The organism is Streptomyces sp. NPDC091280, from assembly GCF_044768565.1.
Lineage (GTDB): Bacteria > Actinomycetota > Actinomycetes > Streptomycetales > Streptomycetaceae > Streptomyces.
This window is the reverse complement of the sequence record NZ_JBIVUZ010000003.1, coordinates 1-57,179: the sequence shown is the minus strand read 5'-3', so window position 1 is coordinate 57,179 and position 57,179 is coordinate 1. Positions and strand designations below refer to the sequence as shown.

Annotated in this window: 45 protein-coding genes, 1 tRNA gene and 2 pseudogenes (1 of these 48 running past the window's edge); 27 read left to right on the top strand and 21 right to left on the bottom strand. The window is 70.3% G+C overall.

The window, feature by feature from the left end:
* Window positions 1-243: the 5' portion of an NAD-binding protein gene (locus ACIQPR_RS10315; RefSeq protein ID WP_403646430.1), read on the bottom strand. The gene continues 1,647 nt to the left of window position 1, outside the view; the window shows 243 of its 1,890 coding nt (coding positions 1-243); its start codon is at window positions 241-243; its stop codon lies beyond the left edge, outside the window.
* A 180-nt stretch (window positions 244-423) separates the two neighbouring features.
* Here ACIQPR_RS10315 and ACIQPR_RS10310 point away from each other — a divergent pair, with 180 nt between their 5' ends.
* The 6 genes from ACIQPR_RS10310 (at window position 424) to ACIQPR_RS10285 (ending at window position 4,908) form a co-directional block, all read left to right on the top strand.
* Window positions 424-1,524 carry a permease gene (locus ACIQPR_RS10310; RefSeq protein ID WP_403644917.1) on the top strand — a complete coding sequence of 367 codons (1,101 nt, stop codon included), beginning with the start codon at window positions 424-426 and terminating at the stop codon, window positions 1,522-1,524.
* Complete coding sequence (locus ACIQPR_RS10305; protein WP_403644914.1) at window positions 1,521-2,378, top strand: TIGR03943 family putative permease subunit; 858 nt, start codon at window positions 1,521-1,523, stop codon at window positions 2,376-2,378. Before ACIQPR_RS10310 ends, ACIQPR_RS10305 begins: the two co-directional genes overlap by 4 nt.
* A gap of 206 nt (window positions 2,379-2,584) precedes the next feature.
* Complete coding sequence (locus tag ACIQPR_RS10300) at window positions 2,585-3,400, top strand: hypothetical protein (RefSeq protein ID WP_403644911.1); 816 nt, start codon at window positions 2,585-2,587, stop codon at window positions 3,398-3,400.
* Window positions 3,401-3,545: 145 nt separating this feature from the next.
* Window positions 3,546-3,872 (top strand): MerR family transcriptional regulator, encoded by a 327-nt coding sequence (locus ACIQPR_RS10295; RefSeq protein ID WP_403644908.1) that lies wholly within the window; start codon window positions 3,546-3,548, stop codon window positions 3,870-3,872.
* A gap of 211 nt (window positions 3,873-4,083) precedes the next feature.
* Window positions 4,084-4,287, top strand: coding sequence for a cold-shock protein (locus ACIQPR_RS10290; protein WP_019063123.1), 204 nt, complete (start codon window positions 4,084-4,086; stop codon window positions 4,285-4,287).
* Window positions 4,288-4,566: 279 nt separating this feature from the next.
* Entirely contained in the window at window positions 4,567-4,908 is a 342-nt protein-coding gene (locus tag ACIQPR_RS10285; RefSeq protein ID WP_403644905.1) for an SCO5918 family protein, read from the top strand.
* 42 nt (window positions 4,909-4,950) lie between these two features.
* Here the strand turns inward: ACIQPR_RS10285 and ACIQPR_RS10280 are convergent, their stop codons facing one another.
* Complete coding sequence (locus tag ACIQPR_RS10280; protein ID WP_403644903.1) at window positions 4,951-6,009, bottom strand: PucR family transcriptional regulator; 1,059 nt, start codon at window positions 6,007-6,009, stop codon at window positions 4,951-4,953.
* A gap of 241 nt (window positions 6,010-6,250) precedes the next feature.
* On the opposite strand from ACIQPR_RS10280, the gene ACIQPR_RS10275 reads away from it, so the two are divergent.
* The 3 genes from ACIQPR_RS10275 to ACIQPR_RS10265 all read left to right on the top strand — a co-directional run bounded on the left by ACIQPR_RS10275 (window position 6,251) and on the right by ACIQPR_RS10265 (window position 14,880).
* A complete protein-coding gene (locus tag ACIQPR_RS10275; protein ID WP_403644900.1) occupies window positions 6,251-6,955 on the top strand; it encodes a hypothetical protein in 705 nt (234 codons plus the stop codon).
* Window positions 6,956-7,762: 807 nt separating this feature from the next.
* On the top strand, window positions 7,763-9,910 hold the full coding sequence (locus tag ACIQPR_RS10270) for a flotillin family protein (RefSeq protein WP_403644898.1): 2,148 nt from the start codon (window positions 7,763-7,765) through the stop codon (window positions 9,908-9,910).
* A 128-nt stretch (window positions 9,911-10,038) separates the two neighbouring features.
* Window positions 10,039-14,880, top strand: coding sequence for a DNA repair ATPase (locus tag ACIQPR_RS10265; RefSeq protein WP_403644895.1), 4,842 nt, complete (start codon window positions 10,039-10,041; stop codon window positions 14,878-14,880).
* On the opposite strand, the gene ACIQPR_RS10260 is transcribed toward ACIQPR_RS10265, so the two are convergent.
* Window positions 14,835-16,202 carry a helix-turn-helix domain-containing protein gene (locus ACIQPR_RS10260; protein ID WP_403644893.1) on the bottom strand — a complete coding sequence of 456 codons (1,368 nt, stop codon included), beginning with the start codon at window positions 16,200-16,202 and terminating at the stop codon, window positions 14,835-14,837. The genes ACIQPR_RS10265 and ACIQPR_RS10260 overlap by 46 nt on opposite strands.
* A gap of 139 nt (window positions 16,203-16,341) precedes the next feature.
* Window positions 16,342-16,803: a hypothetical protein gene (locus tag ACIQPR_RS10255; RefSeq protein WP_403644890.1), complete on the bottom strand. Its 462-nt coding sequence runs from the start codon at window positions 16,801-16,803 to the stop codon at window positions 16,342-16,344.
* Window positions 16,804-16,807: 4 nt separating this feature from the next.
* On the opposite strand from ACIQPR_RS10255, the gene ACIQPR_RS10250 reads away from it, so the two are divergent.
* Window positions 16,808-17,203 carry a DUF4232 domain-containing protein gene (locus ACIQPR_RS10250; RefSeq protein ID WP_403644887.1) on the top strand — a complete coding sequence of 132 codons (396 nt, stop codon included), beginning with the start codon at window positions 16,808-16,810 and terminating at the stop codon, window positions 17,201-17,203.
* Window positions 17,204-17,431: 228 nt separating this feature from the next.
* Here the strand turns inward: ACIQPR_RS10250 and ACIQPR_RS10245 are convergent, their stop codons facing one another.
* Entirely contained in the window at window positions 17,432-17,761 is a 330-nt protein-coding gene (locus ACIQPR_RS10245; RefSeq protein ID WP_403644885.1) for a helix-turn-helix domain-containing protein, read from the bottom strand.
* Here ACIQPR_RS10245 and ACIQPR_RS10240 point away from each other — a divergent pair.
* The 4 genes and pseudogenes from ACIQPR_RS10240 to ACIQPR_RS10225 form a co-directional block, all read left to right on the top strand.
* Window positions 17,757-17,987, top strand: a pseudogene (locus tag ACIQPR_RS10240) (LacI family transcriptional regulator); the annotation flags it as partial. The gene ACIQPR_RS10245 and the pseudogene ACIQPR_RS10240 overlap by 5 nt on opposite strands.
* A gap of 491 nt (window positions 17,988-18,478) precedes the next feature.
* Complete coding sequence (locus ACIQPR_RS10235) at window positions 18,479-18,841, top strand: hypothetical protein (RefSeq protein WP_403644882.1); 363 nt, start codon at window positions 18,479-18,481, stop codon at window positions 18,839-18,841.
* A complete protein-coding gene (locus ACIQPR_RS10230; RefSeq protein ID WP_403644879.1) occupies window positions 18,825-23,135 on the top strand; it encodes a DUF6531 domain-containing protein in 4,311 nt (1,436 codons plus the stop codon). Before ACIQPR_RS10235 ends, ACIQPR_RS10230 begins: the two co-directional genes overlap by 17 nt.
* Window positions 23,132-23,590, top strand: coding sequence for a hypothetical protein (locus ACIQPR_RS10225; RefSeq protein ID WP_403644876.1), 459 nt, complete (start codon window positions 23,132-23,134; stop codon window positions 23,588-23,590). Before ACIQPR_RS10230 ends, ACIQPR_RS10225 begins: the two co-directional genes overlap by 4 nt.
* A 1,387-nt stretch (window positions 23,591-24,977) precedes the next feature.
* Here the strand turns inward: ACIQPR_RS10225 and ACIQPR_RS10220 are convergent.
* The 3 genes from ACIQPR_RS10220 to ACIQPR_RS10210 form a co-directional block, all read right to left on the bottom strand.
* Window positions 24,978-25,051, bottom strand: a tRNA-Pro gene (locus tag ACIQPR_RS10220).
* Between the two features lie 54 nt (window positions 25,052-25,105).
* Window positions 25,106-25,891 (bottom strand): Pr6Pr family membrane protein, encoded by a 786-nt coding sequence (locus ACIQPR_RS10215; protein ID WP_403644873.1) that lies wholly within the window; start codon window positions 25,889-25,891, stop codon window positions 25,106-25,108.
* Between the two features lie 328 nt (window positions 25,892-26,219).
* Window positions 26,220-27,146, bottom strand: coding sequence for a metallophosphoesterase (locus ACIQPR_RS10210; RefSeq protein ID WP_403644870.1), 927 nt, complete (start codon window positions 27,144-27,146; stop codon window positions 26,220-26,222).
* Between the two features lie 115 nt (window positions 27,147-27,261).
* Here ACIQPR_RS10210 and ACIQPR_RS10205 point away from each other — a divergent pair, with 115 nt between their 5' ends.
* The gene (locus ACIQPR_RS10205; RefSeq protein WP_403644867.1) at window positions 27,262-27,729 is read left to right on the top strand and encodes a GatB/YqeY domain-containing protein; all 468 of its coding nucleotides are present in this window, start codon (window positions 27,262-27,264) and stop codon (window positions 27,727-27,729) included.
* A gap of 151 nt (window positions 27,730-27,880) precedes the next feature.
* On the opposite strand, the gene ACIQPR_RS10200 is transcribed toward ACIQPR_RS10205, so the two are convergent.
* A complete protein-coding gene (locus ACIQPR_RS10200) occupies window positions 27,881-30,145 on the bottom strand; it encodes a transglycosylase domain-containing protein (protein WP_403644865.1) in 2,265 nt (754 codons plus the stop codon).
* A 584-nt stretch (window positions 30,146-30,729) separates the two neighbouring features.
* Here ACIQPR_RS10200 and wblA point away from each other — a divergent pair.
* Entirely contained in the window at window positions 30,730-31,068 is a 339-nt protein-coding gene (gene wblA, locus ACIQPR_RS10195; protein ID WP_019063745.1) for a transcriptional regulator WblA, read from the top strand.
* Window positions 31,069-31,196: 128 nt separating this feature from the next.
* Here wblA and ACIQPR_RS10190 read toward each other — a convergent pair whose 3' ends face one another.
* Entirely contained in the window at window positions 31,197-32,570 is a 1,374-nt protein-coding gene (locus ACIQPR_RS10190) for an ArsA family ATPase (RefSeq protein ID WP_403644862.1), read from the bottom strand.
* A complete protein-coding gene (locus ACIQPR_RS10185) occupies window positions 32,567-33,544 on the bottom strand; it encodes an ArsA family ATPase (protein WP_403644860.1) in 978 nt (325 codons plus the stop codon). The genes ACIQPR_RS10190 and ACIQPR_RS10185 overlap by 4 nt, the downstream gene beginning before the upstream one ends.
* A gap of 95 nt (window positions 33,545-33,639) precedes the next feature.
* Here ACIQPR_RS10185 and ACIQPR_RS10180 point away from each other — a divergent pair, with 95 nt between their 5' ends.
* The 4 genes from ACIQPR_RS10180 to ACIQPR_RS10165 all read left to right on the top strand — a co-directional run bounded on the left by ACIQPR_RS10180 (window position 33,640) and on the right by ACIQPR_RS10165 (window position 36,112).
* Entirely contained in the window at window positions 33,640-33,795 is a 156-nt protein-coding gene (locus tag ACIQPR_RS10180) for a DUF4177 domain-containing protein (protein ID WP_345038500.1), read from the top strand.
* Window positions 33,792-34,262 (top strand): RidA family protein, encoded by a 471-nt coding sequence (locus tag ACIQPR_RS10175; RefSeq protein ID WP_403644856.1) that lies wholly within the window; start codon window positions 33,792-33,794, stop codon window positions 34,260-34,262. The genes ACIQPR_RS10180 and ACIQPR_RS10175 overlap by 4 nt, the downstream gene beginning before the upstream one ends.
* A gap of 105 nt (window positions 34,263-34,367) precedes the next feature.
* On the top strand, window positions 34,368-35,285 hold the full coding sequence (locus tag ACIQPR_RS10170; RefSeq protein WP_403644853.1) for an NUDIX hydrolase: 918 nt from the start codon (window positions 34,368-34,370) through the stop codon (window positions 35,283-35,285).
* A complete protein-coding gene (locus ACIQPR_RS10165) occupies window positions 35,282-36,112 on the top strand; it encodes an MBL fold metallo-hydrolase (protein ID WP_403644850.1) in 831 nt (276 codons plus the stop codon). Before ACIQPR_RS10170 ends, ACIQPR_RS10165 begins: the two co-directional genes overlap by 4 nt.
* Before the next feature lie 74 nt (window positions 36,113-36,186).
* Here ACIQPR_RS10165 and ACIQPR_RS10160 read toward each other — a convergent pair whose 3' ends face one another.
* The gene (locus ACIQPR_RS10160; RefSeq protein ID WP_403644847.1) at window positions 36,187-37,017 is read right to left on the bottom strand and encodes a nucleotidyltransferase domain-containing protein; all 831 of its coding nucleotides are present in this window, start codon (window positions 37,015-37,017) and stop codon (window positions 36,187-36,189) included.
* A gap of 280 nt (window positions 37,018-37,297) precedes the next feature.
* Complete coding sequence (locus tag ACIQPR_RS10155) at window positions 37,298-37,972, bottom strand: Crp/Fnr family transcriptional regulator (RefSeq protein WP_019063754.1); 675 nt, start codon at window positions 37,970-37,972, stop codon at window positions 37,298-37,300.
* Between the two features lie 252 nt (window positions 37,973-38,224).
* Here ACIQPR_RS10155 and nth point away from each other — a divergent pair, with 252 nt between their 5' ends.
* The 3 genes from nth to ACIQPR_RS10140 all read left to right on the top strand — a co-directional run bounded on the left by nth (window position 38,225) and on the right by ACIQPR_RS10140 (window position 41,141).
* On the top strand, window positions 38,225-39,145 hold the full coding sequence (gene nth / locus ACIQPR_RS10150; RefSeq protein WP_403644844.1) for an endonuclease III: 921 nt from the start codon (window positions 38,225-38,227) through the stop codon (window positions 39,143-39,145).
* A gap of 93 nt (window positions 39,146-39,238) precedes the next feature.
* Window positions 39,239-39,928 (top strand): NUDIX hydrolase, encoded by a 690-nt coding sequence (locus ACIQPR_RS10145; RefSeq protein WP_403644841.1) that lies wholly within the window; start codon window positions 39,239-39,241, stop codon window positions 39,926-39,928.
* Window positions 39,929-39,941: 13 nt separating this feature from the next.
* On the top strand, window positions 39,942-41,141 hold the full coding sequence (locus ACIQPR_RS10140) for a MarP family serine protease (protein ID WP_403644837.1): 1,200 nt from the start codon (window positions 39,942-39,944) through the stop codon (window positions 41,139-41,141).
* Between the two features lie 15 nt (window positions 41,142-41,156).
* On the opposite strand, the gene ACIQPR_RS10135 is transcribed toward ACIQPR_RS10140, so the two are convergent.
* The 6 genes from ACIQPR_RS10135 to ACIQPR_RS10110 form a co-directional block, all read right to left on the bottom strand.
* On the bottom strand, window positions 41,157-41,336 hold the full coding sequence (locus tag ACIQPR_RS10135) for a hypothetical protein (RefSeq protein WP_403644834.1): 180 nt from the start codon (window positions 41,334-41,336) through the stop codon (window positions 41,157-41,159).
* A gap of 127 nt (window positions 41,337-41,463) precedes the next feature.
* Window positions 41,464-42,414, bottom strand: coding sequence for an alpha/beta fold hydrolase (locus ACIQPR_RS10130; protein ID WP_403644831.1), 951 nt, complete (start codon window positions 42,412-42,414; stop codon window positions 41,464-41,466).
* On the bottom strand, window positions 42,411-42,896 hold the full coding sequence (locus ACIQPR_RS10125) for a phage holin family protein (protein WP_403644828.1): 486 nt from the start codon (window positions 42,894-42,896) through the stop codon (window positions 42,411-42,413). The genes ACIQPR_RS10130 and ACIQPR_RS10125 overlap by 4 nt, the downstream gene beginning before the upstream one ends.
* A gap of 43 nt (window positions 42,897-42,939) precedes the next feature.
* A complete protein-coding gene (nhaA, locus tag ACIQPR_RS10120) occupies window positions 42,940-44,379 on the bottom strand; it encodes a Na+/H+ antiporter NhaA (RefSeq protein WP_403644825.1) in 1,440 nt (479 codons plus the stop codon).
* A 169-nt stretch (window positions 44,380-44,548) separates the two neighbouring features.
* Window positions 44,549-46,507 carry an acetate--CoA ligase gene (gene acs / locus ACIQPR_RS10115; protein ID WP_403644822.1) on the bottom strand — a complete coding sequence of 653 codons (1,959 nt, stop codon included), beginning with the start codon at window positions 46,505-46,507 and terminating at the stop codon, window positions 44,549-44,551.
* Between the two features lie 167 nt (window positions 46,508-46,674).
* Entirely contained in the window at window positions 46,675-48,987 is a 2,313-nt protein-coding gene (locus ACIQPR_RS10110) for a SulP family inorganic anion transporter (RefSeq protein WP_403644819.1), read from the bottom strand.
* Window positions 48,988-49,322: 335 nt separating this feature from the next.
* On the opposite strand from ACIQPR_RS10110, the gene ACIQPR_RS10105 reads away from it, so the two are divergent.
* A complete protein-coding gene (locus ACIQPR_RS10105; protein WP_403644817.1) occupies window positions 49,323-50,594 on the top strand; it encodes a hypothetical protein in 1,272 nt (423 codons plus the stop codon).
* A gap of 21 nt (window positions 50,595-50,615) precedes the next feature.
* Here ACIQPR_RS10105 and ACIQPR_RS10100 read toward each other — a convergent pair whose 3' ends face one another.
* Entirely contained in the window at window positions 50,616-51,596 is a 981-nt protein-coding gene (locus ACIQPR_RS10100; RefSeq protein WP_403644816.1) for an ATP-binding protein, read from the bottom strand.
* A gap of 101 nt (window positions 51,597-51,697) precedes the next feature.
* Between ACIQPR_RS10100 and ACIQPR_RS10095 the strand changes: the two genes are divergently transcribed.
* Window positions 51,698-52,522, top strand: a complete 825-nt coding sequence (locus ACIQPR_RS10095) for an oxidoreductase (protein ID WP_403644813.1) — start codon at window positions 51,698-51,700, stop codon at window positions 52,520-52,522.
* Between the two features lie 340 nt (window positions 52,523-52,862).
* Here ACIQPR_RS10095 and ACIQPR_RS10090 read toward each other — a convergent pair whose 3' ends face one another.
* Entirely contained in the window at window positions 52,863-53,705 is an 843-nt protein-coding gene (locus ACIQPR_RS10090) for an HAD family hydrolase (protein ID WP_403644810.1), read from the bottom strand.
* A gap of 582 nt (window positions 53,706-54,287) precedes the next feature.
* On the opposite strand from ACIQPR_RS10090, the gene ssd reads away from it, so the two are divergent.
* Both ssd and ACIQPR_RS10080 read left to right on the top strand, forming a co-directional pair.
* Window positions 54,288-55,391: a septum site-determining protein Ssd gene (ssd, locus tag ACIQPR_RS10085; protein WP_403644807.1), complete on the top strand. Its 1,104-nt coding sequence runs from the start codon at window positions 54,288-54,290 to the stop codon at window positions 55,389-55,391.
* Window positions 55,388-56,284: pseudogene (locus tag ACIQPR_RS10080) on the top strand (TadA family conjugal transfer-associated ATPase); the annotation flags it as partial. The gene ssd and the pseudogene ACIQPR_RS10080, both read left to right, overlap by 4 nt.
* Between the last annotated feature and the right edge of the window lie 895 nt (window positions 56,285-57,179).

Below are 57,179 nucleotides of genomic sequence, written 5' to 3'. Positions count from 1 at the left end.
CTCCAGCACCCGTTCCCCGCGCGGGGTTTCGGGGGTGTGCGGGACACCGTTGCCGTTCGCCCTGGCCACCGCCGCGTTGACCCGGTCGCGCAGCGCCACCGAGGCCGCCCGCGCCCGGCCCACGACCGGCGGCCGGGCGGAGGCGTCGGTGAGCGGCACGACGAGGGTGACCTGTTCGCCGTAGACGGAACGCAGTTCGGCCGCGAGCCGGTGCGCGAGCCCGTCGTCGCCGCACACCACCATGTGCGCCCGGGGGGTGCCCGGCGGGGTCTGATGAGGAACGCTGCTCGCCACGAGGGGAAAGACTGCCCCAAGGAGGCGGGCGGTTCCAGTATTCCGCTGAACACCCGTGCCCCTACTGCCGTATGCAGAACGAGGGAGCAAAACTCGCGAAACCCCGCACCCGCCGGAGGTAGTACACCCGTGGCCATCACCACCGAACCAGCCGCGCCGACCACGGAGACTCCGCCGACCCCGGAAACACCACCGCGACCGCAGGCGGCGGCCGACGAGCCGCAGGCGCCCAAGGAGCCGCAGACGGCGGCCGACGGGACGCGGGCGGCGGCCAAGGACGGCTGGCAGCTCAACTCGCCGCTCGTGCTGACCATGGTGCTGCTCCTGGTGGTGCTCGCGCAGGGGCCGATCCGTACGGCCCTGTCCGCGCCCGTGATGCAGAGCTGGATGACGGTGTTCGTGGCCGTCGTCGTACAGGCGCTGCCCTTCCTGGTGCTGGGCGTGCTGCTGTCGGCGGCCATCGCGGTGTTCGTGCCGGCCACCTGGTTCACCCGCGCGCTGCCGGACAATCCCGTCCTCGCCGTACCGGTGGCCGGGATGGCGGGCGCGATCCTGCCGGGCTGCGAGTGCGCGTCCGTACCGGTGGCCGGGGCGCTGGTGCGCCGGGGCGTCACCCCGGCGGCGGCCATCGCGTTCCTGCTCTCCGCCCCGGCGATCAACCCGATCGTGCTGACGGCGACGGCGGTGGCGTTCCCGCGCAACCCGGAGATGGTCCTCGCCCGGTTCGCGGGCAGCCTGCTGGTGGCCTGCGTGATGGGCTGGCTGTGGACGCGGATGGGCCGCACCGACTGGCTGAAGCTGCCCGCCCACGAGCCGCACGCGGGGGAGACCAAGGGGGCCGCGTTCTGGGGCTCGGTGCGGCACGACGTGATGCAGGCGGGCGGGTTCCTGGTGCTCGGCGCGATGTCCGCCGCGACACTCAAGGCGGTGGCACCCGCGAGCTGGCTGCGGACGGCGGCCGACAACCCGGTGGTGGCGATCCTCGCGCTCTCGATACTGGCCGTCCTGCTGTCGATCTGCTCGGAGGCGGACGCGTTCGTGGCCGCCTCGCTGACCCAGTTCTCGCTCACGGCGAAACTCGCGTTCCTGGTGGTGGGCCCGATGATCGACCTCAAACTGTTCGCCATGCAGGCGGGCACGTTCGGACGCGGCTTCGCGCTGCGCTTCGCGCCCGCCACGTTCGTCCTCGCCATCGCGGGCGCGGTCGTCACCTCGGCGGTGCTCCTGTGAGCCGGCAGGCACAGGCGGCGGTCCTGTTCCTGATCGGCACGGCCCTGCTGCACGCCGGCTTCACCAACCTCTACCTGCGGTACGTCAAGGCCGGCCTCCAACCGCTGCTGCTGCTCTCCGGCGGCGTACTCATCCTGGCGGCACTGGCGACGGCCTGGTACGAGTGGCGCCGGGCACGGGCGGAGAAGGCGCAGGCGGAGAAGGCACTGGCAGTGGTGGTCGCGGGGACGGGGACGGATTCCGCCCACGCGGAAACGGGGACGGAGGCGGCCCACGCGGAGGCGGACGGCGAGGAGCACGGCGAGCCCGCCGGTCACGGTGGTCACGGTGGTCACGCGCACGTGCACCGCGAACCCCGCATCTCCTGGCTCCTGTTGCTCCCCCTCTTCGCCCTGATCCTGGTCGCCCCGCCCGCCCTCGGCTCGTACAGCGCGGTCCGCACGGGCACGGCCATCCAGCAGCCCTACGGCCTCGCCAAGCTCCCCGCGAGCAACCCGCTGACCATCGGCCTGGTGGACTACGCGACCCGCGCGGTCTACGACCACGGGCACTCCCTCGGCGACCGTCAGCTCAAGGTCACCGGCTTCGTGGCCCTCGACAAGTCCGGCGCCCCCTACCTCGTCCGCATGGCCCTCAACTGCTGTGCCGCCGACGCCCAGCCGGTGAAGATCGCGCTGACCGGCAAGATCCCGCCGGTCCTCCAGCCCGACACCTGGCTGCTGGTCACCGGGACCTACTCCGCCAAGCAGACCAAGGACCCCGTCAACAACCGTCCCATCCCCTACCTCCAGGTCACCGAGGCCAAGCCGGTCCCGACACCGAAGGACCCGTACGACGAGAGCTGGAACCAGTGACGCCGTAGGGCGGGGCCGGCGGACCGTCGTAGAACCGCCGGGCCCTGGCCCCGGGCCTCGGACCCCTGGCCCCGGCCGGGCCACAGCTCGCGGGCGTACCGTGAAGAGACCGGGGATTTCTCGCGCGCCGGATCGCGCCGGTGCCGTCCTCGGCGAAGGACGACGCCGGGCGCGGACGTGTCCGCACCCGGGGCAGGGCTCGCCCCATGACCGTGAATGTGCCCGGTCGGCCGACGACCGAGGACCTCGTCAGGCACGGCGGTACGGACCCGTACGGCGACGCGGAGGCGTACGCGGACGGCAGTGCGGTGGCGGACGCACGCGGCAGTGCGGAGCCGTACACGCATGGCAGTGCGGAGCCGTACGCGCGCGGTGGTGCGGACGCGCAGGGTGGCGCCGGCACGGGCCCGGGGGAGAAGCCGCGGTCGTCGCCGGGCCGGGAGCGCGGCCCGTCCCCTCGACAGGGTGACCGGCTGCGCCCACTCAGCCGACGTCAGATCGAGGACCGGTTCGAGGACCTGGGCGATCTGTACGAGGCGACCCTCGGGGCCGGTGGCGACCGTACCGGCAACCGCTCCCGCGCCGCCTTCCTGCGCCGACTCGCGGGCGAGGTCCGGCGGCCCGGTTTCACCCTGCTGATCGCCGAGAACACCACCCTGACGGCCTGCGCCTACGGCTTCCCGGTGCGCGGCGCCGATCCGTGGTGGCAGGGGTGCGACACCCGGCTGCCCCGGACCGTGCGCGGGCTCGCGGTCAGCGGCGGGCTCTTCGCGGTCTCCGGGATCGTCGTCCCGCCCCGGGTGCGCACCCACTACCAGGACCGGGAGTGGAACCTCGCCCGGCGCCTGCAACGCAGGCTCCTCGACGACCACGCGCCCGCCCTCGGCGTCACCCTGGTGCCCGCCGCCGACACCGAGACGCTGACCGTGTACCGGGCCTGGGGCTGGCGGGACGTGGTGGCTCAGGCGCGTGATCCGCGGCCGTCGGCCGGGGCCTGCCAGGTCCTGCTGCTGGGCCGCTGAGCGCGTCAACCGCCGTCCACGGCCGTCAGGACATCTGTGCTCGCCGCGACAGGGATTCCCCGGGTGCGACTAGAGTTCCTGTAAGGGGAAACACGCTCCCTCGCGGCGGGCCGTCCCTCTCCGGCGGCCCGCAGGAAAGGTGTACATGCCCGCAGAAAGCCAGCAGCCCGCGGCCGACCGGCTCGACGACGACGACTACCCTGCCTACACCATGGGCCGGGCCGCCGAGCTGATCGCCTCCACCCCCGGTTTCCTCCGGTCACTGGGTGAGGCCGGGCTGATCACGCCGACGCGGTCGGACGGCGGTCACCGCCGCTACTCGCGCCATCAGCTCCGTACGGCCTCGCGCGCCCGCGAGCTGGTCGACCAGGGGACGCCCATCGAGGCCGCCTGCCGCATCATCAGCCTGGAGGACCGGCTGGACGAGGCGCTGCGTGTCAACGAGGAGCTGCGCCGGTCGCCCCACCGCTAGAAAATCTGATGCGCCCGAAACAGAAATTCACTGTTTCGGGCAGCGCTTTTCTCCCGCAATTCCGCCGTCGCGAAAATGGGTTCCGTGCTAGGCTGCCGTCAGTTGCAGTTGTGGTTGCCAATTTTGAACCGGTTCTCCGGGCAGGTGATCATCACGGCGATGGAGGAGATTCGTAAAGTGCGTATCTCCAGCACTGCCTAGGAGTTAAGACATGGCCACCGGTACCGTGAAGTGGTTCAACGCGGAAAAGGGCTTCGGCTTCATCGAGCAGGACGGCGGCGGCGCCGACGTCTTCGCCCACTACTCGAACATCGCCACCCAGGGCTTCCGTGAGCTGCAGGAAGGTCAGAAGGTGACCTTCGACATCACGCAGGGCCAGAAGGGCCCGCAGGCGGAGAACATCGTTCCCGCCTAAGCACGCGAGACTGCGAAACAGGGGCCCGCACCTTGGGTGCGGGCCCCTTTTCGTATCTGCTCATTTACCCGCCGTTCCAGTCCCTGTTCCAGGCCCAGTTCCAGTCCAGGCCCAGTTCCGGCCGCTGTTCCGCTCGCCGTTCTTCGGTCACCCGCTGTACTTCGGTCACCCGCTGTTCTTCGACCGTTCTCCGGCTTCCCGAACGTTCTCCGGCTTCCCGATTTTCCCCGAGGAGAAATCCTCCCCTCTCCTCCCGCTCGAACCCCTTGGTGAGGCACCATGCGCTGCGTGATCGCCCGTTACCCCTTCGATCTGACGAAGAGCGAAGTGGAGCAGATGCTCAAGGGCGTCCGCCCGGAGCAGCCCGTCAGCGGCCCCTGCGCCGTCATCAGCCGCAAGCTGTACCCGGTCAAGCAGGTCGGCGAGGTGATCACCAAGCAGGACCGCCGTGACTTCACCGCCTCCGAGGTCACCCGGGCCCTGACCCGCCTCGGCTTCACCTGCCACGAGACCCCGCCGGCACCGACCCCGGCCGCCCCCGAACCCGGTACCTCCGCCGCGGCCCCCACCGCGGACTCCGGCCCCGAACCGACGTCGTACATCGACACTCCCCTGGGCTGACGCCTCCGCGCGCTCCCCGCCCCTCCCGGGGCACACTCCGCGTCACAGCTCCTTGTCCGGCCAGTCCAGCAGACGGGCGCCGATCACCGCCGTCTGCAACATGTAACGCTGGCCGGGATCCGCCGGATCGGCGCCGGTCAGCTGGTGGATGCGTTCGAGGCGGTACGTCAGTGCCCGCACGCTCAGCGAGAGGCGCCGGGCGGCCTCCGCGGCCACGCAACCGCAGTCGAAGTACGTCGAGAGCGTGTCCAGCAGCGGTCGCGGGCCGCCGCGCGCCTTGGTGAGCGGGCCCAGCGCGTCGAGGACCAGATCGGCCATCGCCTGCCGGTCCCGGGTGAGCACCGGGTAGACCAGCAGGTCGGCGGCGCGCAGCAGCGGGCCCTCCAGGGCGAGCCGCTCGGCCAGTTCGAGGGTGTTCAGAGCCTCCTCGTACGACTGCACGATCCCGCCCGCGCCCGGCTGCGGTCGGCCGATCGCCACCCGGGAGCCCACCGCCGCCGCGTACGACTGCTTGGCGAAGTGGGTGAGGATGTCGTCCTGGTCGCCGGGCGCGACACACAGCATGCGGCCCGCCTTCGTGGTGAGCAGGATGTTGCGGTCACCGAAACGGCTGATCATCGCGCGCTCCACCTGACGCGGCACCGGCGCGCTCTCGTCGTAGGCGGTGGGCCCCTGCACGACGGCGACCGCGTGCGAGTGGGACAGGCGCAGACCGAAACGCTCGGAACGTTCGGCGATCCGGCCCAGATCACTGCGGCCGTAGAGCAGATCGTCGATGAACTCCCGCCGCGCCGCCTCCTCCTGGCGTACGGCGAGCCGCTGGGCCCGCTCGTAGCCCTCGGTGAAGGCGTCAACCACCTGCTGGACAGCGGCAAGTGTGCAGTCGGCGGCGCCTGGGGTCTCCGGCCAGGCGGTGCGGGTGGCGGCGAGATGGGCGTTGACCAGGGCGCGCAGTCCGTGTCCGGCCTCGGCCGCGAGCTCGCCCAGGGTGCGACGGGCCTCCAACTCGGCCCGGTTCAGGCGCCGTCCGGTGGCGGCCACCTCCGCCAGGAGTTGCGCGTACCCCGCCAGATACTGCTCAGGTATTCCGCCCTCCGGCAACGCCGCCCCCTGTTTTCTTGACGCCCTGGTGACGCTTTCTTAGCGCGCCACCGGCATCAAGACCCTAATGGACACTGCCGGGTTCCGGCAATGCGCGGGCGCGCACCCCGCGTGCACCATGGCGCCAGGGGAGCACCACGGATGGTTCCGGTGCCGGACACCGGCAGGTGTCCCGCACCGGGACCGTGATCCGCGCATCCCCTCGACATTCGGGCGAGTAAGAGAACGGGGGGCCGGGATCATGGGGGCGTTCATCGCTGCCGCGACCGGTTTTCCCACCGTCGTCTTCACCGCGGCGCTCGTCGTGGTCGTCCTCTACTGGCTGCTGGTCGCCCTCGGCGCGGCCGACGCACACGGCCACGCGCATGCCCATGCGCACGTCCACATCCACGTCCGTGGGCACGGGCACGCCAACGGGCGTGGGCAGGCCAACGGCCGTGGGCAGGTCAACGGCCGTGGGCCCGCAGGGAGTCAGTGGCTCGGCGGGGTCCCGGTGACCCTCGCCTTCTCGCTGTTCGTCGCGGTCGGCTGGCTCATCAGCTTCTGCGCGAACGCGCTGTTCGTACCCTCGGGCCCGGCCGGCCTCCTGGTCGGAGCGATCGTACTGATCGCCACGGCCTACGCCTCCTGGTCGGCGACCAAACTCCTCGTACGACCACTGCACCCGCTGTTCCCCGACGAACAGGGGCCGTCCCGGCTGGACTTCGTCGGGCTGACCTGCACCATCCGCACCGGGCGGGTGGACGCGGGGTTCGGCCAGGCCGAGGTCAGGGCCGCGGACGGCTCCGCCGCGACGGTCCAGGTCCGCCAGACGGGCAACGACGCCCTCGCCAGCGGCAGCACCGGACTCCTCTACGCCTACGACGAACCCGGCGAGTTCTTCTGGGTCGCGCCCTACGACAGCGCGCTGGACCCGAGGACCGGACCTGGGGGCAATCCGGGGTAGACCGCCGACGCGTGGGTGGCCTACGGGTGTTGGCCTACGGATGTTGGTCTGCGCGTGGTGGCTTACGGGTGTTGGTCTGTGGCTGTTGGTCTACGGGTGTTGGCCTACGGGCGGTGGCCTGCGTGTGGGGGTCCACGGGTGTGGGCCTACGGGCGATGGCCTGCGTGAGTTGGCCAACTGGGGTTGGCCTGCGGGTTGTTGCCTACGGTCGGTTGCCTACGGGTGTTGGCGGGTGGGCGGTGGGCGGTGGTCGCGTGCCGGGCGCTGGGGTTCGTGGCCGGGGCTGGTGGTCGCTCGCCGCGTTGGGACGGGTCGGGTCGCCGAGGCTCGGTGGTCGCTCGCCGCGCCTGGTGGTCAACACCTGGTGGCCAACGATCGGTGGCCAACGATCGGTGGCCTACGGCGGTTGGCTCGCGCGGGTTGGCCTACGGCGGTTGGCCCACGCGAGTTGGCCCACGGGTGTTGGACCACGGCCATTGGCTCGCGACCGACGCGATCGGTGGCCCGCGCCCGCCGGAGCCGCGAGTCAACGCCTGTTGGTCAACGCTCGTAGGTCAAGGCCTCCCGCCAGCCGGCGCCCCGCCAGCCAACGCCCCGCGGACCAGGGCCCTCCAGCGCAACGCCCCGACAGGCAACCCCCGTCCAGTCAACGCCCGTTGGCCCACGCTCGTAGACCCACACCAGTTGACCCACACCGACCGACAGACGCCCGCCTTCAGACACCCGCCCCGCCCTCGGACACCCGCCCCGCCCTCAAACGCCCGCCCATACCCACCCCAACTCACCCCTACCTAGAGGACCCATGTCATGAACGCCATCACCGTGGGCATCGGTGTGTTCGTCGCCGTTGTCCTGCTCATCGCGCTCGCGCTGCTTCTGCTGGTCGGGCGGTTGTTCCGGAAGGTGGAGCAGGGGCGGGCGCTGATCGTCTCCAAGACGAAGAAGGTGGACGTCACCTTCACCGGCGCGGTCGTCCTGCCGGTGCTGCACAAGGCCGAGTTCATGGACATCTCGGTGAAGACCATCGAGATCCGCCGCACCGGGCGCGAGGGCCTGATCTGCCAGGACAACATCCGCGCCGACATCCACATCAGCTTCTTCGTGCGGGTCAACAAGACCGTCGAGGACGTCATCAAGGTCGCGCAGGCCATCGGTACCCAGACCGCGAGCGACCCGGTGGCGATCCAGGACTTCTTCGCCGCGAAGTTCTCCGAGGCGCTCAAGACCGTAGGGAAACAGCTCGACTTCGTCGATCTCTACACCAAGCGCGAGGAGTTCCGGGACCGGATCATCCAGGTCATCGGCACCGACCTCAACGGCTACCACCTCGACGACGCGGCCATCGACTTCCTCGAACAGACTCCGATGACCCAACTGGACAGCCAGAACATCCTGGACGCGCAGGGCATCCGCAAGATCACCGAGCTGACGACGATCGAGCACGTCCGCACCAACGAGTTCCAGCGCGCCGAGCAGAAGGAGATCACCCGGCAGAACGTCGACGCCCGGGAAACCATCCTGGAGTTGGAGCGCCGGCAGGCCGAGGCGGAGATCAAGCAGCGTCGTGAGGTGGAGGTGCTGCGGGCACGCGAGGAGGCCGCCACCGCGAAGGTGCAGGAGGAGGAACGGCTCGGCGCGCAGGCCGCGTTCCTGCGCACCGAGGAGCAACTCGGCGTCCAGCGCGAGAACCAGGCCCGTGAGATCGCCGTCGCGCAGAAGAACCGCGAGCGGGTCATCGCCGTGGAGAACGAGCGCATCGAGAAGGACCGGCTGCTCGAAGTCATCGCCCGCGAAAGGGAGACGAGCCTGTCCGGGATCGCCCGCGACAAGGAGATCGAGGTCGAGCGACGCGAGGTCGCGGACGTGGTCCGGGAACGGATCGCCGTGGACCGTACGGTCGCCGAGCAGGAGGAGGCCATCAAGAAGCTGCGGATGGTCGAGGAGGCGGAGCGTACCCGGCAGGCGGTGATCATCGCCGCGGAGGCCGAGGCGCAGGAGAAACTGGTCAAGGACATCAAGGCGGCCGAGGCCGCGGAGGCCGCCGCCAGGCACCGCGCCGGGGAGCAACTCACCCTCGCCGACGCCCGGTTGAAGTCCGCCGACCTCGACGCCCGCGCCAAGCTCCGGCTCGCCGAGGGCCTCCAGGCGGAGGCCGCCGCGGCCGGACTCGCCGAGGTGCAGGTCCGCGACAAGGAGGCCGAGGTCACCGTGAAGGCGGGCCGCGCCGAGGCCGAGGCCACGGGGGCGCGGCTGCGCGCGGAGGCGGAAGGCACCGAGGCCCGGCTGCGCGCGGAGGCCGAGGGCACCCGGGCCAAGGCGCTCGCGGAGGCCGAGGGCACGCAGGCGAAGGTGCTCGCGCAGGCCGAAGGCGTACGGGCGAACGCGCTCGCGGAAGCCACCGGTATCGGTGAGAAGTTGAAGGCCGAGGCGGAGGGGCTCACCGAGAAGGCCGCCGCGATGGCCGCCCTCGACGACGCCTCGCGCGGCCACGAGGAGTACCGGCTGCGGCTCCAGGCCGAGAAGGAGATCCGGCTCGCGGGTCTCGACGCGCAACGGCAGGTCGCCGAGGCGCAGGCCACGGTCCTCGCGACCGGTCTGGAGCACGCCGACATCGACATCGTCGGCGGTGACACGGTCTTCCTGGACCGGCTGATGTCGTCGATCTCGCTGGGCCGCAGCGTCGACGGTTTCGTCCAGAACTCCCAGACGGCGCAGGCGTTGGCGCGCCCGTGGCTGGACGGCACGTCGAACATCGCCGACGACCTAGGGCGGGTGCTCGGCTCGGTCTCCACCGCCGACGTCCAGAACCTCACGGTGTCCGCCCTGTTGATGAAGCTGATGCGCACGGACACGGCGAACGCCGGTCAGCTACGACAACTACTGGACAGAGCTGGCGAATTGGGCCTCGCGGACACTCCGCTGAGCGCGCTCAACGGCCACCCGGCGAAGGCCTGACACCTCCCCCGGCCGAGGCCCGGCCCCCACAGACGGTCCGGAACTGCCGCACAGGGGACGGCAGTTCCGGACCCACCACTCCTGACCGACCACTCCTGATCCCCACCCCGAGATCCTGAGAGGGACCCATGACCACCGGCCTGGACACCGGCACCTACGAGGTCCTGCGCGACCGCCTCGCCGCACAGGCCGCCGAACTCGCCCGCCGGGCCGAGGCGCTCAACTCCCGCCGCATCGAGGAGTTCGGCTCGACCCGGCTGGACCTCACCGGTACCGGCCGCCTGACCACCGAGCACCCGGCGACGCCGAGGGACGTGGTCGCCGTGGGGGACGCGCTCCTCTTCGGCTACCAGACGTCCCCCGGTGTCACGCGGGAGACGGCGGTGGCCGATGTCCTCGGCCTGTACGACGGGCGGGAGTTGCGCGGGCTGCCCGAGGACGCCGTGCCCGGACTGCTCGACGACCCCGAGTTCGTGCGGGAGTTCACCGCCCTGCACCGCTACTACCGTCAGGCGCGACTCCTCCGACTCCGGCGCGTCGAGGGCAAGTTGCTGGCCGTCTTCCGCACCGGAGAGAAGACCGACGACATCCGGGTACTCCGCTGGGCGCTCACGGACGACGGCCGGGCGGCGACCTTCCTGGACGCGCACGGCGAACGCGACCACGTCTTCCCGCCACCGTACGACTTCGACTGGACGGGGACGGGACGCGAGGACCTCGTCGCCGGACGGCATCCGCATGTGCGGATCCAGGACGGGCTCTACGTCGACACGCTGGGCGGCACTCTCACCGTGAAGGTGGAGGACAACACCGAGACGGGCGAGGGGATTTACGCCGAACCGGTCGACGAGCCGTTGCAGTCGCCCGCCGACGCGGAGATCTCGTACGCGCGGGTGGGCGCGCTGGTGCTGCTGCGGGTGCGGCCCTACAAGGAGGACGCCCACCGTCACCTGGTCTTCAACACGCTGACCAAGGGGGTCGTACGGCTCGACGGGATCGGGCTGTCGTGCCAACGGCTGCCGGAGGAACAGGGGATCGTGTTCCCGGGTGGGTACTGCCTGGCCACGGGGGAGTGCAAGACCTTCGAAACGGCCACCGACGGGCTGGAGTTGGAGCGGATCGTCCGCTCGCCCAACGGGGAGGACGTGCTGTTCGGCTACTGGGCGAGGGTGTCGGGGCGGAGCCTGCTGCTGCCGTACAACATGATTCGCAAAGAGGTCGCGGCGCCGTTGCCCGGGCGGGGGTGGGCGCTCTTCGAGGACGGCATGCTGGTGGTGCTGGGGGAGGGGGAAGCGGCTCGGGTCCACCCGGTGCGTCTGTGGCGTACCCCGTTCGTCTCCGACACCTGTGCCGCCGCCGCTCAACTGACCGGCTCAGGGCCGTTGTTCCGGGTCGGGAACGCCGATCTCGTGCGCGGGATCTCCGACTGCTTGTCGGTGACGGGCGCGGTCGTGGGCATGGAGCCGGCGGCGGAGGTGTACGAGGCGCTGGTCGCCGCGTGTGTCCGGGCGGCCGACACGCATCACTGGCTGGCGGATGCCGAACTCGGTGATCTGCGGGGGCCGTTGGAGGAGGTGCGGGACACGGCGGAGCAGGTCCTGACCGAGTTCGAGACGGTCCGGACGCTGACCGCGCGGGCCGCCGACGCCCTCACCGACGCGACGGACCGCCTCACCTCTCTCGTACGGCGGCTGCGGGGCGAGGCGCCCCGGGACGCGGCGGGGTGGGTCGGCGGGCTCACCGAACTCCGGCGAGCACAGGGGCACTTGCTGACGCTGAAGGAGATGCGGTACGCGGACACCGCGCGGATCGAGCAGGCGGCGGCCGAAGTCGAGGCGGATCTAGGGGCGTTCGGGCAGCGGGCGGTGGCGTTCCTGGCCCGCGAGGACGCGTTCGCCGGGCACCACGAGCTGATCGAAAGCCTCGTCGCGGAGTCCGGGGCGCTGGCCAAGGCCGCCGAGGCGGCCCCGGTCGCGGCCCGGCTGGACGAACTGACCGCGGGGCTGCGGACGGTGACCGAGGTGGTCGCCGGACTCGACATCCGCGAAGCCACGGTCCATATCGGCGACGCCACGGTCCACATCGGTGACACCACGGTCCGTACGTCGATCCTGGAACGGGTCGCCGAGGTGCTGGGCGGCGTCAACCGCGCCCGCGCCATTCTGGACGCCCGCCGCGCCGAACTCCGGGACCGGGAGGGCCGGGCGGAGTTCGCGGCCGAGTTTGCGCTGCTCGCCCAGTCGGTCACCGGGGCGCTCGCGGACGCGGCGACCCCGGAGGCCTGTGACACCCAACTCGCCCTGTTGCTGGTGCGGTTGGAGAACCTGGAAGCCCGCTTCGCGGACTTCGACGACTTCCTCGCCGAACTGACCGGCAAGCGCGTCGAGATCCACGAGACCCTCTCCGCCCGCAAGCAGACCCTGGTCGACCAACGGGCCCGCAAGGCAGAGCAGTTGTCGCGCTCCGCGGCCCAGGTGCTGGAGACCGTGGGACGGCGGGCGGGCGCGCTCGCCGACGCCGACGCGGTGAACACGTACTTCGCCTCCGACCTGATGGTGACGAGGATCCGCCGCACCGCGGACCAACTCCGCGAACTCGGCGAGGGCACCAGGGCGCAGGAGTTGACGGGCCGGCTCACCGCCGCCCACGCGGAGGCGGTCCGCGCGCTGCGCGACCGCGCCGACCTCTTCGCGGACGGCGGCCGGACGCTCCGCCTGGGCCGCCACCGCTTCGCCGTGCACACCGAGCCTCTCGACCTCACCCTGGTCCCCTCCGGCGAGGGCCTGGCCTTCGCTCTCACCGGCACGGACTACCGATCACCGGTCAGGGACCCGGAGTTCGCGGCCACCCGCCCGTACTGGGATCGCCCGCTGCCCTCCGAGTCGCCGTCGGTCTACCGCGCCGAACACCTCGCCGCCCGCCTCCTCGACGAACACGGCGCACCGGCCCTCGCCCAGGAGGCCGACCTCGGCGCCCTGGTCCGCCGGGCCGCGCAGGAGTCGTACGACGAAGGCTACGAACGCGGGGTGCACGACCACGACGCGACCGCGATCCTCGCGGCGCTGCTCCGCCGGTACGAGGACGCGGGCCTGCTGCGTCACCAACCGGCGGCCCGGGCAGGCGCGTTGCTCTTCTGGACGCACCGCACGAACCCTCGGGCGCGCGAGAAGTGGACCCGGCGCGCGAGATCCCTGGCCCGCGCCCGCGACCTGTTCGGACCCACCCCCGCCGACGCCGAACTCCGCGCGGAACTTGCGGCGGAAACGGGATCGGGCGGCGAGGCCGCCGCGGCCTACCTCCTGGACGAACTCACCAGCGCCCCCGAGGGCTTCGTGATCAGCACGGGCGCCCGTGCGCTGCTCGACAAGTTCCGCAGGGCGGTGGGCAGTTCGGCCTACGACGACGACCTGACCGCCCTCGCCGACGACCTGCCCGCCCGGCACCAACTGGTGGAGGCCTGGCTGACGGCGTACACGACGGCGTCCGGGACGCGGGTCGACCCGGGGGACCTGGCGGAGGCGGTGGCGGCCGAACTCTGCCCCGGCACACCGCGTTACGAGTCGGACGCACAGCTGGCCGAGACGGTCGGCGGACTGCTCGGCAGTCATCCCCGCCTGGTGGGCGGGGAGTTGCGTTTCAGACTCGACGAACTCCTCTGCCGCACAAGGGAGTTCCGCGCGCGGGACGTTCCCGGGCACCGCGCGTACCAGCGTCGCCGTACCGCCCTGGTCGCGGCGGAGCGCGCCCGGCTGCGGCTCGACGAGTACCGTCCGCGCGTCCTGTCGTCCTTCGTCCGGGGCCGGCTCGTCGACGAGGTCTACCTCCCGCTGATCGGCGACAACCTCGCCCGGCAACTCGGCACGGCGGGCGAGCCGGCCGGAGCCGTCGGCACCGGCGGACTGCTGCTGCTCATCTCCCCACCGGGCTACGGCAAGACGACCCTCATGGAGTACGTCGCCGACCGGCTCGGACTGGTCCTGGTCAAGGTCAGCGGCCCCGCCCTCGGACACGGGGTCACCTCCCTCGACCCGGCCGAGGCGCCGAACGCGACCGCCCGACAGGAGGTGGAGAAGGTCGACTTCGCGCTCGCGGCGGGCAACAACGTGCTCCTCCACCTGGACGACATCCAGCACACATCACCCGAACTCCTCCAGAAATTCATCACGTTGTGCGACGCGACCCGGCGGATGGAGGGCGTGTGGGAGGGCGCGCCGCACACCTACGACCTGCGGGGCAAGCGGTTCGCCGTCTGTATGACCGGCAACCCGTACACCGAGTCGGGCAGCCGGTTCCGCATCCCCGACATGCTCGCCAACCGTGCCGACGTCTGGAACCTGGGCGACGTACTGACCGGCAAGGAGGCGCTGTTCGCCCTGAGTTTCATCGAGAACGCGCTGACCTCCAATCCGGTCCTGGCCCCGCTCGCCGGCCGCGACCGCGACGACCTGGACCTGCTGATCCGGCTGGCCCGCGACGACACGACGGCCCGCGCCGACCGTCTCTCCTACGCCTGCGACCCCACCGAACTGGCCCGTACCGTCGCCGTGTTGCGGCAGCTGCTCGCCGCTCGGGACACCGTCCTCGCGGTCAACACCGCGTACATGGCGTCCGCGGCGACCACGGAAGAGGCCCGCACCGAACCGCCGTTCCGGCTCCAGGGGTCGTACCGCAGCATGAACCGGATCGCCCGGCGCATCGAGCCGGTGATGAACTCTCGTGAGTTGTCGGCGGTGTTGGACGACCACTACAGCGCCGAGGCACAGACTTTGGGCGCGGAGGCGGAGGCGAACCTGCTGAAGCTGGCGGAGCTGCGGGGCACGCTGACTGTCGAACAGGCGGCGCGGTGGGGTGAGTTGAAGGCGGGGTATCGGCGGGGGCGGCAGGAGCGGGCTGGGGGTGCTGCGGAGGCCCGGCTGTCCGTGGCTCAATCGGCCTTGTGGGGAACCCACTTGCCGTCGTCCAGCGAGTAGCCGTACTGAGGTCGTCCGGCCATTCCGCTGGTGCGGAACGGCCTTCCCTGGTCGTCGATGCGCAGCACGCCGTTGCGGGTGCCGCTGGACCAGGTCAGTTCCAGATACCAACGCACGTCGTGGGAGGCCGCGGCGGCCGTGATGTACAGGACCTCGGGTTCACTCTCGCTCACCTTGTACGGCAGACCCGTCTGCCCCGACTCCGGCGTGGCCACCGGGCGGCCCGCGTCCAGCCCGATGCCGAAGGAGTGCGTGGGCACCCCGCCGCCGCAGCCGACGCCGACGTACCCCATGGCGTAGGCGTTCCAGGCGGGTGGCGCGGCGCTGCCGACGACACGGACGTTCAGCGACTGGAGCACCACGGTCTCCTGGCCGGTTCCCTGCACGGTCAGTTCGAGGTACTGGCTGCCGGCCGAGACGGCACCCAGCGCGCTCACCCAGCCCGGCGCGTCCTGCTCGGTCGGCGGTGGCGGCACCTTGGCCGCGTCCCGGTTCACCAGATAGGTCTGGCTGCACGGACTCTCCCAGGCGTACGGCCGGGTCGTCACCGTCAGCGGAACGGCCGCCGCCACGTCAGCGGCCCCGCCGGACCTCGCGCCCGCCGAGCCGGACGCCCCGCTGTTCGCCGTAGCGGACCCGGAAGCACTCGCACTTGCACTCGCACTCGTGGAGTCGGCGGGCGAGCCGGAGGCGGACGGCGAGGAGGTCGAGCGCGCGGATCCGGAGGCGGACGAGGAGGGGGTGCCGTGCCCGGCGGCGGCGACCGAGCCGGCGTCCTGCTTCCGGCCGGTGCCACCGTCACCGCCGTCGCCGGAGAGGAAGCGGGGGACGAGGGCGGTGGCGGTGAGGACCACGGCTACGGCGGCGGCGGCGAAGAGGGCGGTGCGGGGGCGGTTGCGTGGGGCGGGTGTGGGTGCGGGGGCGGGTGGTTCGGGGGTGGGGGCGGATGTGCGAGTGGGTGTGGGGGAAGCGGGGGGAGGTGTGGGCTCCGGTGCGGTGGAGTGGAGGGCTGTTTCCGGAGCGGGAGTGGGGGTGGGAGTTGGAGGGGTAGCCGTCGTGGTGGACTTCCGCTCGCGCTGGCGGGCGCCGTCGGCCAGGATCCAGCGGCGGTGGGCCTCGACGAGTTCGTCGGGGGTCGCCTTGCAGAGGCGGGCGAAGCGCTCCACGGGGGCGTACTCGGTGGGTACGGCGTCGCCGTTGCAGTAGCGGTGCAACGTCGACGTGCTCATGTGCAGCCGCTTCGCGAGCACGCCGTAGCTCAGACCCGAACGGTCCTTGAGCTCCCGTATCAGCGCCGCGAAATCGGCCGTCTCGTCCAGCACCGTTGCCCAGCCCCCGTTCCAGTCCGGCGTTCCAGGGAAACCCTGTTCGCCCAGGTAAGAGCCGGTGCGAACGTTCCAGGTTCCCGTAACTCCCGGCTGCTGTGGCGGGTGGGACGGAAAGCGGCACAGGCTGCGGTCATCAAAGCACGCCGCCCGCCGAACGGCCGGACGGCCTGTCAGTTCCCGCCTCCAGGAAAGAGATCACACCCATGTCCGCGTTCACCGCCCGCCCTCGCACCCGCCTGTTCGCCGCGGCCACCGTCGCACTCGCCGCGCTCTCACTCACCGCCTGCAACGGCAAGCTGGGAGCAGGAGTACACGATGAGGGCGCGGTCTCCTCTCCGGTCTCGTCCTCCGCGACGACCTCCTCGACGCCGTCGGCGACGGGTGGTTCGTCCGCTGGTGGTGCGTCCAGTGGTGGTTCCTCCACGGGTGGTTCGTCAACGGGTGGGTCCTCGACCGCTGGCGGTGCGGGGTCGGGCGGCAGCAGGACGAGCGGCGGCTCGGGGTCGACGTCCGGCTCGGGGGCGGGTTCGGGGTCGGGGTCGGGTTCGGTTTCAAGCAGCTCCACGAAGAGGGTCACGTGCAGCGGTGCCAACACCAAGGTGACCGCACGGCTGGTCAACCGCCCTGTCAACCACATGCTGCTCACCGTCACCAACACCGGTTCCAAGACCTGCGACCTCTACTACTACCCGGCCGTCGACTTCGCGGACGCCCAGTCCGTACCGCCGGTCATCAAGGACTCCCAGCCGCAGGCGGTGACCACGCTGGTCCCGGGCCAGTCGGGCTACGCCGGCGTCGCCCTCTCCGGCGGAACGGACGGCGGCGGCACCAACGGCCGCACCGCCAAGTCCCTCTCCGTCTACTTCTTCGACCGCAACAACAACAGCATCAGCCCGGCGGCGACCCCGGCACTCCCCAGCAAGGGCGTCTACATCGACGACTCGCTCCGGGTGACGTACTGGCTGAGCAGCGCGCAGGAGGCGCTGACGTACTGAGAGACGGGCGGGGCGGTGGCCTTACTCGATCCCTCGGCCCTCTGTTTGACCCCCGGGCATGAAAGAGGCCCATTCGCGATCAAGCGAATGGGCCTCTGACCAGCGTCGGGGTGGCGGGATTTGAACCCACGACCACTTCGTCCCGAGTACGCGCGGGATGCAGCGAGGGCATCGGCCAGTACGAGGGGAAGGCGTCGAGGATCTCCTTCACGCTGGCCCGAAGGTCCTTCAGGGCGGGCGGTTCGTCATCGGGCGGAGGTCCCAGCAGAGGCGTGAGCTGCTTGTAGTCCATGAGGGCTTCGCGCAGGGCGGGGACCGTGCGGCCGCGTCGTTGGACCACTCCATGAGGGTCGGTTCGGCGAGCAGGTCTCCGAGGGAGACGTCGAGAGCCTCGGCGAGTGAGGTGATCACCGAGAGCCGGTCGAGCTCGATCCGATTGTTCTCCGCTTTGCTCAGCCAGTCCGTGGTCCGCCCGCCAAGGCCGGCCAGGACTTCTTGGGAAAGGCCGCGTCGGCGCCGGTACCAGGCGACGCGCTCGCCGATGCTGCCACCGCTCATTGAGGACCTCGGCACCGAGAAGGTCCTCATGGACCACCGCATGGGCCACATCGACGGCTCCGTCTCGGCGCGCTACGCCCACGCCACCCCTGGGATGCGCACGCGCCTCATGCTCGCACTGACCGAGCAGTGGGAGGCGGCGCTCGATGTTCGCCTTGCGATGAGTCCCACGTCACCGGTCCGCGTACTCAGCGAACTTCTACACGCACGCGAGATCGCGCTCTGATAGCCCCATGGTGTCCCGAAACGTTGTTACGGGACACCATGGATTTCCGCTTACGACTGACAACCCGGACGGCCTGCCTTCAACCCCTTCGCTGTTGCAGCCGAGCAAGGGACAGGCCACGGTAGATCGTCGTCAAGGCCCGTTCGGCTGCTGAACAGACGGCTGCGGCGCCCCAGCTCGTTGGTGCATCCCGAGTGTCTCTCTGGGCAGACTGCGGTCGGCCCGCACGTGGAAGTGGCGATCGCCCGGGTCTCATGGGCTGCGCTTGCGATGGCGGAGGGCCGGTGTCACCGGTCTGCCGGGCAATGCCGCCAGACACGGCCACCAACGGACAGGCGCTGTCTCCCAGCTGACTGAGGACGACGAACTCGACCTCGGTGGCCGGCATTTCCGCCGTCAGCACATTGCCTGTGCATGCCTTCGATATGACTATCCCTTGACCCTGTCTCCCTTAGGGTCGTAGGCCGCAGCTGCGAACGGGGGAACGCGCGATGGGTGACGGCAAGGACCCGGCCAAGGTCCTCGACATCAAGACCGCCGATCTGAAGCGGGTGGCGCCGGACTTCCAGACGGCGGCAGTTGATCTGGGCAAGGCGCTGACCGCACTCGTCAAATCCCTGGACGGGCTGGGTGAGCCCTGGGGAAACGACAAGCAGGGCAAGGAGTTCGGCGACTCCTACAAGCCGCTGCAGAAGAAGATCGAGAGCGCGGCGGGCACGCTGGTGCTCGGGCTGACGAGCATTCACGAGGCGATGTCCGATCTGGCGGACGGGCATGTGGACAACGACGAGTTGATCGCCGGGATGTTCACGACTGTGAAGGCCACCGGCGCGGACGGTGCCGGTGAGCGTTGAGGACAAGGCCCGCCACATCCTGCTCGACCTGGGCCTGTGGTGGCCGGAGGCGGACTCGGGGAAGCTGCGGTCGGCGGCGACGGCCTGGCGGACCTTCGCCGGCGCCGTCGACGACCTGCGCGGCCCGGTCGGCCAGAGCGCATCGTCGATCATCCACCACAACACCGGTGAGTCCATCGAGGCGTTCGGGAAGTTCTGGGGCCGGTATGCCAAGGACAAGGACACCGGCTGGCTGAAGGACCTGGCCGACTCCGGGCGCGGAATGGCCACGGCGCTGGACAAGTTCGCCGACGCCATCGACGACGCGATCAACAAGCTGTGGACGCAGATCGGTATCGACGCCGCGGTGATCGCGGGCGGGGTCGCGCTGGCCTTCTTCACCGCGGGCCTGGCCTCGGGGGCGGCCGTCGCGGCGGCCGACCTGGTCATCGAGTTCGGGGCGGGCCTGGGCGTCGCGGTCTCCACGACGGTGGCGGAGATCGCCGCGGGCACTCTGGTCGCGGCGTCGTTCGGCGGGATCGAGTCGGTGACGGTCGACCTGGCCGTGGCGCAGCCGCTGAAGATCGCGACCGGTCTGCAGCAGGGCTTCAGCCTGGACGAGGTCAACCAGGCCGCCAAGGACGGCATGCTCTTCGGCGGCGCGCTCGGCGCGGGCGGCGGCGTACTGAAGGCGACCATGGAGGGCGGGCTCGCCGACACCACCCCGCTCCTGCTGCGCCCGCCGTCCCTCCGCCCCGACCTCGTCGAACTGGGCCCGGCGGCCCGCAACGCCGACGGGACCCCGTGCGTCGGCGAGCCGATCGACGTGGCGACCGGCGCGATGCTGATGACGGCGACGGACCTGGCCCTGCCGGGCAGCCTGCCGCTCCGGTTCACCCGCACCCACCTCTCCTCCTACCGGGGCGGGGTCTGCTTCGGCCCGGCCTGGATCTCCACCCTCGACGAGTGCCTCCAGATCGACGGCGAGGGCGTGGTGTTCGCCGCCGCCGACGGCATGCGCCTGGTCTACCCGGTACCGGAACCGGGCGTGCCGGTCATGCCGGCCAAGGGCGCCCGCTGGCCCCTGGAATGGGATGGCAAGCCCGACGGCGCGATGACGGTCACCGACCCGGCGACCGGCGTGACCCGCACCTTCGCCGCCCCCGTCCCCTCCCCCTCCTTCGGTGTCTTCCACCTGGCGCTGGACTCCCTCGGCGACCGCAACGGCAACCGCATCGACGTCGAACGCGACGACGACGGCATCCCGTTCGGCATCCGCCACTCCGGCGGCCACTACGTCGCCGTCGACACCACCGGCCCCCGCATCACCGCCCTGCGCCTGCTCGACGAACCCCCCTCCCGCTACCGTCCGACCCCCGCGGCCGACGAGGGCACACTCGTCATGCGCTACGGCTACGACAGCGCAGGCAACCTCACCGAGGTCATCAACTCCAGCGGCGAACCACTGCGGTTCACCTACGACGAGTACGGCCGGGTCACCAAGTGGACCGACCGCAACGGCACCTGGTTCGCCTATACCTACGACGAACGCGGCCGGGTCGTCCGTACCGAGGGCGTCGACGGCATCCTCTCCGGCACGCTGGCCTACGACGACACCACGCGCACGACGACGTACACCGACTCCCAGGGCCGCGTCTCCACCCACCGCCACAATGCGGAGGGTCTGGTCGAGGAGGAGACCGACCCGCTGGGCAACACCACCCGCACCCAGTGGGACGAGTACGGCACACATCCCCTCACCGTCACCGACCCCCTCGGCCACACCACCCGGTACGCCTACGACGAGACGGGCAATCTCACCGAACTCGCCCTCCCCGACGGCACGACGGCGCGTGCCACCTACAACGCACTCGGCCTGCCCACGCAACTCGTCGAACCGGGCGGTGCCGTCTGGCAGCACACCTACGACGAGCGGGGCAACCTCCTCACAACCGTCGACCCGACCGGCGCGGAGACCCGCTACATCTGCGACGGACACGGCCATCCCACGGCGATCACGAACGCTCTCGGCCACACCCGCACCGTGGCCTACGACCCGGCCGGACTGCCCATGTCCCTGACCGACGAACTGGGCCACACGACGTCGATACGCCGGGACCCCTTCGGCCGTGTCGTCGAGGCGACCGACCCGCTGGGACACAGCACCCGGCTGGGATGGACCCCGGAGGGCAAGCCCTCCTGGCGCGAACACCCCGACGGCACGCGCGAATCGTGGACGTGGGACGCCCAAGGCAACCCGCTCACCCACACCGACCCGGCGGGCAACACCACCCACCACACAGCGAGCCATTTCGGTGCCCCGGCCTCCCGCACGGACCCGGACGGCGCACAGTACGAGTTCGCCTACGACACCGAACTACGCCTCACGGCCGTCACCAACCCACTCGGCCTGACCTGGTCGTACACCTACGACGAGACCGGCCGCCTGGCCACGGAGACGGACTTCAACGGTCGCACCCTCAGGTACACGCACGACGCTGCCGGTGGGCTACGGTCGCGCGCCAATGGCGCCGAAGAGACCCTGAGTTTCACGCGGGACGCGCTCGGGAGGGTCGTGGAGCAGCGTTCGGGCGCGGGTGACGTCACCACGTTCGGCTACGGCCCTGACGGTCGTTTGTGCCGCGCGGCCAACGCGGACGCGGAAGTCGTGCTGACGCGTGACGCGTTCGGCCGGGTGCTGACGGAGACCGTGAACGGCCGCGTGACCACACATGTCCATGACGCTCTCGGCCGCCGCACCCGTCGGGTGATGCCGTCCGGGCTGGCCTCGGACTGGACGTACGACCCCGCCGGGCGCCCGCTCGCCCTGTGCTCGCCCGCCGGCACGCTGGACTTCGTCCACGACGCCGCGGGCCGCGAGACAGAGCGCCACGTCGGCGCGAATGTGACGCTGACGCAGTGCTGGAGCGCGGTGGGGCTGCTGACCGCGCAGACTCTGACCGCGGCCTCCGCCTCCATGGTGTTCGGAGCGGACCGCCTCCTCCAACACCGCACCTACGCTCATCAGGCCGACGGCTGTGTGACCGAGATCCGGGAACTGACGTCAGGCACCCGCCGCTTCGACCTGGACACCATGGGTCGGGTCAGCGGCGTCCGTGCCCACGGCTGGACGGAAAGGTACGCGTACGATCCGGCGGGCAACCTCGTGCACGCCACGTCGCCGGACCAAGAAGCAGATGGTGAACGTCGGTTCGACGGCACGCTCGTCCGCTCGGCTGGTCGTACTTCGTACGAGCACGACGCCGAAGGCCGCCTCGTCCGCAGGACCCGCAAGCTCCTGAACGGCCAGACCCGTGTGTGGAGCTACGCGTGGAACGCCGAGGACCGTCTCACGGACCTGGTTGCTCCGGACGGCAGCCATTGGCACTACGCGTACGATCCGTTCGGCCGACGCGTCTCCACGCACCGGGTGGCCGACGACGGTTCCGTGGCCGACCGTACGGACTTCGTCTGGGACGACCTGCTCCTGGCCGAGCAGATCACGCCGGACGGCTGGGTCACCACCTGGGACTACGCGAATGACGATCCTCGTCCGGTCGCGCAGACGAGCCACAGACCGACCGCACCAACCGACAACAAGTCCTTCCTGGCGCAGCTGGCGGAGGAATCGGCTCCGGAGCACGGGGCCCTGCTGTATGCCGTCGTCACCGACGTGGTGGGCACGCCCACGGAACTGGTGGCCGCAACGGGAGATCTGGTCTGGCAGCGCCGTACCGGCTTGTGGGGTACCCATCTCCCGGCTCCGGGGGAGGACGCGTCGCTGGTGGACTGTCCCTTGCGTTTTCCGGGCCAGTACGCCGACCCCGAGTCGGGCCTGCACTACAACCTTCACCGGTACTACGACCCGGAGACGGCGCGGTACATCAGTGCTGATCCGCTGGGTCTCGTCCCGGCACCCGATCACCACGCCTATGTTCCGAACCCACTGGGCTGGACCGACCACCTGGGGCTTGCCGGGAAGGGACCGTCGGGGCCGAAGAACCCACTGGACTTCGGGCAGGGGTATACAGGCCGGCGTGACATCTTCCCGGTGGGCAACAAGGGAAGGGACGTGGAGATCCACGTCTATGACAAGTCCATGCGTGAAGTCGGGCTGTACAACAGCCAGGGCTGGTTCAACAAACACGGCATCAAGGCTTCGGAGGTCGAGGTCCCGCCCGGCGTGGAGAACGCCATCAAGGGACGGATGATCTACGAGCTGCGGAAAGTCGGCCGCATCAACCCCAAGGGGACCGAGGACATCACCGGCGACAAATGGAGGCGACCGCCTCTCGCCGCGGAAGGATGCAAATGAAGTACGTCACGGCCGTCTGGGACGACGGAGGGTTCCTCGTGGATCCAGGGGCCTACCTGGCCGAACTACCGCGTCTGCGCGCCGACCTACCCCCGGGTGCGCGGTCCTTCGCCACCGACCCCGGCCACTACGACATCGCGGGTGCGACCCACTGTGTCAAGGACCTGGAACTGGCCGGGGTCCACCTCGCCACCGACAAGAGCGGAAGCCTGGTCCTGGATTTCGCGCCCAACAAGTTCAAGCACGACTCCGGCCTGCGCATCAGCTACTCGGGCGTGACGCACTTCTCCGTCGACTATGAACACTCCATCGACTGGATGCTGGTCGACGCCGTCCTCCTCGACGAAATCCTTCCGGACGAGGACGGCGGCTGCACACACGAAATCGCGCTGACCGACGCGAGCATCCTGGTCCGCTGCCGGGACCTGGAGGCGGTGTGGGGCGGCGCGAGCTGACGGAGACGGCATCGGTGGTCGCCACACCACCTGAACCGACTCTTCCAGCACGCAGGCGTCGACGGGGCAACCGCGTTCGCACGCGCCTCAAGGCACCGGCTTCTGGGTTCGGTCCTTCGGCGAGACGGCGGCCGGCGAACTCAGCCACGGCCCGGAGTTCCGACCCGAGGCCGTGGAGCCTGCGACCGGGCTGATGTCCTGTCTGGTTGAAGATGCCCCGCGTATTTCCACGGAGGCCGGCCACTGCCGCCGGACGGGATGCGTCCAACAGCAGTGGCCCGCGCGGCGACCCCGCCCTACTTCCGGGTGTTGACTCCTTGTCCCAAGGACCCTGCTGTGATGAGGGCCCCGCCTGTTTCCTCGTGGCCTGTCAGGGAGAGGACCACACCGGCAGTGAAGCAGGCGGCGGACAGCCCGACCGTGGCCCAGGCGAGGCCGTTCTGTGCGCACGGCTGCTCCGCGGGGGTTGCCTCCGGCGTGTGCGGCGGCGGGTCATCCGGGTGGTTGCTTGTGATGGGCATGGCAAACCTCTGTTTTCTCGGGCATGCAGAAGCACGCGGTGAGTCGGGGAAGGCACCATCGACCGGCGGGGAGTTAGCCGCGCAAGTCAGTTGGTCGTGTCCTGTGGCGCCCCCGGACACGGAGGAGACTGCATCGCGCGGGGAGCCGATTCGAGTTCTCGCGAATTTGTCGGCGGTCGCTGTGGTGCCCCTTCATGTTCCCCTGTTCGCCCTCCCCATGAAGGGCTTCTGACCTGCGACTTTGCGAGTATGGGTTCTTGAACCAGTGGCGCGATGCCGATACGGACCCGAATTTTCGCGACCGCTTGAATCGGCCCGATCACGCTGCTGAGGCCATCGGCCGTGCACCGCTGCCACATGCACGACCTCGCCCTTCGCGCTCTACATGCCGAGGGATAAGCCGCGCAACCGGGCATGACCAGCCAGTTCGGCTTCCTCGGCCATCTCCAAGGACAAGCCCGGCGATGAGGGGCGTTGGCGGCCTGGACTCGGCCAAGAGCATCGCCCACGTCCCTTCCGGCACGCGCAAGCTCCTCATGCTCGGCTGGCCGAGCAGCGGGAGGCGGCGCTCGACGTCCGCCGGGCGATGAGCCCGACAATAGGGCGCGTGTACTCGGCGAACTCCTGTGCACACGCATGGAGTCACGTGTGCCCGAAGACCACCGATGCCTCGCTGGGCAGACGTCAACCTGGTGCGCTCAGCTCGCTCCGGCAGTTAAGGCAAACGCCCAGTGACGGGGTGCTGCTGGATCGGCTGATGGTTCCTCCGAGCCTGCTGGCAACGCATAGTCACGCAGTTAGACACTCAGCAACGCCAGAGGGCCCTCACCGATCTGGTGAGGGCCCTCTGAACTGCCACTAGGCTGTCGGGGTGGCGGGATTTGAACCCACGACCTCTTCGTCCCGAACGAAGCGCGCTGCCAAGCTGCGCTACACCCCGATGTCGCCACTGATCTTGCTGGTGTTACCGCTCGTCGCGGCGACGTCGTTTACTTTAGCCCACCGGTGGCTGGAGACGAAATCCGGTTTTGGCGCGGTGGCGGAGCGGGTTGGGGCGGGCGTGGTCGAGGGCCACGAGGAGGACGGAGAGGGCGTAGAAGGCGAGGCCCAGGAGGAGGGCGTTGCCCAGGACGCTCTTGTAGCCGTGGTGCTCGACGTCCAGGAACGTGTAGAGGTAGCGGCCCGGTGTGCCGGGCAGGATCAGTTCGCCGCGGGCGAGGTACACCATCAGGTACGTCGCCGGGTACAGCAGCCACGTCGCCGCCATCCGCAGATGCAGCCGGCCGGGTGCGGTCAGCAGCAGCCAGTCGAGTACCGCCGCGATCGGTGTCACCGTGTGCAGGATCTGGTTCGTCACCGCCTGCCAGCCGGTGGGGGCCGTCGTGCCGCCCGTCATCGCGAACGGGCTCGACGCGTGCGCCAGGATCAGGTGGTACACCAGGCCGGTGATCGTGATGTAGAGCAGGGACGCGCCCGTCACCAAGGGGGAGAGGGGGCGGCGGGCCGTCCACGCCCGGCGGGCCGTGGCGATCATCACCAGGGCCAGCAGGATGTTGCTCTGGATCGTGAAGTAGGTCAGGACCCTGATCGGGCTGCCGAGGAACAGGTCGGCACTCACCGCCGCTGCCGCCACCAGCGCGACCAGCAGTCGGTACACGGCCGCCGCCGGGCGACGGTACGGAGCCACCACCGCGGTGGCGGGAACGGGTGAGGCGAGCAGCGCGGGCATACCGGGTACCGCGGGGAGGTCCGGGATGTCCCTGGGCATCGGAGCGGTCATGCCCTCACGCTAGACAGAGGGGACGAACCGGGCGATACGGGTGAGCCGCACGAGCTACGCGGGCACGCCACATGAGCCGTGCCGAGCCAAACCGAGCCGCGTCAAGCCGAGCCACCCAGGCCCAGCCGACCTCAGCCGCGCCAAGCCACCCAGGCCCAGCCGACCTCAGCCGCGCCAAGCCACCCAGGCCCAGCCGACCTCAGCCGCGCCAAGCCACCCAGGCCCAGCCGAGCCAAGCCACGCAGCCCACTCAAGCCACACAGCCCACTCAAGCCACACAGCCCACTCAAGCCACCGCCCGCCCCCGCGGCCCAGCCCCCCCGCCCCCCTACCCCCGCCCCACCAACGTCATCAACGTAGCCTCCGGCGGGCAAGCGAACCGTACCGGTGTGTAGCGGCTCGTCCCGCAGCCCGCCGACACGTGCAGGTAGGACGTCCGGCCGTCCGCCGTGTGCGTGGAGAGGCCCTTCACGCGGTCCGTGTCGAGGTCGCAGTTGGTCACCAGGGCGCCGTAGAACGGGATGCAGAGCTGGCCGCCGTGGGTGTGGCCGCCGAGGATCAGGGGGTAGCCGTCGGCGGCGAACGCGTCCAGGGCGCGGAGGTACGGCGCGTGCACCACGGCCATCGAGAAGTCGGCGTCGTCCGACGGGCCGCCCGCCACGCGCGCGTACCGGTCGCGCTTGATGTGCGGGTCGTCCAGGCCGGTCAGTTCCACCGCCGTGCCCTCGATCTTCAGCGTGCCGCGCGTGTTCGTGAGGTTGAGCCAGCCACCCGCGTCGAAGCCGTCCCGCAGGTCCTCCCACGGGTTGTGGACCGCTCCTACGACGGGCGGGTTGCCGTTCAGACCGTGGCGGCCCGCGGTCTTCTCGAACAGGTAGCGAGCGGGGTTGCGGAGCGTGGGGCCGTAGTAGTCGTTCGAGCCGAAGACGTACGCGCCCGGGAACTCCATCAGCGGGCCCAGCGCGTCCAGTACCTCGGGGACGGCCTCGGGGTCGGAGAGGTTGTCCCCGGTGTTGATCACGAAGTCGGGGCGCAGGCCCGCGAGCGAGCGCAGCCAGCGCTGCTTCTTGCGCTGGCCGCCGACCATGTGGATGTCGGAGACCTGGAGGACTCTGAGCGGGCGCATCCCGGCGGGCAGCACCGGGACCGTCACCCGGCGCAGACGGAAGGAGCGGACCTCGAAGCCCGCCGCGTAGACCAGACCGGCGGCGCCTGCCGCCGCAATTCCCAGGGGTACTCCGTATCGCGCGCGCATGCCTCCATCGTGTCAGACCCCACTGACACGCCTGACACCCCGTCTGACACCTCGTCGGCCGGGGCCCGGTAAATCGGCGGGCGGAGCCGGTCGCGCACCTGCGAGAATCAGACGCATGACCACCACGCTCAAGTCGAAGCTCCAGGAAGACCTCAACACCGCGATCAAGGCGCACGACAAGCTGCGTTCCTCCACGCTCCGGCTGACGCTCGCCGCGATCACCAAGGAGGAGGTCGCGGGCAAGGAGAAGCGCGAGCTCTCCGACGACGAGGTCCTCAAGGTGATCACCAAGGAGGCGAAGAAGCGCCGTGAGGCCGCGGACGCCTTCGCGCAGGGTGGCCGCCCGGAGCAGGCCGCGCAGGAGCAGGCGGAGGGCGAGATCCTCGCCGAGTACCTGCCCAAGCAGCTCGGTGACGAGGAGCTGGCCGCGATCGTCTCCCAGGCCGTCGAGGAGGCGAAGGCGGCCGGCGCCGAGGGCCCGCGCGCCATGGGTGCCGTCATGAAGATCGTGAACCCGAAGGTGGCCGGTCTCGCCGAGGGCGGTCGCGTCGCCGCCGTGGTGAAGAAGCTCCTCGCCGGCTGACCCGCGCGCGGGAGGGTTCTTCGCGTACGACGACGGGGGCGCCCCCCTGCGGAAAGGGGGCGCCCCCGTCGTCGTAGACGAAGAGCCAGAGCCGGAGCCAGGGCCTCAGGCCTCAGGCCTCAGCTTGAACGGACCTTGGCCGCGCGGGGAGTTAGCCCCTGTTGCCGCCGTTCCCGTTGCCGTTGTTGCCGCCGTTCGTCGTGCCCTGGATGAAGCCGTCCGGGAAGGAGAACGTCGGGGTGGGGGTGGTGCCTCCGTCGGTGGTGCCGCCGTTGTCGTTGCCCCCGTTGTTGTTCCCGGAGTTGTCGCCGTTCTTGCCGCCGTCGTTGTTGCCCTTGTCCTTGACGGGGTCGGGGATGTTGACGAGCTGGAACGACTGGGCCGGCTTGCCCTCCAGGGCGCCGGACATGGCGTCCTTCCAGATCGGGCCGGGGGTGTCGGCGCCGTAGACCTCGGAGTGGTAGACGCCGCCGATGGTGATGTTGGTCATCTCGACGTTCTGCTTGGCGCTGCCGACCCAGACCGCGCCCGCGAGCTGGGGCGTGTAGCCGACGAACCAGGCGTTCTTGCGGGAGTCCGTCGTACCGGTCTTGCCGGCGCTCTCGCGGTCGGTGAGGCCGGCCTCCTGGCCGGTGCCGGAGTCGACCACGCCGCGCAGCACGGTGTTGATGGTGTCGGCGGTCTTCTTGCTCATCGCCCGCGAGCAGGTGGACTTGGGGACGGCGAGCGACTTCTGCTCGTTGCCCACCTTCTGGGTGATGGACTCGATGGCGATGGGCGTGCAGTACGTGCCCTCGTTGGCGAAGGCCGCGTAGGCGGTGGCCATCGTCAGCGGCGAGAGGCCCTTGGAGCCGAGCGCGATGGCCGGGACCTCGGGGATCTTGTCGCCGTTGCCCTGCACGACGCCCAGCTTGTTGGTCATGCTCACCACGGGGCACAGGCCGATGTCGGAGATCATCTGCACGAAGTAGGTGTTGACCGACTTGGCCATCGCCTCCTTCAGCGCGTACGGACCGTGCTCCGACTCGCTCTCGTTCTCCACGGTCGCGTTGTCCGTGTTGACCCAGTTCTTGCCGCTGCACGTCGAGACGGGGCTCGGGTAGTTCATCGAGTACGGCGACGGGTACTGCTGGGTGGCCGGCAGGCCCTGCTCCAGGGCCGCCGCCGCGACGAACGGCTTGAACGTCGAACCGGTCGGGAAGCCGAAGTTCGAGCCGCCCATGTCGGCGTTGACCGAGTAGTTGTACTCCGTCTCGTTCTTCCCGTAGCCGTAGGGCTTCGACTGGCCCATGCCGAGGATCTTGCCGGTGCCGGGCTCGACGAGGGTGGCCGCGGCGGCCACCGAGTCGGACTTGTAGATGTGGTCCTTCAGGGAGGCCTGCACCGAGTCCTGGGCCTGCGGGTCCAGGGTCGTACGGATCGTCAGACCGCCCTGGTTCCAGATCTTCGCGCGGTCCTCCTTGGTCTTGCCGAAGACCGGGTCGCTCAGGAAGACCTTCTCGACGTACTTGCAGAAGAAGCTGGCGCCCTTGACCGCGGTGATGCAGCCGTTCTTCGGCTGGCTGACCTTGAGGCCCAGGTCGGTCTGCTCGGCCTTGTCGGCCTCCGCCTTGGAGATGTCGCCGACCTCGGCCATGCGGGCCAGCACGGTGTTACGGCGCTTCTTGGCCTCGGCCTCGTCGTTGATCGGGTCGTAGCGCGTGGGCGACTGGACGATGCCCGCGAGGAGCGCCGACTGCTGGAGGTTCAGGTCCTTGGCGTGCTTGGAGAAGTAGCGCTCGGACGCGGCCTCGACGCCGTAGGCCTGCTCTCCGAAGAAGGTGATGTTCAGGTAGTTCTCAAGGATCTTCTTCTTGCCGAGCTTTTCCTCGATCTGGATCGCGTACTTCAGCTCGCGGACCTTGCGGCCCAGTGTCTGCTGGGTGGCCTCGGCGACCTTCGTCGGGTCGTCGCCGGCCTCCTCCACGAAGTAGTTCTTCACCAGCTGCTGCGTGAGCGTGGAGGCGCCCTGGGAGACGCCACCGCTCTGCGCGTTCTTGTTCAGGGCGCGCAGGACGCCCTTGAGGTCGATCGCGCCGTGCTGGTAGAAGCGCGAGTCCTCGATCGCGACGATCGCCTTCTGCATGTACGGCGAGATGTCCTTGAGCTCCACCACCGTGCGGTCGCGCGAGTAGACCGAGGCGAGCTGGTTGCCCTTGCTGTCCAGGATGGTGGTGCGCTGGCTCAGCTGAGGGCTCTTCAGGTTGTCCGGGATGTCGTCGAAGCCCTGGACCGAGCCCTTGGCCGCGAGGCCCAGCGCTCCGGCCGCGGGCAACGCGATTCCGGCCATGACGGCACCGGCGAGCACACTGACACCGAGGAACTTGGTGGCCTGCTGAAGCGGGGACAGACCACCACCCGAGCGCTTTTTTGGCATGGGGGCAGCCTAATCCCTCACCCGGGGCGTCCCCGGGGAGCGGGTGGGTCTCGGGATGTTCGGGTGCGGGATCGTGACATCCATGGGCAAGTGCCTTGTCGTAGGCAGCGGCATCAGTGGTGCTACGACCGCGCCGCGGACGGCGGACCCGTCCCGGGAACCTGACGGCACGGCGACAGGAGCCGTCTACGTTCTCATTCGCCGGACAGGTGTAAAGGCCTTGGCCTAAGCTGCTCTCAACTGTCACAGCAGAGCGGTCACGTATCAATACGTCCGGCGACCCCGAATCGTTCCGGTCGTTCCCTGTTTTTTTGTGGGAGGCGTGTCCGAATCCGCCTCCTGTGTCACCTGGCGTCCGTTGTGACGCAAGACAACTGTCCCGCTCTGCCGGGAAAGTCACGTATGTCGCGGGCTCACTCCCCCGGGTGATCTGCCGCTTACGCATAGTCCGTTCGGGCCATTCAAGATTGGGCCCGAAGGGGGTGTTGCGCTGTGCCCACCTTCCGTAACGTCCTCAACTGGCGGCGGTGAATATGCCGCTGCCGCCGTGGGGGAGCCTCGATTCGGGAGAGGACGGCGCCGGTATGGGCTGGGTAACCGACTGGAGTGCGCAGGCGGCCTGCCGCACTACCGATCCGGATGAACTGTTCGTTCAAGGAGCAGCGCAGAACAGGGCGAAGGCAGTGTGCACCGGATGTCCGGTACGCACGGAGTGCCTCGCCGATGCGCTCGACAACCGCGTCGAATTCGGCGTGTGGGGAGGAATGACGGAGCGGGAGCGCCGCGCACTGCTGCGCAGGCGGCCCACTGTCACTTCATGGCGCCGGCTACTGGAGACCGCGCGCATCGAGTACGAGCGAGGGGTCGGCATCATCCCCCTCGACGACGACGAGATCTACGAGAACTACGCGGCGGTGGGCTGACGCCGGCCCCTCCGGGGGCCGATCGACCCCGGGCGATCCCCGGGGCCGCGCGTCCGGCCTTCGTCCCGGGCGGCTTCGCCCCGGCGTCAGACCGTCGTCCTGGGCGTCGAGTCCTTCGCCCCAGGGCGTCAGACCGTCGTCTCGGGCAGCTCCGGCCGACCGGCCGCGAGCCGGTCCCCGATGTCCCGCAGCCCCGCGAGGTCGTGCACGTCGCCGGGCAGCGCGGCCACTTCGGCGACGGCCACCTCGGGGTGGCGCGCGGTGAAGCGGTCACGCGTGCGCTGCTCGCGGGCGAGCAGCCGCATCCGGTCGGCATGCAGTCTCAGCAGGCCTGCGGTGAGTCGGTCGACGGAGGGTTCGTCGTCGGGTCGCTTGTCGGCGGGGCGCTCGTCGTGCGTGGTGGCGGGGGAGCCTTCGTCACGAGCCGCTGCCCCGGAACCGGGAGATCCGGCACCGGCGGATTCTGAACTGTCGTACGTGTCGGGAGAGTTACGAAGTCCAGCTTTCCCGCCCACCTGATCGACAATGCGGGCCTCCTCAAGATTTTCCGCGGCGGCCAGTGCCCGCTCGGCCGACAGCCGGGCGGCTCCGCTGCCGTGCACCCGGTTGAGCACCAGTCCGGCCAGCGGCATGTCCTCGGCCGCCAGCCGCTCCACGAAGTACGCCGCCTCGCGCAGCGCGTCCCGCTCCGGGGCCGCGACCACCAGGAACGCCGTCCCGGGCGCCTGGAGCAGCTTGTACGTCGCGTCCGCGCGGGTGCGGAACCCGCCGAAGGTGGTGTCCATCGCGGCGATGAACGTCTGGATGTCCTTGAGGAGTTGACCCCCGAGCAGCTTGCCGAGGGTTCCGGTCATCATCGACATGCCGACATTGAGGAACTTCATGCCGGCCCGGCCGCCCAGCTTCGCCGGAGCGGTCAGCAGCCGGATGAGCTTGCCGTCCAGGAACGACCCGAGACGTTTCGGCGCGTCCAGGAAGTCCAGGGCCGAGCGGGACGGCGGGGTGTCCACCACGATCAGGTCCCAGTCGTGCTGGGCGCGCAACTGGCCCAGCTTCTCCATCGCCATGTACTCCTGGGTGCCCGCGAAGCCCGCCGAGAGCGACTGGTAGAAGGGGTTGTTCAGGATCGCGGCGGCCCGCTCGCGGTCCGCGTGCGCCTCGACGATCTCGTCGAAGGTGCGCTTCATGTCGAGCATCATGGCGTGCAGTTCGCCGTCCCCGTCGACGCCCTTCACCCGCCTCGGGGTGTTGTCCAGGGAGTCGATGCCCATGGACTGGGCGAGCCGACGCGCCGGGTCGATGGTCAGGACGACCACTCTGCGGCCCCGCTCGGCCGCCCGCAGCCCGAGCGCCGCCGCGGTGGTCGTCTTGCCGACCCCGCCCGAGCCGCAGCACACCACGATGCGGGTCTCCGGGTCGTCGAGCAGCGGGTCGACGTCGAGCACGCGCGCGGAGGACAGCCGACGGGCGCCGTCGCGCCCCTGCTCCTGGTCCGGGCTCATGACATCCCCTGCTTCCGCAGCTCGGTGGCGAGTTCGTACAGGCCCGCCAGATCCATGCCCTCGGCGAGCAACGGCAGTTCGTGCAGCGGCAGGCCCTGCTCGGCGAGCACGGCCCGCTGGTCGTGCTCCAGGGTGTAGCGCTCGGCGTACTCCTCGGCCTGGGCGAGCAGCGGGTCCACCAGCTTCTCGGCGTTGCCGCCGCGCCGGGCCCCGCCGAGTCCGGCGCCGGACAGCGCCTGCGCGAGCGCGGTGCGCGGCAGGCCCCGTACGAGATCCAGGTCGGTGGCGTCCAGGACCTCGGGGCGCACCATGTTCACGATGATCCGGCCCACCGGCAGCCGGGCCGCCCGGAGTTCGGCGATGCCGTCGGCGGTCTCCTGGACGGGCATCTCCTCCAGGAGCGTCACCAGGTGCACGGCCGTCTCCGGGGACTTCAGGACCCGCATCACCGCCTGCGCCTGATTGTGTATCGGGCCGATCTTGGCGAGCCCGGCGACCTCGTCGTTGACGTTCAGGAAGCGGGTGACGCGGCCGGTCGGCGGGGCGTCCATCACGACGTAGTCGTAGACGAACCGCCCGCTCTTGTCCTTGCGGCGGACCGCCTCGCACGCCTTGCCGGTCAGGAGGACGTCCCTGAGGCCGGGCGCGACCGTGGTGGCGAAGTCGATCGCGCCGAGCTTCTTCAGGGCGCGGCCGGCGCCGCCGAGTTTGTAGAACATCTGGAGGTAGTCCAGAAGGGCCAGTTCGGGGTCGATGGCCAGTGCGTACACCTCCCCGCCCCCGGGAGCGACGGCGATCTTCCGCTCCTCATAGGGCAGCGTCTCCGTCTCGAAGAGCTGCGCGATGCCCTGGCGACCCTCGACCTCGACGAGAAGCGTCCGCTTCCCCTCGGTGGCCAGGGCCAGCGCGAGGGCCGCGGCCACCGTGGTCTTGCCGGTACCGCCCTTGCCACTGACGACCTGGAGCCTGCTCACGTCTTCGAGCCTAACCAGTCCGCGCCGGAACCAAGCCAGAGGCTGTGGACAACGTGAGCGCGGACGGCCGGTTCGCAGCCGCTAAAGTCGGCCGCATGACCAAGTGGGAATACTCGACTGTGCCGCTGCTCGTCCACGCCACGAAGCAGATCCTGGACACCTGGGGCGAGGACGGCTGGGAGCTCGTCCAGGTCGTGCCCGGGCCCAACCCCGAGCAACTGGTGGCCTACCTCAAGCGGGAGAAGGCATGAGCGGCGCCGTCGAGGCCCGGCTGGCCGAACTCGGTCTGACCCTGCCGGCGGTCGTCCCGCCGCTCGCCGCGTACCAGCCCGCCGTGCAGAGCGGTGTCTACGTGTACACCTCCGGGCAGTTGCCCATGGTGGACGGCAAGCTGCCCGTCACCGGCAAGGTCGGCGCCGAGGTCACCGCGGAGGAGGCCAAGGAACTGGCCCGCACCTGCGCGCTGAACGCCCTCGCCGCCGTCAAGTCTGTGGCCGGTGACCTGGACCGCGTCGCGCGCGTGGTGAAGGTCGTCGGGTTCGTCGCCTCGGCGCCCGACTTCACCGGCCAGCCCGGTGTCGTCAACGGCGCCAGCGAACTCCTCGGCGAGGTCCTCGGCGACAAGGGCGTGCACGCGCGGAGCGCGGTCGGCGTGGCCGTGCTGCCGCTGGACTCGCCGGTCGAGGTCGAGGTCCAGGTGGAGCTGACACAGCCGTAACCGCGGTGTTCGCCGTCCCGGGTGCGCGAGCCGGTGCTGTCGCTGCCCCCGGGATGCGTGTTGTTGCCTCTCGAACATCCGCGCGCCACGGGATAGCCTCCGCCCATGGCGAACGGTCAGTGGTACCCGGCGGAGTGGCCCGAACGCATCCGCTCGCTCGCCGAGGGCGCGCTCACTCCGGTCGTGCCCAGACGGGCGGCCACCGTGCTCCTCCTGAAGGACACGGACACCGGTCCCGCCGTCCACATGCTGCGCAGACGCGCCTCCATGGCCTTCGCCGGAGGCGCGTACGCGTACCCGGGCGGCGGTGTCGACCCACGCGACGACGACCTGCACGTCCGCTGGGCGGGTCCCCCGCGCGCGTGGTGGGCCGACCGGCTGGGCGTCGACGAGACCGTCGCCCAGGCGATCGTCTGCGCGGCGGTACGGGAGACCTACGAGGAGGCGGGCGTCCTGCTCGCCGGGCCCACCCCCGACTCCGTGGTCGGTGACACCACGGGCGATGCCTGGGAGGCGGACCGTGCCGCCCTGGTCGCCCGTGACCTGTCCTTCGCCGAGTTCCTCGACCGCAGGGGCCTGGTCCTGCGCTCCGACCTGCTGGGCGCGTGGGCCCGCTGGATCACCCCGGAGTTCGAGACCCGGCGCTACGACACCTGGTTCTTCGTGGCCGTCCTCCCGGAGGGGCAGCGCACCCGCAACGCCTCCACGGAGGCCGACCACACGGTGTGGATCGCCCCCCAAGAGGCCGCGGCCGGGTACGACAAGGGCGACCTCATGATGATGCCGCCGACCATCGCGACCCTGCGCGGCCTGATTCCGTACGGCAGCGCGGCCGAGGCCCTCTCGGCGGCTCCGGAGCGCGACCTGACGCCCGTCCTGGCGCGGGCCCGCCTGGAGGAGGGCGAGATCGTGCTCTCCTGGCCGGGCCACGAGGAGTTCACCAAGCACATCCCGACCGACCCGTCGCCCGGTCTCCCGCCCGCCCCGTCGCCCGACCTCTCGACCGGTGGAGCCCCCGCATGACCGACGCAGCAGCGCTTCCCGGGCAGCCGAGGGGCGGGGTCCTCACCGGCCCCGCCACCGCGCGCGCGGTGAACGTCCTCGCGCCCAACGCGTCCGCGATGACCCTGGACGGCACGAACACCTGGATCGTCTCGGAGCCCGACTCCGAACTGGCCGTGGTGATCGACCCCGGGCCGTCGGACGAGGGGCATCTGCGCAACGTCGTCGACACCGCCGAGAAGGCGGGCAAGCGCGTCGCCCTGACCCTGCTCACGCACGGACACCCCGACCACGCGGAGGGCGCCGCCCGCTTCGCCGAGCTGACGGACACGAAGGTCCGCGCGCTGGACCCGGCGCTGCGCCTCGGGGACGAGGGCCTCGCCGCCGGGAACGCCGTCCGGGTCGGCGGCCTGGAACTGCTCGTCGTGTCGACGCCCGGGCACACCGCGGACTCCCTGTGCTTCCATCTCCCGGCCGATCAGGCCGTCCTGACGGGAGACACCGTCCTGGGGCGCGGTACGACCGTGGTGGCCCATCCCGACGGCCGCCTGGGCGACTATCTGGACTCGCTGCGGCGGCTGCGCTCGCTCACGGTCGACGACGGCGTCCACACGGTCCTGCCGGGCCACGGACCGGTCCTGGAGGACGCCCAGGGCGCGGTCGAGTTCTATCTCGCCCACCGCGCCCACCGGCTCGCCCAGATCGAGACGGCCGTGGAGAATGGCCACCGCAGCCCGGCCGAGGTCGTCGCCCACGTGTACGCGGACGTCGACCGCTCCCTGTGGCCGGCGGCGGAACTGTCGGTGCGGGCCCAGCTGGAGTACCTGAAGGAACACGGCCTGATCTGACGGCTTGACCTGACGGCTTGATCCGAGGGCTTGATCCGACGGTCTGACCCGACGGCATGCTCTGGCGGCCTGATTCAGGCGGTGCCGTCCGGGCGCGGTGTCTTCACGCCGTGCACGCGCGCGTACTCCTCGGCCAGCCATGGACCGAGATCGTCGACGTACGACCGCAGCACGCGCGCGTCGCCGGTCGGTTCGTGTCCGAGGACGGCCGCCGCGCGCAGGTCGTCGGCCCGCCCGGGGTAGTACGCGCCGAACGCCCCGGCCATCTCCGCGAGGTCGCTGGTCCAGCCGTTCCAACGGGGCATGACCAGGGTGAAGCCGGTGCGGACCAGGTGCCGGGACATGAAGCGGACCAGGCACCCGCGGGCCTCCTCGGTGTCCTCGGAGGCGGCGATCCGCTCACGCCAGCGGGGGAGGAGCAGCGCCAGGTCGCCGTTGGTCTCCCGGGCGAGCAGCGAGTCCGGGCGGTAGCGGGGCAGGTACTCGGCGAGGTCCTCCCCGAGCAACGGTGTGCACAGGCACGCGAGGAACCACCCCATGTCGTACGTCTCCGGCTCGCTCAGCAGCCGTGCGCGGCCGTACAGGAGGATGCCGGTCCCGTCGATCTCGGGGAACTCCTTGTCGAGCGCCTCGCCCAGGCTCCGTGCCGCGTCCCGGTCCGCCTCGGTCGGCTCCTGCCGGGTCGCCACGAGCAGGTCCAGGTCGCTGCGCCCCACGCGCGCGGTGCCGCGCGGGATCGACCCGTAGAGGTACGCGCTGTCGAGGCGTCCCCCGTAGACGTCGAGCAGCCGGTCCCGCGCGGCGGCGACGACCGGGCGGAAGACGCGCGGGACGCGCGCCAGGGACCCCTCGCGCTCGATGTATCCCTGGGCGTCGAGCCCTCTGCGGTCAACGATTGCGGCCATGGGATCACTGTGCCGGGAGACGGCTCCAGGGGGAGCGTTTTCGCCTGCGGCCAAGTGGGGTCATCGCGTCCAGTACGCGGGTCGAGGGCGTGCGGCGTCAGCTCGGCCCGACGCCCTTCCAGGAGGCGACGGCAGCACCTTGGGTTCCCCACCGGCGTGCTACGTGAAGGGCCCACCACAAGAAGACCCGCCGCAAGAAGACCCGGCACACACTGAAGGGCCCCGCCGCAGCAGGGCCCTTCAGTAAGAAGACGTGCGGTTCAGCAAGAAGACATGCGGTTCAGCGCGAGCGCTTCGCCAGTCGCTCGACGTCCAGCAGGATCACCGCGCGGGCCTCCAGTCGCAGCCAGCCGCGGCCCGCGAAGTCGGCGAGTGCCTTGTTGACCGTCTCGCGGGAGGCGCCGACCAGCTGGGCCAGCTCCTCCTGGGTGAGGTCGTGCACCACGTGGATGCCTTCCTCGGACTGCACGCCGAAGCGGCGGGAGAGGTCCAGCAGCGCGCGGGCCACGCGGCCGGGGACGTCCGAGAAGACCAGGTCGGACATCGCGTCGTTGGTCTTGCGCAGTCGGCGGGCGACCGCGCGCAGCAGCGCGGAGGCCACCTCGGGGCGGGCGCTCAGCCAGGGCTGGAGGTCGCCGTGGCCCAGGCCGAGCAGCTTGACCTCGGTCAGCGCGCTGGCGGTGGCGGTGCGCGGGCCCGGGTCGAACAGCGACAGCTCGCCGATCAGCTCGCCGGGGCCGAGGACGGCCAGCATGTTCTCGCGGCCGTCCGGGGAGGTGCGGTGGAGCTTCACCTTGCCCTCGGTGACCACGTAGAGCCGGTCGCCCGGGTCGCCCTCGTGAAAGAGCGAGTCCCCGCGCGCGAGGGTCACCTCACTCATGGAGGCGCGCAGCTCGGCGGCCTGGTCGTCATCGAGCGCCGCGAAGAGCGGGGCGCGCCGCAGAACGTCGTCCACGAGTTCTCTCCTTGTCGACCTGCTCAGGGGATGGTGCTCCCCCTTGGTACCAGGGGACCGTGCTCCCCATTTTGCCGGACCGTCCAAACAGTGTGATCTGTCACAAGGATGCCGCACAGGTGTCCCGAGGTAAGCGGCAGGGGTCCAATTGGGGGCTGATCTTCGGGGTCCGGGGCGGATGTCAGTGGCGGGCTCTAGGCTGGCCGGGTGTCCAAATCGCCGGTGAGAGCACAGGCCAAGGGGGCTGGGCGGATGGCTGTACCTCGTGATTCCGCCGTGGGCGAACAGAGCCCTGACGGCGGCAGGAAAGCGGCAAAGGGGGTAAAGCGGGTGGCTGCTGTGCAGGGTGAGAAGGGTGGACAGGGTGACAAGAGCGGGACGGGCGGGAAGCGCGGCAAGAGCGAGTCGCACACCGCTCTGGTCCGCCGTGCCCGCCGGATCAACCGCGAGCTGGCCGAGATCTATCCGTACGCCCACCCGGAGCTCGACTTCGAGAACCCCTTCCAGCTCGTCGTCGCCACGGTCCTGTCCGCCCAGACCACCGACCTGAGGGTCAACCAGACGACACCGGCCCTGTTCGCCAAGTACCCGACCCCCGAGGACCTGGCCGCCGCCGACCCGGAGCAGGTCGAGGAGATCCTCCGGCCGACCGGGTTCTTCCGGGCCAAGACGAAGTCGGTGATAGGGCTCTCCAAGGCGCTCGTCGACGACTTCGGCGGCGAGGTTCCGGGACGGCTCGAAGACCTCGTCAAGCTGCCCGGTGTCGGCCGCAAGACCGCCTTCGTGGTGCTGGGCAATGCCTTCGGGCGCCCCGGCATCACCGTGGACACCCACTTCCAGCGGCTCGTACGGCGCTGGAAGTGGACCGAGGCGACCGAGCCCGACAAGATCGAGGCCGCCGTGGGAGCGCTCTTCCCGAAGAGCGACTGGACGATGCTCTCCCACCATGTGATCTTCCACGGCCGCCGCATCTGCCACGCCCGCAAGCCCGCCTGCGGCGCCTGCCCCATCGCCCCGCTCTGCCCGGCGTACGGCGAGGGCGAGACCGACCCGGAGAAGGCGAAGAAGCTGCTCAAGTACGAGAAGGGCGGCTATCCGGGCCAGCGTCTGAACCCTCCGCAGGCCTATCTGGACGCGGGCGGAAAACCGGCCCCGCCGCTGGGATCGGCATGACGACGGGGATCGGCACGGCGAGGGCATCGGGGACCGGATGACGGAACGATCTCGGAGGTACCGGGCGTTGATCGGTGTGAACGGGGGTGGGGGATGACGCGCGCGAGCAATGCCCAGGACGTGGGGCTCGACAAGGAGGGCCTGCCGGGCTGGCTGGACCCGGTGGTGCACGCGGTGGAGACGGTGGAGCCGCTCCAGCTGAGCCGCTTCCTGCCGCCGGAGGACGGGGCGGGCCGGCAGTCCGCGGTGCTGATCCTGTTCGGGGAGGGCGATCAGGGGCCCGAGCTGCTGCTCATGGAGCGGTCGAGTTCGCTGCGCTCCCACGCGGGGCAGCCGTCCTTCCCCGGTGGTGCCCTCGACCCCGAGGACGGCGACCCGAAGGGCGACGGCCCGCTGCGGGCCGCGCTGCGGGAGGCCGAGGAGGAGACCGGGCTCGACCCCGCCGGAGTGCAGCTCTTCGGGGTGCTGCCCAAGCTGTACATCCCGGTGAGCGGCTTCGTGGTGACCCCGGTGCTGGGCTGGTGGCGGGAGCCGACGCCGGTCGGCGTGGTCGATCCGAACGAGACGGCCCGGGTGTTCACGGTCCCCGTGGCGGATCTCACGGATCCGGCGAACCGGGTCACGGTGTCCCACCCCAGCGGCTTCCTGGGTCCGGCATTTCTGGTCGAATCGGCCCTCGTGTGGGGGTTCACGGCCGGAGTCATCGACCGTCTGCTGCACTACTCCGGCTGGGAGCGCCCCTGGGACCGCGAGAAGCAGGTCCCCCTCGACTGGCGGTCGTGACAAGGTGTCGCTCGTGAATGTGCTGGACATCCTGCTGCTGGTCGCCGCCGTGTGGTTCGCGATCGTGGGCTATCGCCAGGGGTTCGTCGTCGGCATCCTGTCGGTGATCGGCTTCCTGGGCGGCGGTCTCGTCGCCGTCTACACGCTGCCCGTCGTCTGGGACGCACTGACCGACAACGCGGAGGTGTCCACCACCGCGGCCGTCGTCGCGGTCGTCGTGGTCATCGTCTGCGCCTCCGTCGGCCAGGCCCTGACCACCCACCTCGGCAACAAGCTGCGCCGGTACATCACCTGGTCCCCGGCCCGCGCCCTGGACGCGACCGGCGGGGCCCTCGTCAACGTCCTCGCGATGCTCCTGGTGGCCTGGCTGATCGGTTCCGCGCTGGCCGGCACCACCCTGCCGACGCTCGGCAAGGAGGTCCGCAGCTCCAAAGTCCTGCTGGGGGTGTCCCGGGCGCTGCCCGCGCAGGCCGACACCTGGTTCGCCGACTTCTCCTCGGTCCTCGCGCAGAACGGCTTCCCACAGGTCTTCAGCCCGTTCGCGAACGAGCCGATCAACGACGTCCAGCCGCCCGACCCGGCCCTCGCCTCCAGCGCCGTCGCCACCCGCGCCCAGCAGTCCATCGTCAAGGTCATGGGCACCGCCCAGAGCTGCGGCAAGGTCCTGGAGGGCTCCGGCTTCGTCTTCGGCGACCGCAGGGTCATGACCAACGCGCACGTGGTCGGCGGCGTCGACGAACCCACCGTCCAGATAGGCGGCGTGGGCCGCAAGTACGACGCCAAGGTCGTCCTCTACGACTGGCATCGCGACATCGCCGTACTCGACGTCCCGGACCTGCGGGCGCGCTCCCTGGAGTTCGCCACCAAGGACGCGGACAGCGGCAACAGCGCGATCGTGGCCGGCTTCCCGGAGAACGGGTCGTACGACGTCCGGGCCGCGCGCGTGCGTGGCCGCATCACGGCCAGCGGCCCCGACATCTACCACCGCGGCACGGTCCGCCGCGATGTGTACTCGCTCTACGCGACCGTCCGCCAGGGCAACTCCGGCGGCCCGCTCCTCACGCCCGAGGGCAAGGTGTACGGCGTGGTCTTCGCGAAGTCCCTCGACGACCCCGACACCGGGTACGCGCTCACCGCCGACGAGATCCAGCCGGACATCGTCAAGGGCCGCAGTGCCAACGAGCAGGTGGGCAGCGACAGTTGCGCGCTATGACGGGGTGTGGAGCGGCTAGCCGCGTGGATGGCGCAGCCGTACCGAGACCCAGCGGGCCCGGCGGCGCAGAATGCGCGGGATCCCCACCCTGAGGTCGGTGCCCGGGAGTTGCGGGGCACCCCGTTGGTGGGAGCCCGGACCGTGGTCCGAGCGGCGGTTGCGTGCTGCGTCACTGTAGTCGTGCGTCCAGCCCATACCCCGACGTCTGCCCCTGCCCCAAGGTCGATAACCACCCCTTGGGGGCCCAATTGGCGTATGCGCCGGGCAAGTGGACGTTCGTAGTACAGATGTTCAGATCCGGATACCGGGCGCGACGGCTCCGTCACCGATCGGGTTCGGGATCCTTGAGCCAGTTGACCAGTTCGGCCGAGAAGACCGCCGGGTCCTCCTCGTGCGGGAAGTGCCCCAGACCGTCGAACAGCCGCCAGCGGTACGGCGCTTCGACGTACTCGCCGGATCCCGCCGCGCTGCGGGTGCGCAGCACCGGGTCCAGCGAGCCGTGCAGATGCAGCGTCGGCACCCGCACCGGCCGCTTCATGCGCCGGTTGAACTGGATGCCGTCCGGGCGCGCCATCGACCGCACCATCCAGCGGTACGGCTCGATCGAGCAGTGCGCGGTCGACGGGATCAGCATCGCCCGCCGGTACGCCTCGACCGCGTCGTCGTCCGGCAGCCGCGGGCCGGACCAGTCCCGGATCAGCTTGCCCACCAACTCGGCGTCCTCGGCGAGGAGTTGCCGCTCGGGGAGCCAGGGGCGCTGGAAGCCCCAGATGTAGGAACTCGCCGCGGACTGCCGGACGTCGGACAGCATGGCGTTGCGCCAGCGCCTCGGGTGCGGCATCGAGGAGACCGCGAGCCGGCGCACCAGCTTGGGGCGCATCGCGGCGGCCGTCCACGCGAGATAGCCGCCGAGGTCGTGGCCGACCAGCGCGGCGTCGGGCTCGCCGAGGGAGCGGATCACGCCGGTGATGTCGAGGGCGAGGTTGGCGGGGTCGTAGCCGCGCGGGGTGCGGTCGCTGCCGCCGACGCCCCGCAGGTCCATGGCGACGGCCCGGAACCCGGCGTCGGCCAGCGCGCCGAGCTGGTGCCGCCAGGTCCACCAGAACTGCGGGAAGCCGTGCAGCAGCAGCACCAGCGGCCCGTCGCCCACCTCGGCGATGTGGAAGCGGGCGCCGTTGGCCGCGACATCCCGGTGGGTCACCTCGCGCCCGTCGGGAACGCCGAGCCGTACGACCGAAGCAGGTTGTGCCCAGGGATAGGCGGGGTCCGTCATGAGGACGAGCGTGCCACAGCCTCGATGGCTTCGGGGACACGGTCCTCGATCGCCGCGCGCGGATGCGGCTTGGCGTTGCCGAGGACGCCCGCGGTCTCCTTGACCGAGGCGGCCACCTTCTGCGGGCCCTTGCTCTTGGCGGCCTTCTTGAAGAAGAGCACGCCGATCAGGCCGAGGACGAGCGCGACGAGCACGTTCGCGGCGAAGGAGAGCAGGAAGCAGAGCGCCATGTTCCAGCCGCTCCAGGTGCGGATGCCGTACGCCAGCGCGAAGTTGAGCATCGGCAGGGAGAACAGCAGCACCACCGCGGCGACCGTGAACGCGCCGCCGCCCGCCACCCCGCGCTTGACGTCCTGCTTGAGCTGCGCCTTGGCCAGTGCGATCTCGTCGTGCACCAGCGCGGACATCTCGGTCGTCGCCGAGGCGAACAGCTGGCCGATGCTGCGTTCGGCGCCGACCGGGCTGCCGTCGGGTGCGCTCATCGCGTACTCCCTCTTCCCCATGTGTTCGTACCGTCTGGTCAGATCATGCCGGACCGTCGTGGTCCTCGCCCGCCCCGCCCGCCACTTCCGCCCGCCCGCGCCCCTGTTCGGCGGCCTGCGCCGCGGCGATCGCGCGGTGCTCGGCGGCCTTGCGGTCGTGGAGTTCGGCCATGCGCAGGTGGTACGCCGGGTCGTCCTGCTCGTAGATGTCGGGGATGCCGTCGAGATCCTCGTCGCGCTCCTCGTCCTCGTACATCCTGCGGTACCGGGCGTTGCGCAGCTTGAGCAACACGGTCGCGCACAGGGCCGCGACGAGCGAGCCGGTCAGGACGGCCGCTTTGACCTCGTCGGTGAGCACCGGGTCGCCGTCGAACGCGAGTTCCCCGATGAGCAGTGACACGGTGAAGCCGATGCCGGCCAGCGAGGCGACCGCGAACACGTCCGGCCAGGCGAGATCCTCGCTGAGCGAGGCCCGGGTGAAACGAGCCGTCAGCCAGGTCCCGCCGAAGATCCCGGCCGCCTTGCCGACGACCAGCCCGAGGACCACACCGAGGGTCTCGGGCCGGGTGAACACGTCGCCCAGCGCGCCGCCGGAGATCGCGACCCCGGCGCTGAACAGCGCGAACAGCGGCACCGCGAGTCCCGCCGACAGCGGCCGTACGAGATGTTCGACGTGCTCGCCGGGGGACTGGGTCTCGCCCTCGCGGGTGGTGCAGCGCAGCATCAGGCCCATCGCCACGCCCGCGATCGTGGCGTGCACGCCGCTGTTGTACATCAGCCCCCAGATGACGAGCGCGAGCGGGACGTAGACGTACCACCCGCGCACGCCCCGGCGCAGCAGCACCCAGAAGACGACCAGGCCGACGACCGCTCCGGCGAGCGCCGCGTAGTCGATCCGGGCGGTGAAGAAGATCGCGATGATCAGGATCGCGAAGAGGTCGTCGACGACGGCCAGGGTGAGCAGGAAGGCGCGCAGGGCGCTCGGCAGGGCGGTGCCGATGACCGCGAGGACGGCGAGCGCGAAGGCGATGTCGGTGGCGGTGGGCACCGCCCAGCCCTGGAGGGAGCCGCCGCCGGTCACGCTCGTGAGCGTGTACACGAGGGCCGGTACGGCCATTCCGCACAGCGCGGCCACGACGGGCAGGGCGGCGGCCTTGGGGTCGCGCAGGTCGCCGGCGACGAATTCGCGCTTGAGTTCGATGCCGGCGACGAAGAAGAAGACGGCGAGGAGGCCGTCGGCGGCCCAGTGGGCGACCGAGAGGTGCAGGCCGAGGGCCGCGGGGCCCAGGTGGAAGTGGCTGACGCTCTCGTAGCTGTCGTGCAGGGCGGGGACGTTCGCCCAGATCAGGGCGGCGACCGCGGCGATCAGGAGGAGGACACCGCCGACGGTCTCGGTGCGCAGCGCCTCCGCGACGAAGTTCCGCTCGGGCAGGGACAGCCGTCCGAGCGCGCTGCGGGGGGTGGAGGGGCGGGGCGCGGCCATCGGGGGGACCTCCGGTCGGTGGGCAGGACGGAACTACTCGCCGACCAGACTTCCCGGCACACCGTGAGGGTCACTTTTTGCTTGGATTACTTAGATTACCTAAGAGGGGTGTCCGGCGCGCGCCGCGCCGGACACCCCTCACGGACGTACGTCCGCGTGACCTACCTGCTCAGTCCTCGCTGGGCGCCGCGGGGAGCTTCGCCTGGATGAGGTCCATGACGGTGGAGTCCGTCAGGGTCGTGACATCGCCGAGCTGGCGGTTCTCCGCGACGTCGCGCAGCAGCCGCCGCATGATCTTGCCGGAGCGGGTCTTCGGCAGCTCGGCCACCGGGAGGACCCGCTTGGGCTTGGCGATCGGGCCGAGGACGGCGCCGACGTGGTTGCGCAGGTCGTCGACCAGGTTCGCGTCGTCCGCGTTCGCCGTGCCGCGCAGGATGACGAACGCGACGATCGCCTGACCGGTCGTCTCGTCGGCCGCGCCGACCACGGCCGCCTCGGCCACGGACGGGTGGGAGACGAGCGCCGACTCGACCTCGGTGGTGGAGATGTTGTGCCCGGACACGAGCATCACGTCGTCCACCCGGCCCAGCAGCCAGATGTCGCCGTCGTCGTCCTTCTTCGCCCCGTCACCGGCGAAGTACTTGCCCTCGAACCGCGACCAGTACGTGTCCAGGAAGCGCTGGTCGTCGCCCCAGATGGTGCGCAGCATCGACGGCCACGGCTCGGTCAGCACCAGGTAGCCGCCACCGCCGTTCGCCACCTCGTGCGCCTCGTCGTCGACGACCGTCGCCGAGATGCCGGGCAGCGGTGTCTGCGCGGAACCGGGCTTGGTCTCGGTGACACCCGGCAGCGGCGAGATCATCATCGCGCCGGTCTCGGTCTGCCACCAGGTGTCCACGATCGGCGTCCGGTCGGCGCCGATGTGCTTGCGGTACCAGATCCAGGCCTCGGGGTTGATCGGCTCGCCCACCGAACCCAGCACCCGCAGGCTGCTCAGGTCGAACTTCGCGGGGATGTCGTCGCCCCACTTCATGAACGTGCGGATCGCCGTCGGCGCCGTGTACAGGATCGTCACCCCGTACTTCTGCACGATCTCCCAGAAGCGGCCCTGGTGCGGGGTGTCCGGGGTGCCCTCGTACATGACCTGCGTCGCGCCGTTGGCCAGCGGGCCGTAGACGATGTACGAGTGGCCGGTGACCCAGCCGACGTCGGCCGTGCACCAGTAGACGTCGGTCTCCGGCTTGAGGTCGAAGACGGCGTGGTGGGTGTACGCGGCCTGGGTGAGATAGCCGCCGGAGGTGTGCAGGATGCCCTTGGGCTTACCCGTCGTACCGGACGTGTAGAGGATGAACAGCGGCTGCTCGGCCTCGAACGCCTCCGGCACGTGCTCCGTCGGCTGCCGGTCCACGATCTCGTGCCACCACACGTCGTGGCTGTCGTCCCAGGCGACCTCCTGCCCGGTACGCCGTACGACGAGCACGTGCTCGACGTTGTCCACCTTGGTGAGGGCCTCGTCCACGGCCGGCTTGAGGGCGGACGGTTTGCCGCGCCGCCAGCCGCCGTCCGAGGTGATGACGACCTTGGCGTCCGCGTCCTGGATGCGGGTCGCGAGCGCGTCCGCCGAGAAGCCGCCGAACACCACCGAGTGCGCGGCGCCGATGCGCGCGCAGGCCAGCATCGCGACCGCCGTCTCCGGGATCATCGGCATGTAGACGGCGACCCGGTCGCCCTTCCGGACTCCCAGCTCCAGCAGGGCGTTCGCGGCCCTGGAGACCTCGTCCTTCAGCTCGGCGTAGGTGATCGCGCGGCTGTCGCCGGGCTCGCCCTCGAAGTGGATGGCGACCCGGTCGCCGTTGCCCGCCTCGACATGCCGGTCCACGCAGTTGTACGCGACGTTGAGCGAGCCGTCCTTGAACCACTTGGCGAACGGCGGGTTCGACCAGTCCAGCGTCTCGCTCGGCTCCTTCGCCCAGCTCAGGCGACGGGCCTGCGCGGCCCAGAAGCCGAGCCGGTCAGCCTTGGCCTGCTCATACGCCTCCGCCGTGACATTGGCGTGCGCCGCCAGGTCCGCGGGGGGTGCGAACCTGCGCTCTTCTTTGAGCAGGTTGGCCAGGCTTTCGTTGCTCACGGCATCTGCCTTTCCCAGGGTGTCCGTTGTGTCCCGGGCCAGCTCATCAGACCCGGGGGTCCGATGACAAGGGTCGTCGAAATATTGGTTTAGACCTGTCATCGGACCTGCGGGCGGATCCGCGTGGCGCGGGTCTTCCGTACCCACGGACGCCGGGCGAGCGTGGTTCAGGCGGACGCGTCCACCACCCCCACCCGGTCGAACAACTCCTCCTCCGTCAGCAGATACGCCTGCGCCTCACCCACGTGGAAGTACATCCCGTGCAGCTCCAACTCCCCCTCCCTCAGGGCCCGCGCCACCGACTCGTGCCGCCGCAGATGCTCCAACTGCTGCACCACATTGGTCAGGCACAGCTGTTCCACGGCGTCGGCGGGCGCCCTGGTCGCCAGCCGCGCCCAGGGCCGGTCGTCGTCGGACATCCGCTCCAGGCTCGGCCGCCCGTGCCGCAGCCACCGCTTGAGCGGCGAACCGCCCTCTCCTGGCCGGGAGTTGAGCAGCGCCTGCATGGCCCCGCACCCGGAGTGCCCGCACACGGTGATCGATCTCACGCGCAGCACGTCCACCGCGTACTCGATCGCCGCTGCCACCGAGTCGTCGCCGCTCTCCTCGCCGGGCGGCGGCACGAGGTTGCCCACGTTCCGCACCACGAACAGGTCGCCCGGACCACTGGAGGTGATCATCGATGTGACCAGCCGCGAGTCGGCGCAGGTCAGGAAGAGCTGCGAGGGCTGCTGCCCCTCCTCGGCCAGCCGCGCCAACTCATCCCGCACGAGGGGCGCGGTGTTGCGCTGGAACGCGCTGATGCCACGCGCGAGTCGATGGCCGGAGGCGGACCCGCCGCCGCGCGGTGCCGACCCCGGGCGCTCGCACCGGTGCTCGCGCCACGGTGTCCAGGGGTGACAGCGACAGGCCTCCGAACCGGTCGCGCCGGCCCCGACTCCCGTACGGCGGCCCGTCAGTTCGGCGGAGCCTCCGCGCGCGGTGTGCGCGTTCTGCCAGTCCTGTAGTGACTCGTACGCCGCGTGGTCCATGAACGAACCGTCCAACTCCACGACGGCGTGGGCCCCTTGGGGTACGAGATGCAGGGTGCGGCTGAGCCGCGGCACCGCGAGGAACGTCAGCTGTCCCCGGACGTGTACGTGGTGGACTCCTTCCTTCTCGTCGTGCGTGATGCGGGTGTGGGCGAGGCGGCTGAGGGCGACGGCGACGGCCACGGCGACTCCGAGCAGCACGCCCTCCAGGACACCGAGGAGGACCACGCCGAGGGTGGTGACGGCGTAGACCAGTACTTCCCGGTGGCGGGTCACCGTGCGGATGTGGTGCAGGGACACCATCTGGATACCGACGGCCATCACGAGTGCGGCGAGCGAGGCGAGGGGGATCAGCTCCAGCACGGGGACCATCAGCAGCGCGGCGATCACTACGAGAACGCCGTGCAGCATCGTGGAGTTCCGGCTCACGGCCCCCGCTTGCACATTCGCCGAACTTCTCACGGCCACGCCCGCGACCGGCAGCCCGCCGAGCGCGCCGGAGACGATGTTGGCGGCGCCCTGGCCCAGTAGTTCGCGGTTGAGGTCGGAGCGGCCGACGCGGGCGGAGAGCCCGGGCCGCCCGGCGACCAGCTTGTCCACGGCGACCGCGCCGAGCAGCGACTGCACGCTGCACACCAGCGTGGTGGTCAGCACGGCGGCGACGAGGCCGAGCACCGGGCCCTCGGGCAGTCCGGCCAGCGCGTGGCTGCTCCAGGACGGCAGGTCGACCTTGGCCAGCGTCAGCCCCGCGAGGGAGGCGGTGAGCGTGGCGCCGGCGACGGCGACGAGCGCGGCCGGGATCTTCCGCATCAGGTGCCCGAGCCGGCCGGGGACGCGCGGCCACAGCAGCAGAAGGGCCAGCGTCAGCGCGCTCATCGCCACGTCGGCGGGGTGCAGGTCCGCCAACTGGGCGGGCAGTGCGCGGAGGTTGGCGAGGACCGAGCTCTGCGGGGTGCCGCCGAGCACGATGTGCAGCTGGGCGACGGCGATGGTTACACCGATGCCGGCGAGCATGCCGTGCACGATCGCGGGGCTGACGGCGAGCGCGGTGCGGGCCACGCGCACGCAGCCCAGGGCGAGTTGGGCCAGGCCCGCGAGGACGGTGATCGCGCAGGTCGTCCGCCAGCCGTACCGGTGGATCAGGTCGGCGGTGACCACGGTGAGTCCGGCGGCCGGGCCGCTGACCTGGAGCGGGCAGCCGCCGAGCAGTCCGGCGACCAGACCGCCCGCGGCGGCGGCGACCAGGCCGGCCTGGAGGGGCGCGCCGGTCGCCAGCGCGATGCCGAGGGACAGGGGCAGGGCGATCAGGAAGACCGCGATGGAGGCCGACACATCGGCGCCCGCGATGCGGAAGCGGCGGTGCGGAGGCGGTGGGCTGTGGGGATGGGCGGCGCGCTTCGTCCGACGGGTGGTCGAGTCGGTGGCGCGGGTGGGTACGCAGGCTGACATGTCTTCCCGTCTCCTCCGGGGCAGCGCGGTCGCGGAACTGGTGGTCCCCGTCGATGGCGGGGGTCGGTCGCGGCCGTGGGTCACGGCGTGCAGCGGCGGGATATCTCAACGCTCGGTAAACGAATCGTAATGCAGAGTAAAGGTCAAGCATAGACTTTTCTGGCGAATGGGTTAATAAGTCACCTTGCAGGATGAAGTGAAAATTTCATCGGCTTGTCGTACTAATCCCACCTTCGGCCCCGTGCGACCTTGGCGGCGCTGCCGGGAATCCCGGCACATCGCCAGAAAACGCCCTGATCGGCGTCGGTCCGAACGAAGGAAGAAGGTGGGCGGACATGGCCGCCACCCAGAGGATCACCGCGGGCGCCGTGATCGCCGCGGCCTGTGCCGCGTCGCTCGCCGGTTGCGCGATCGGTGACAACGGTTCCCCGCACGGAGCGAACGGTCCGCACAAGGCGGCGCCCGCCCCGGCACCCAAGAGCGGAGTCCGCCTGATCGGGGACGGCTCCACTTCGTACACCGGGGCGCAGCCGCATCTGCCCAGACCCGAGCGGCTCAAGCCCGGTCAGAAGCCCCCGCAGTTCGTCGTCTTCTCCTTCGACGGCGCCGGCGAGGACAGCCAGAAGCTGTTCTCGCACTTCCGCAAGGTCTCCAAGGCCAACCACGCGAACATGACGTACTTCCTCAGCGGCGTGTACATGCTGCCGGAGGACAAGCGCGACCTCTACAAGCCCCCGGAGCACTCGCCGGGCAGCTCGGACATCGGCTTCAACGACGAGCAGGGCATCGCCGACACCGTGAAGCAGCTGCGCCTGGCGTGGCTGGAGGGCAACGAGATCGGCACCCACTTCAACGGCCACTTCTGCGGCAAGAACGGCGGCGTCGGCGAGTGGTCGGTCGCCGAGTGGAAGAGCGAGATCGCCCAGGCGAAGCAGTTCGTGAAGACCTGGAAGACCAACTCCGGGATGAAGAAGGCGTCCGCACTGCCCTTCGACTACGACAAGGAACTCGTCGGCGCCCGCACCCCCTGCCTGGAGGGCCAGGCCAACTTCATGAAGGCGGCGAGCCAGTTGGGCTTCCGCTACGACACCAGCGGGGTCAACGACCAGATCTGGCCCAAGAAGAAGGAGGGGCTGTGGGACCTGTCCATGCAGCTGGTCCCCTTCCCCGGCCACTCCTACGAGCAGCTGACCATGGACTACAACTTCATGGTCAACCAGTCCGGCACACAGACCCAGGGCGACCCCGACAAGTTCGGCCAGTGGGGCGACGAGATGCGTGACGGCCTGCTCAAGGGCTTCGACCGGGCCTACGACGGCAACCGCGCGCCCCTGGTCATCGGCAACCACTTCGAGTCCTGGAACGGCGGCACCTACATGCGTGCCCTCGACGAGGTCATCGAGAAGGTCTGCAACAAGCCCGAGACGCGCTGTGTCTCCTTCCGGCAGCTGGCCGACTGGCTGGACGCCCAGGACCCGCAGACGCTGGCCAAGCTGCGCACCCTGAACGTCGGCGAGGCACCGAAGCAGGGCTGGGCGTCCTTCCTGACCGGCCGCCCCGCCCCGGCCCCGAAGGGTGTGCCCGGGGCGCCGGCGGCCAAGCAGTAGCGGGTCGGCGGGGAGCGTGCCTCACACCGGTGCGGTGACGCTCTCGTCGAGCACGAATCCGGGGTCGACCTGCGCCGCCAGGTCGGCCCCGGTGCGCTCGTTGCCCCAACTCCGGGCGTTCTTCAGGTGGAAGTGCACCATCTGCTGTGTGTAGCGCTCCCAGTCACGCAGCTCGTACGTCGCGTCGGCGGCGATCTCCAGCATGCGCAGGGCGCGGCGGTTGACGTCCTCCAGGAGCTCGAACCGGGGCGGGCGGCCCTTCTCCATGGCACGCACCCAGTCCGAGTGCCCCACCGTCACCAGCAGGTCGTCCCCGACTTCGGCGCGGAGGAAGTCGAGGTCGTCCTGCCCTTGCACCTTGTTGCCGACGACCTTCAGGACGACGCCGAAGTCGCGGGCGTACTCCTTGTACTGGCGATAGACGGAGACCCCCTTCCGGGTCGGCTCGGCCACCAGGAACGTGATGTCGAAGCGGGTGAACATGCCGGAGGCGAAGGAGTCCGAGCCCGCCGTCATGTCCACCACGACGAACTCGTCGCGCCCGTCCACCAGGTGGTTCAGGCACAGCTCCACCGCTCCCGTCTTGGAGTGGTAGCAGGAGACTCCCAGGTCGGCGTCCGTGAAAGGCCCCGTGACCATCAAACGGGCGGCGCCGCCGTCGAGTTCCACCGGGCGCGCGCAGATGTCGTAGACCGGATTGTTCTCGCGCACCCGCAGCAGCCGGGAGCCCGCGCCGGGCGGGGTGGTCTTGATCATCGTGTCGGCGGAGGCGATGCGCGGGTTGCTGCCGCGCAGGTAGTCCTTGATGAGGGGGAGGTGCTCGCCCAGTGCGGGCAGCGCGGCGGCCTCCGCCTCGTCCAGGCCGAGCGCGGGGCCGAGGTGCTGGTTGATGTCGGCGTCGACGGCGACGACGGGTTGGGCGGTGGCCACGAGGTGGCGGACGAACAGGGAGGACAGGGTGGTCTTTCCGCTGCCGCCCTTCCCGACGAAAGCAATTTTCATGTTCACGAAGCGTAGTCGGCTCGTAGCTGTATGTGGCAGGTGTGCGTGAAGAAGACCACTCCATCGTGGGGCGCCCCGCCGGGATGGCTACTGTCGTACTCATGAGTACGACAGGTGCGAACGCCGATCCGCTCGCGGCCCTGGGCACGCTGCCCGGAGTGGCCGAGTCCGTCGAGTCCATGCGCAAGTCCGTGGACCGGGTCTACGGGCACCGGGTCATGCGCCGCCGCAGCAACGAGATCACCGCCGAGGCCGCACTGCGCGGGGCACGTGGCTCCGCCGCGCTCTCCGGGGCCGACTGGGCACTCGAAGAGGTACGTCGGCGCACCGACTTCAGCGGTGACGAGGAGGCCCGCACCATGGGCGCGGCCCTGCGGCTGTCCGCCGAGGCGGGCCAACTCCTGTCCATCTGGCGGCAGTCGCCCCTCCGGGTGCTCGCCCGGCTGCACCTGGTGGCCGCCGCGAGCCAGGAGGGCGAGGTCGGACGGCCGCGCCAGGATGGGGAGCCGGTCGACGAGCCGCTCGTCGAACTGCCGCTGCCCGGCGCGGCCGAGGTCTCCGGGCGCCTGGAGGGACTCGCGGAGCTGATCATCGCGGGCGGTTCGGCGCCGGCCCTGGTGACGGCCGCCGTGGTGCACGGCGAACTGCTCGCGCTGCGCCCCTTCACCTCGCGCAACGGACTCGTCGCGCGCACGGCCGAGCGGATCGTCCTCATCGGCAGCGGCCTCGACCCGAAGTCCGTGTGCCCGGCGGAGGTCGGCCACGCCGAACTGGGGCGCGCGGCCTATCTGGCGGCCCTGGACGGCTATGTCTCCGGCACCCCGGAGGGCATGGCCGCGTGGATCACCCACTGCGGACGGGCCGTCGAACTGGGCGCGCGCGAGTCGACCGCGGTGTGCGAGGCACTCCAGCGCGGAGCCGCCTGAGACAGGAAAACGGCCCCCTACGGAGGGGGCCGTTACGGGTTGCGGCGGTACGAGGATTCGTACCGCCGCTGGCATGTTCCACCGGGTTACCAAGCGTCCTCGAAGTTTTGCCCATCAGGTCGGGAACATTGCCCGTCGCCTGGTGCGGCTGGCCCGTAATCGACGGGTCGACGTCGCGTGGGTGCTCGGTGTTCATGCGCGGTCCGTGGGGCCAAATGCGTTATTAAGGTGATCCTTTCGGATGTCCTTGGTCTCGCGGGCCGTTGAATCCTTTGTACTCCCGCGCCGGAGGAAGCGGAACCCCTTACCGCGCTTCTTTACTTTTGCGTTCAAAGGGTCACTAACCGGTGTAAACGGTCGCCGCCTTGCGTCGGCTCGCGTACCAGACGAGCCCCGCCGTGGCCGCCGCCGCACCCACGGCCGCCGCCACCACGAGGGCCGGGCGGGGCGGCACGGAGAGCGTGGGCAGCCGCTGCTTGAGCCGGACCGGACGGTTGAAGTCCAGAATCGGCCACCCGCGCGCGATGGCTTCCTTGCGCAGCGCGCGGTCCGGGTTCACGGCGTAGGGGCGGCCCACGGACTGGAGCATCGGCACATCGGTCGCCGAGTCGCTGTAGGCGTAGCAGCGGTCGAGGTCGTACCCCTCGGACTGGGCCAGCTCCTTGATCGCCTCGGCCTTCGTCGGGCCGTACGCGTAGTACTCCACCTCGCCCGTGAAGCAGCCGTCGTCGCCCACCACCATGCGGGTCGCCACCACCCGGTCGGCGCCCAGGAGTTCACCGATCGGCTCGACCACCTCGGCGCCCGACGTGGACACGATCACCACATCGCGGCCGGCCCGGTGGTGCTCCTCGATGAGGGAGGCGGCCTCGTCGTAGATGATCGGGTCGATGAGGTCGTGCAGTGTCTCGGCGACGATCTCCTTGACCTGCTGGACGTTCCAGCCGCGGCAGAGCGAGGACAGGTACTTGCGCATCCGCTCCATCTGGTCGTGGTCGGCGCCTCCGGCGAGGAAGACGAACTGCGCATAGGCGGTCCGCAACGCGGCCCTGCGGTTGATCAGTCCGCCTTGGTAGAAGGACTTGCCGAAGGTGAGCGTGCTCGACTTCGCAATGACCGTCTTGTCCAGGTCAAAGAAGGCTGCTGTGCGGGGCAAGGAGTGGTTTTCCACAACCCAGAGCATAGGCGCAGCCCATTCGGCGTAAGGTGTGGCGCGTGGGTTTGCCTGAGAGGGCTCTCGGGTACACCATGGAAGTCACGGATCGTTCGCGACCGTGCTAACGCGGCCCGGCTCCTCCCCCCCCGAGTCGGCCGTGAAGACGACCCCCACTCTCCCCCCCGGTGGGGGTCGTCGCATGTCCGGACCCGTTTTCCCTTTTCGCGCGTGGTCGTGAGGCCATCCCGAGGCGGCCGAGGCCGCCTTTTTTCATGCCCAGAGCCCGTCACGGTGCGTAGTCGCGGTGCTGCGCTGCGGAACTCGCACAGGGGCCAGTACAGGGGTCACCGGTATGGGTGACGGCGATATTCACAGGGCCCGCGTTGTCCACAGTTTTCGACCAAGATCCACACGATTTCCGTGATGCCCGCACCGTGATTCCAACGCGTCCTCGCTCGCGGCGACTTCATGGCCGGTTCCGTTTGTCGGACGCGTTCGGCCGGTTTCTGTCGGCCGTGCATATGGAGGCCGATCGCCGGTTCTTCACACGTTTCGAATCGCGGGACCGCAGGAGTCACGCGAGAGACACAGCGATGGGGGATGGAAAAAATGGCCGGAACTGTCACACACGATCCGCCAGGTGCCGCCGGCGGGCGACAGAGCGGACCGCTGATCGTCACCGAGGACGCCGAACTCCTCGACGACCTGCTGCGCCTGTGCGCGGCGGCAGGCGCGACTCCCGAGGTCCATCCGGGGGTCCCGGAGCGCCGCGGCGGCTGGGAGACGGCGCCGCTCGTCCTGGTGGGCGACGACGCGGCACGCCGGGTGCGCGGGGCCGCCCGCCGCAACGGAGTGGTGCTGGTCGGCCGCGACCAGGACGACTCCGGGGTCTGGCGGCGGGCCGTCGAGATCGGCGCCGACCACGTCCTGATGCTGCCGGACGGCGAGCAGTGGCTCGTCGACCGCATCGCCGACGTGGCCGAGGGCGTCGGCCGCCCCGCCCTCACCGTCGGCGTCATCGGGGGCCGCGGCGGCGCCGGAGCGTCCACGCTCGCCTGCGCCCTCGCCGTCACCTCCGCGCGGGAGGGACTGCGCACGCTCCTGGTGGACGCGGACCCGCTCGGCGGCGGACTCGACGTACTCCTCGGCGGAGAGAGCGCGGAAGGCCTGCGCTGGCCCGCGTTCGCCGCCTCGCGCGGCCGGGTCGGCGGCGGCGCCCTGGAGGAGTCCCTGCCCGAACTCCACTCGCTCCGGGTACTCAGCTGGGACCGCGGCGACTGCGTCGCCATCCCGCCGCAGGCCGTCCGCGCGGTGCTCGCCGCGGCCCGCAGGCGCGGCGGCACGGTCGTCGTCGACCTGCCCCGCCGCATCGACGACGGCGTCGCCGAGACCCTCGCCCAGCTCGACCTGGGCCTCCTGGTGGTCCCCGCCGAACTGCGCGCCGTCGCGGCGGCCGGCCGCGTCGCGTCCGCCGTGGGCATGGTCCTGCGCGATCTGCGCGTGGCCGTACGCGGGCCGTACGCCCCCGGCCTCGACGACCGGGAGGTGGCCCGTCTGCTCGGGCTGCCACTGGCCGGTGAAGTACCGCTCGAATCGGGCCTGCTGCGACCGCACGAGGGCAAGGCGCCACCAGGGGCGGCCGGTCGGGGGCCGCTGGCGCGGTTCTGCCGTGAGTTCTGGGAGCGGGCGCTGGTCGAGGCGGGTGGCGTATGAGCGGGCCGCCGGAGAGCGGCTTCGGTCCCGCTCCGGGTATGCCCGCCGGGATGCTCGACGGTGTGCGGCGGTGGCTGGCCGAGAGCGGGGGCGAACCGACGCCCGCGCGGGTGGCACAGGCGCTTCGGGAGCAGGGGCGGGTGCTGGGGGACGCCGAAGTCCTGGGCGCGGCCGAGCGGTTGCGGTCCGAACTGGTGGGCAGCGGCCCGCTGGAGTCCCTGCTCGCCGACCCCTCGGTCACCGACGTCCTCGTGTCGGCCCCGGACCGGGTGTGGGTCGACCGGGGCGGCGGCCTGGAACTGACCGCCGTCACCTTCCCCGACGCGGCGGCCGTACGACGCCTCGCGCAGCGCCTGGCCGCCGTGGCCGGACGCCGACTGGACGACGCACGGCCCTGGGCCGACGCCCGGCTGCCGGACGGGACCCGCCTGCACGCCGTACTGCCCCCGGTCGCCGTCGGCTGCACCTGCCTCTCGCTCCGTGTCGTACGACCGCGCGCGTTCACACTCGGCGAACTGGTCGCGGCGGGCACGGTACCGCCGGGCGGCGACCGCATCCTGCGGGCCGTCGTCGGGGCGCGGCTCTCCTTCCTGATCAGCGGCGGAACCGGCAGCGGAAAGACGACACTCCTGAGCGCGCTGCTCGGGCTGGTCGGGCCGGGCGAGCGGATCGTGCTCGCCGAGGACTCGGCGGAGCTGAAGCCGGACCATCCGCATGTCGTACGGCTGGAGAGCAGACCCGCCAACCAGGAGGGCGCTGGCCTCGTCACGCTCCAGGACCTGGTCCGCCAGGCCCTCCGGATGCGGCCGGACCGGCTCGTCGTCGGAGAGGTGCGAGGCCCTGAAGTAGTTCACCTCCTGGCCGCGCTCAACACGGGCCACGAGGGCGGCTGTCGGATGGCTCTGAAGATTGCAGTAGCGCAAGATTCATTTCAGTGGAAATTTCGGTAGCGCACGAATGATTTCAGTGCGCTCACGGAATGTGATTGCTGTCCGTCTGGTGTTGAGGTTCGTGTCAGGTGGCTCTGAAGATTTCAGTAGCGCAGCGAGCTGTTCGGTGCCCTTCCTTGTCGGGTGGGCTGTTGTGTCTGCGCTGATCTGCCCCCAGCGGCTCCCCGGTGGTAATTCGACCTGGCCGTCCTCGCAGCCACCATCGCCCAGCAGCGGCAGACGGCCGCGAACAGCAGCGCGCCCGGGGATGTTGGGCGCGCGCCGAGAGCGGGAGCCGGGAAGGACGAGAAAGTCCCTCGGTGACGAGAAGCCGGTGCTGCCAGACTGCAAGGTCTTGGCTGGCGAGGTGAGGCGGATACGGGAAATGGATCATCACTTGGCGGTCGCTCAGAACTGGGAGGCTCTTGAGACGACCCTCAAGTTCGGCGATCGTGCCCTGCGTGATCCGGTGTGGATTCCTGGAGCGGCATCGGAGGCGGCGGCCGAATTGGCGAACAATGAGCCTCTTCGAGCTGGCCACTGATTGGGTGACGGTCCGTGAAGCGCAACGACCGAGGCCCCCAGGCTGTTGATCGAGATGTCTGACGTCTCAATCACGTTGCTCGGGGGCCTCGTTGGTCATCCATCCTGCCGCACTTGACCTGCCACATGCGCTCGTGGAGTGAGTCTCAATGATGGTGTCAAGCCGATTGGGGGGCCAGTGGGGTGGAGGTGAAGCGCCTGTTGTCACGGAGCATGGCCCATAACAACGGCTAACACAAAGAAGCGGCAGGGATGTGCCGCCCGCAGCCACCAGGCGAACTGTTCGGTCTCGCGACCGGTGAGGCCGTTGCCGTTG

What these genes read in the sequence shown, in the direction of transcription:
- ACIQPR_RS10135 (WP_403644834.1), bottom strand. Translation starts at nt 41,336, where the DNA reads ATGGGCTGGACGCACGACTACAGTGACGCAGCACGCAACCGCCGCTCG.
- nhaA (WP_403644825.1), bottom strand. Translation starts at nt 44,379, where the DNA reads ATGGCCGCGCCCCGCCCCTCCACCCCCCGCAGCGCGCTCGGACGGCTG.
- ACIQPR_RS10295 (WP_403644908.1), top strand. Translation starts at nt 3,546, where the DNA reads ATGCCCGCAGAAAGCCAGCAGCCCGCGGCCGACCGGCTCGACGACGAC.
- ACIQPR_RS10200 (WP_403644865.1), bottom strand. Translation starts at nt 30,145, where the DNA reads ATGCCAAAAAAGCGCTCGGGTGGTGGTCTGTCCCCGCTTCAGCAGGCC.
- ACIQPR_RS10160 (WP_403644847.1), bottom strand. Translation starts at nt 37,017, where the DNA reads ATGGCCGCAATCGTTGACCGCAGAGGGCTCGACGCCCAGGGATACATC.
- ACIQPR_RS10245 (WP_403644885.1), bottom strand. Translation starts at nt 17,761, where the DNA reads ATGAGCGGTGGCAGCATCGGCGAGCGCGTCGCCTGGTACCGGCGCCGA.
- ACIQPR_RS10190 (WP_403644862.1), bottom strand. Translation starts at nt 32,570, where the DNA reads ATGAGCCCGGACCAGGAGCAGGGGCGCGACGGCGCCCGTCGGCTGTCC.
- nth (WP_403644844.1), top strand. Translation starts at nt 38,225, where the DNA reads ATGGCTGTACCTCGTGATTCCGCCGTGGGCGAACAGAGCCCTGACGGC.
- ACIQPR_RS10290 (WP_019063123.1), top strand. Translation starts at nt 4,084, where the DNA reads ATGGCCACCGGTACCGTGAAGTGGTTCAACGCGGAAAAGGGCTTCGGC.
- ACIQPR_RS10205 (WP_403644867.1), top strand. Translation starts at nt 27,262, where the DNA reads ATGACCACCACGCTCAAGTCGAAGCTCCAGGAAGACCTCAACACCGCG.
- ACIQPR_RS10270 (WP_403644898.1), top strand. Translation starts at nt 7,763, where the DNA reads ATGAACGCCATCACCGTGGGCATCGGTGTGTTCGTCGCCGTTGTCCTG.
- ACIQPR_RS10175 (WP_403644856.1), top strand. Translation starts at nt 33,792, where the DNA reads ATGAGCGGCGCCGTCGAGGCCCGGCTGGCCGAACTCGGTCTGACCCTG.
- ACIQPR_RS10095 (WP_403644813.1), top strand. Translation starts at nt 51,698, where the DNA reads ATGAGTACGACAGGTGCGAACGCCGATCCGCTCGCGGCCCTGGGCACG.
- ACIQPR_RS10125 (WP_403644828.1), bottom strand. Translation starts at nt 42,896, where the DNA reads ATGAGCGCACCCGACGGCAGCCCGGTCGGCGCCGAACGCAGCATCGGC.
- ssd (WP_403644807.1), top strand. Translation starts at nt 54,288, where the DNA reads ATGGCCGGAACTGTCACACACGATCCGCCAGGTGCCGCCGGCGGGCGA.
- ACIQPR_RS10100 (WP_403644816.1), bottom strand. Translation starts at nt 51,596, where the DNA reads ATGAAAATTGCTTTCGTCGGGAAGGGCGGCAGCGGAAAGACCACCCTG.
- ACIQPR_RS10145 (WP_403644841.1), top strand. Translation starts at nt 39,239, where the DNA reads ATGACGCGCGCGAGCAATGCCCAGGACGTGGGGCTCGACAAGGAGGGC.
- ACIQPR_RS10225 (WP_403644876.1), top strand. Translation starts at nt 23,132, where the DNA reads ATGAAGTACGTCACGGCCGTCTGGGACGACGGAGGGTTCCTCGTGGAT.
- ACIQPR_RS10265 (WP_403644895.1), top strand. Translation starts at nt 10,039, where the DNA reads ATGACCACCGGCCTGGACACCGGCACCTACGAGGTCCTGCGCGACCGC.
- ACIQPR_RS10170 (WP_403644853.1), top strand. Translation starts at nt 34,368, where the DNA reads ATGGCGAACGGTCAGTGGTACCCGGCGGAGTGGCCCGAACGCATCCGC.
- ACIQPR_RS10130 (WP_403644831.1), bottom strand. Translation starts at nt 42,414, where the DNA reads ATGACGGACCCCGCCTATCCCTGGGCACAACCTGCTTCGGTCGTACGG.
- ACIQPR_RS10180 (WP_345038500.1), top strand. Translation starts at nt 33,640, where the DNA reads ATGACCAAGTGGGAATACTCGACTGTGCCGCTGCTCGTCCACGCCACG.
- wblA (WP_019063745.1), top strand. Translation starts at nt 30,730, where the DNA reads ATGGGCTGGGTAACCGACTGGAGTGCGCAGGCGGCCTGCCGCACTACC.
- ACIQPR_RS10165 (WP_403644850.1), top strand. Translation starts at nt 35,282, where the DNA reads ATGACCGACGCAGCAGCGCTTCCCGGGCAGCCGAGGGGCGGGGTCCTC.
- ACIQPR_RS10105 (WP_403644817.1), top strand. Translation starts at nt 49,323, where the DNA reads ATGGCCGCCACCCAGAGGATCACCGCGGGCGCCGTGATCGCCGCGGCC.
- ACIQPR_RS10215 (WP_403644873.1), bottom strand. Translation starts at nt 25,891, where the DNA reads ATGACCGCTCCGATGCCCAGGGACATCCCGGACCTCCCCGCGGTACCC.
- ACIQPR_RS10210 (WP_403644870.1), bottom strand. Translation starts at nt 27,146, where the DNA reads ATGCGCGCGCGATACGGAGTACCCCTGGGAATTGCGGCGGCAGGCGCC.
- ACIQPR_RS10090 (WP_403644810.1), bottom strand. Translation starts at nt 53,705, where the DNA reads ATGCTCTGGGTTGTGGAAAACCACTCCTTGCCCCGCACAGCAGCCTTC.
- ACIQPR_RS10285 (WP_403644905.1), top strand. Translation starts at nt 4,567, where the DNA reads ATGCGCTGCGTGATCGCCCGTTACCCCTTCGATCTGACGAAGAGCGAA.
- ACIQPR_RS10235 (WP_403644882.1), top strand. Translation starts at nt 18,479, where the DNA reads ATGGGTGACGGCAAGGACCCGGCCAAGGTCCTCGACATCAAGACCGCC.
- ACIQPR_RS10275 (WP_403644900.1), top strand. Translation starts at nt 6,251, where the DNA reads ATGGGGGCGTTCATCGCTGCCGCGACCGGTTTTCCCACCGTCGTCTTC.
- ACIQPR_RS10110 (WP_403644819.1), bottom strand. Translation starts at nt 48,987, where the DNA reads ATGTCAGCCTGCGTACCCACCCGCGCCACCGACTCGACCACCCGTCGG.
- ACIQPR_RS10300 (WP_403644911.1), top strand. Translation starts at nt 2,585, where the DNA reads ATGACCGTGAATGTGCCCGGTCGGCCGACGACCGAGGACCTCGTCAGG.